The sequence below is a fragment of the Arthrobacter sp. P1_H7 genome (genome assembly GCF_056405215.1).
Genome location: NZ_JBFUCO010000018.1, coordinates 1 through 56,929, shown reverse-complemented (window position 1 = coordinate 56,929; position 56,929 = coordinate 1). Strand labels below are relative to the sequence as shown.

The window sequence follows — 56,929 nt, the reverse complement described above, 5'->3', positions numbered from 1 at the left end:
ACAGGTGCAGATACCAGTCCTTGTCCGTCTCCGAGCCGGGATTGGCGCGGCTCCACGCCCGGCCGCCAAAGACGCTCTGCCAGTTGTTCGGTGGGACGTCGTCGCCGGAGCCTTCAACGAAGTGGAACATGTCCCGCTCCGGGGAACCCGGGCCGGCCGCGAGGGCGGCCTGGAACAGCGGGTGCTCGGAGGAGCAGTGGTTGGGGACGACGTCGAGCAGGATCCGAAGGCCCAGCCCGTGGGCCTGCGCCAGGAGCGATTCGAACTGTTCCATGGTGCCGAACAACGGGTCCACGCCGCAGTAGTCGGTCACGTCGTAGCCCTGGTCCACCTGGGGGGAGGGCTGGAACGGGGTCATCCAGATGCCGTCGACGCCGAGGGATGCGATGTACGGCAGGCGGGCGATCAGCCCGGCGAGGTCGCCCACGCCGTCGCCGTCGCCGTCGGCGAAGGAGCGCGGGTAGACCTCGTAGATGACCGCGGACTGCCACCACTCGGGGACAGGCGCGAGGGCGGTTTCCTCGACACGGGCCGAGACAGGGCTCACTTGCTCGCACCCGCCGTCAGGCCTTCGACGATCCGCCGCTGGAAGATCAGCACCATAATGACCAACGGTACGGTGACGATCACGCCGGCGGCCATCTGCTCACCGAAGGGCGCCTGGAATTCGGTGGCGCCGGTGAACTTGGAGATCGCCACCGTCGCGGTCTGGATCTTGGGGTCGTTGATCATGGACAGCGCGATGATGAACTCGTTCCAGCTGTGGATGAAGGTCAGGATCGCGGTGGTGAAGACGCCCGGCGCGGCGAGCGGGAGCAGGACCCGGCGGAACGCCTGCCACTTGGTGCAGCCGTCGATCATGGCGGCTTCCTCGAGGTCGAACGGCAGGGCCTTCATGAACGTGGTGAGGTTCCAGACCGCCAGCGGGATCGCGAAGGACAGGCTGGGGACGATCATCGCCTGGTAGGTGTTGATCCAGCCGAGGTCGGTGAAGAGGCGCAGCAGCGGCACCACCACGGAGATGCCGGGGAACATCGACGTCGCGATGATGACGCCCAGGATCACCGACTTGAAGCGGAAGTTCAGCCGGGAGATCGCGTACGCGGCGAACACACCGAGCAGCAGCGCGAACACCGTGGTGGTGCCGGCCACGATCAGGGAGTTCAGCACGGCCTGGCCGAACATGGTGGAGCCGTCGAACACCTTGGCGTAATTCTCCAGCGAGAACGGCGCCGGTAGCAGGGTGTTGTCGAAAATGTCGGCGGTGCGGCGCAGGCTGGAGACCAGCATCCAGTAGAAGGGCGCCAGACAGTAGGCGACGATCAGCGCGAGGCCCAGGTACACCGAGTAGGACCGCCACGTGCGCGGCGCTTTCGGCTTTCCGGGGCCGCCGACGGCGGTGGTTGCGTCGGGCGCACCGGTGCCGTGTGCGCCCGTGGCGCCGGAGTCGGTGGCGGCGTTGCGGAGGTCGGAGATGGTCATCGGGTGGCCTCGGCCTTCTTCTGGTCAGCGATTGCCTGGTCAGTGTTCGCCTGGGGGCGGGGTGCCTTGGTGCGGGACTTCTTCGAGATCAGTTTCAGTTCCTTGGCTCCGGTGACGTCGGCGCCAAGCACCTTGACGAACACGATCGCGACGACGGCGACGTACAGGAAGAGCATGATCGCGAACGCGGAAGCCGAGCCGTAGCGGAGCTGGTTGGATTCGTCCCACGCCAGCATGGAGAGGGTCTCCACGGATTCCTTGCCCGGGCCGATCAGCACGAAGGGGAGATCGAACATGCGCAGGGCGTCGAGCATCCGGAACAGCACGGCCACCAGGAGTGTGGGTTTGACCAGCGGGAGGGTGATGGAGCCGAGCTGGCGCCACCAGCCGGCGCCGTCGATCTTGGCGGCCTCGTAGACTTCGCCGGGGATGACCTGCATGCCGGCGAGGACCAGCAGGCCGATGAACGGGGCGGTCTTCCAGACTTCGGCGATGATGATGGCCGCGCGGGAGGCGGTGCCCTCGGCGGTCCAGAGGATTTCGCTGCCGAGCAGGGTGTTGGCGATGCCGTCGGACTGGAATATCCAGCGCCACAGCAGGCCGGACACCGCGGTGGGCACGGCCCACGGGACCAGGATGCTGGCGCGGAGGAAGGACCGGCCACGGAAGGCGCGGTTCATGGCCAGGGCCAGGCAGAGGCCCAGGATGGTCTCGAGGAACACCGTGGTGATGGTGAAGAAGGTGGTGTTGCCGAGCGCGTTGAGGAAGCGCCGGCCGGTTTCGCCGACGAAGAGGTCGGCGTAGTTGGCCAGGCCCACGAAGGATTCGACGTCGGCGACGAAGCCGTCCGCGTCCAGTCCGGATTCGGCGCGGTAGAGGGACTGGTGCACCGCGGCGAGCAGCGGGTACACGATCACCAGGGCCAGCACCAGGATGGTGGGGGAGAGCAGCAGTGCGGCCATGCGGCCTTCGCCGGGAGAGCGGTTGCCGCGGTGGCCGCGTTTGCGCGGGCTGGCTGGGGTGAACCGGCCGGCCCGGCTGTTGCTACGGGGCGGAATTACTTGGCGGAGAGCTCGGTGAGCTTGGCCTGCATGTCGTTCAGGGCCGTGTCCGTGTCCTTCTTGCCGGTGATGGCCGCGTACGCCTCTTCCTGGATTGCCTTGGTGGTGGCGCCGTACTGGACCACCTTGGGGCGGGGCTGGGCGTTGTTCAGCGAGGTCAGCAGGGTGGGGAAGAACGGGCGCTTGGCGACGACGGCGGGGTCCGCGTAAAGGGAGGCGTAGGCCGGGGCGCGGGAGGACAGGGCGAGGCGCTTCTTGGCCTGCTCCTCGCTGGTGAAGAACTTGATGAACTCCAAGGCGGTGGCCTTGTTCGCGGTGAAGGGCGAGATGGCCAGGCTGCGGCCGCCGAGGGTGGAGACGCCGGGGCCGTCGGTGCCCGGGATGGAGGTGATGCCGAACTTGCCGGCCACCTTGCTGGAGCCGTCCGTGGCGCTCAGGGAGGCGTGCAGGAAGGGCCAGTTGCGCAGGAAGACGAGCTTGCCGTCCTGGAACGCGCGGCGGCCCTGCTCTTCGAGGTAGGTGATGGCGTCGGAGGGGAAGAGTCCTTCCTTGAAGCCGTCCACCAGCAGGTTCAGGCCCTTCTTGGCCTCGGGGGTGTTGACGGTGGGCTTGCCGTCGGCGTCCACCACGGTGCCGCCGGCGGAGGCCACGGCCTCGGAGAAGTTGACCGTGAGGGCCTCGTTCTTGTCGAACTGGCCGGCGTAGCAGGACATGCCCGCGGCCTGGGGGAGGGCCAGGATGGCCTTGCAGGCGGTCTTCATCTCGTTCCAGGTCTTGGGCGGGGCGGCGATGCCCGCGGCCTTGAGCAGGTCCGAGCGGAAGTAGAACAGCGCGCCGTCGGTGTAATACGGGGCGCCCACCAGGGTGTCCCGGTAGGTCGCGGCGTTGACGGTGGCGGGGATCATCGTGTCCGTGGGGATGGCGTCCGCAGGCAGCGGCATAATCCACTTGTTCGCGGCGAACTCGGAGGTCCAGACGACGTCCATGTTCAGCACGCTGAAGGTGTCCGACTTGATCTGGGCGTTCTGGATGAGCTGCTGGCGCTGCTGGTCAGCGGAGTCCGGCAGTTCGATGAACGTGACCTTTTCCTCCGGGTGGGCGGCGTTCCATTCCTCGATGCTCTTGTTGGCGGCACCGGAGGCATCGCGGTTGGAGACGTAGTTGATGGGGCCCTTACCCTCGAAGGACGCGGCGGCCTTCGGGGCGCTCTTCGCGTCCGTCGCGGTCCCGCCGCAGCCGGTGAGGGCGACGGCGGCGACGGTCAGGGATGCGGTGGTGGCGAGAAGAGTCTGCCAGGTGTGGCGGCGCTGCCTCATGTGTTGCTCCTTGTTTGGGTTGGTGCGAGTCGGGTGGTGCGGGTGGTTTGGTGCATGCGGAACTGCGGCGATGGTTGCCTGGTGGCACGGGGGAGTGCCGGCTGTCGCCGTGGGTGGTGGTGTTTGGGGTCTTGGCTAGCTGACTAGAACTTGGGTGCCGACTTGTTCGCCGGGCGGTGCCGGATTCGCCGCTGTTGAAATGGGCGGTGCGGTGGAGCCGCGCTCGATCAGCCGGTGGGGCATGATCTTCGGCCCCAGGTCGCGGGAGCGGAGCAGCTTCTTCACGGCCATCCGCCCCATCTCCTCGAGCGGCTGGGCCATTGTGCTCAGCGGCGGGTTCACGTGCAGGGAGGTGGAGGTGTTGTCGAAGCCCAGGACGGAGACGTCCTCCGGCACCCGCAGCCCGCGCCGCTGCAGTTCGTTGACGACGGCGGCACCCATCTCGTCGCTCATCGCGAAGATGGCGGTGAGCCCGGGATCCTGCTGCAGCAGGTCGTCGACGCCGGCGGCGCCGCTCCCGTAGAAGAAGGTGCCGGTGGCGGTGACCGGTGTGCACTTGGCCTCGGTCATAGCGCGGAGGTAGCCGCGCTTGCGGGGCTGGGCCACGTAGATCGACGCCGGATCACCGGTCAAGAGGCCGATGCGCCGGTGGCCGAGCCGCAGCAGGTGACGGGTCGCGTCGTAGGCTGCCTGCTCGTCGTCGATGGCCACGCTGGGGGAGCCCGACTTGTCGCTGATGGCGACGGAGATGATGGGGACGTTGGGCCCCAACAGCTGCCTGGTCTCCGGCGTGATCACCGCGGAGATGAGGATGACGCCGGCGGCCCGGTAGGTGCGCAGGGTCCGCAGGTAGCCGGCGATGTAGGCGGATTTGGCGCCGGTGCGGCCGAGCATCACGGCGTAACCGCGTTCTTGGGCTTCCACCTCCACACCCTGCATGACCTGGGAGGCCAGGGCGTCGGAGACCATGGGGGCGAGGAGCCCGATCACAGACGTCTGCCGCGTCTTCAGGCCTCGGGCGAGGTAGTCCGTTTCGTAGCTGAGGATCTTGACCGCGGTTTCGACGCGTTCCCGGGTTTCGTCGGAGTAGCCCACCAGCCCGTTGACGACCCGGGAAACGGTGGCCGGAGAGACGCCGGCGTGCTTGGCGACATCGCGGATGGTGACCACTGTTCCTCCTCCCTGAGGTGCCTGCGGGTGTTATGTGAACGGCTCGCGCTGAAGTTGCGCAAACGGTTTACGTAAACGGTTTCGTTAGGTGCAGAATCAACAATAGGGGGTGAGCGGAGGATCGCGTTCTGTTTCGTAAACGGGTACGGCCCACGGCGCTGGTGGCTAATGCTCACGGTGTGTGGACTTCAACACTTCGTGGCGGCGTTCGTGATCACTTGATGTCGCTCAGACGGGCCTTGCGTTGTCTTGTATCGCATGAAATTCGGAGTAGGTAGATTAGGGGACGCCGAAGTGCCGTATTTGTCTCTCTTGTGAACCGCAGCGTCGAAAATGACGCTGTTCCTCACCGCCAGATGGTGCGCGCCACGAAACGAGACCATTTACCGAGCTTCGCCCGTATGCCGTCGTTCGCTCCCTCGTTGGCCTCAGACTCGGCCGCACCGATCTCGTAGCTCGGCGATGGTTGCCTTCTCGAGCGCGTTGACGGCGCCATCTACATGGGCGACCCGGTTGGCCGCGTCGACGATGTCGCTCAGATCCCCTGGCTCGTCGTCTATGCGCCGCCACACCTCGGCGGGATCGATATCGACGAGGCGAGCGAGCTGCTCATCGACCACCTGATGCCGATCCTGGACCAGCCGCACCAGGTGACGGATCAACAGAGCCTCTTCGTCGGCGATCTTGCGGTCCGCCATGATGATGAGCCACGTGACCCAGAGCATCAGCTGCGGGTGCTGACTCCGCTCGCAAAGACTCTCGGCGAGTTCGATCACCCGCGCCTCGTTGCGGAAGACCGCCTGCGCGTGCTGTCCCGCTAGCAGCGTCGTATAGCGGTTTAGCACTACCGCGACCGGGACACCGACGAGTGGGATGCCGATCTTGATGACAGTGCGCTGCAGGAGGAATTTTCCTACGAAGGGGAGCCCCTTCGCGGCGGTCAGGACCGCTCCGGAATAAAAGCGCTTGATCACCGGCCGCATGATGGCCGGGACAGCCTTGGACACGCCCCCACGCAACAATTCCCCGCTCTTGATCGTGAAGGCCACGCGGATGAGCTTCCACATATCATCGGGGTCGGACACGTCGAGCGGGACCCGATAGAGGACCGCGACATCGTAAGCCAGGCGCAGCTGGAGCTGGGTGATGAACGCTAAGTCGACCATGACGGTCGCAATAGCGGCCGGGACAGTCGCCGGCGAGGCACCACCAAGGCTCCCCATCGTGGAGATGATGGCCGCCGAGTAAGCGCCGGCGGAGAGCCCACCTTCTAACGCGGCGTACCGAGTCGCCATCTTGATCCGCTGATCGACGATGGCGTCCGCGGGTACGCCCTTGTACCGCTCCTGGAAGTACTGCCAGGTGACCTTGTCGGTGTAGGAGCCCAGGGCCTGAGCGATGAGCTTGGTGAACCAGCCACCCGACTTGATGTCGTCCGGGCTCAACCCCGTGATGAACTCCCGCAGCTCGGCTCGCTCATCCTCGACAACCCTCCGGTCGGCATCACTAGCCTCGTCAGTGTCGAGCGTATCGAAAGCGTCGACGACGTCAGTCGGAGCTTCAGGCATGGCAAAATCCCCCGGTGGGTCCAATATCTCGCGCGGTTGTCAGATTTTAGACAGACCCGCTGAACGTTTACAGGCTAACGCAGCGACGAGCCAATCTCTTGTCGGACGCCCCGAAGAGAAGGTCCTCTTAGGTTCACCAGCGGTAGTGCGGTCGAGTATTGATCGGCGGCGCGATGGTCCTGCGTGAGCCAGCCGATGAACTGCTACTCGCCCATTGACTCTCACCCCAATTTCTTGGGCCGGTTGGGCGTGCCCTGACAGACTGACATTCGCTTACGTATAAAATTCGAGGGACCTTGACGCGGCGATCAGCCGACGTCTTTCCACACCACGGAACTTTGAGGGCACCTAGGCGTCGAACGAGACTGGAGATTGAATCGTCATGACCTTTTTCAAAAAAAGGGTTCTGCTCTGGCCGGTCTTGCTGCTCACCGTGCTGGTGGTTACGGCAGCGGTTGCCACTTTCGCATTTGGAAGCATCAACGCTCTCGCTCTCAAGTCCCTGTTCAGCAGCAGCTCTAACGAACGTGATTCCCAGGTTGTTCAGTCCGTAACGCGTGTGCAAGAGGTTGCCTTGCTAAGCCTTCACATCGAGGGTGTCGCGAGGCATGAGAGTAACGGCGAGATTCTCGGCGTGGCCATACCCGCGAGCGAGAAAACGACGCTGGTCCAATACAAGTTCAATGCGAAATTGGGCGTCGACGGGTCACGGGCGAAGATAGAACAAACCGGGCCGGATTCGTTTCGGGTGAGCATCCCGCAATTTGTTGGCATCGGCTTTGACGAACCGAAGTTTGAGGACCCCGTCGAGAGCAATAATGCGCTCAGTTGGCTGACGCCGGCAACTGTTCAAACTCGCATGGTCAACAACATTCTCAGCGACGAGAACAAGCAGATGTACATCGCCGAAAACGAAGACGCGTTGAGAGAGCAGGCCAAGGTGTTCTACACCGGAATTATCGCCGGTGTTGCTCCCGATGTCGCCGTAGAATTCGAGTTTCCCGAGTAGACGCAGGAATTCCGAGCGGCCAATGGGCTGTGGCTTCGCTCTCGAGCTCATGGACGAGTTCAGGCAGGTAGTCGGCGAACGCCCGGTCGATGGGGAGTCTGCTCTGTTCCAGGGCAGGGAGGGCTATTAGCTTGGCGGTGGACCCGTCAGGGGCGAGTCCCGTCTATTCGCTGGCGACAAGTTGATCGCCCATGTTCAACAAGTCGATGGCCGTGGACCATGGATCGACAGAGAAGGGACCGTGGAACCACGCCTCCGGGCTGTCCTGCTCCGCGAGCGGGGCCATGAACTGCCTGATCCGTGTGGAGTGCCGGGCATCTGGGCCGGTGAGTCAGGGACGGGTCTGCAGGAGCTGGGCGGACCTAGTGCCCTGACCGCGCCGTGTGCGGAATCACGGTATGTCCACGGTGCGCGGTCTAGGTAGGCCAAACGTTCACATAATCCCCCGGGACGTGTTGGAGCGACAGTTCCTCGATCATATGTTCAGGGTCGGATAATGAAGGTGGAGACGCGTGGGGTGACGGAACGGCGACGTCAATCGGCGTCGAGCGTGGCCTAAAACCGGCCGACAGCAGCGTGCTGCCAAACCTCGGCGCGGGCGAGTGCCAACTGCAGGTCCCGCCCGCCTGCGCTCTCCAGTAGTCCAGAATCGCCGACCACCACCAGCAGGCTGCGGGCCCGGGACAGACCCACATAGAGCTGCTCCGCTGCCCGGCCCAGGTCCTTGAACCCGTTGACGCACAGCACCACGGCCGAGCGCTCCAGGCCCTTGAACCCCAAGACGTGGCCGTAAAAGACGTCGTTGTTCGCGTGGAAATCGAGCCAGTATTCGGCGATGGACCCGGCGTCGAACCGTTCCTGGTGGACCGGATGCCGCGACTTGGTGGTCAGGAGGGCTATCTGGTTTGGGCTCCAGCCTTCGTCCATGAGCGCCTCGACGCACTCGTCAGCGGCATCAAGGGCGTCCTCGGTGTTGCACACAACGCGCCGTACGGGCAGCCCGGTGCCGCCCCGGGGCGTGAAGTGCTCGCCCGCGAAGGAACGGAATGTCTCGGCGATCTTCCGGGTGTTGCGGAGGTTTTCATCGATATGGATCGGCGCCAGATCCGCCGTCGGATGCTTGCCGTCGGCGCCGGTCCCGCTCCACCTTTGGTAGACATCCTGCCGGTCATCCATGAACGCATACACCTCGCCGGCGTCCGGATTTTTGGTGCAGGCCAGCAGCGACTCCCACCACAGCGGCGCAAAGTCTTGCGCTTCATCGACGACGACGGCGTCCAGCCGCTCGTGCTGTTCCATGCCGCCCGCCAGCTCCTTGAGGAGGCGCGGCATCTCCTCCTCGAAGTAGTCCGTCCCAACCCCGTCCGGGACACCAAGGGCGCGGACGTACTCGTGGAACTCCCCGGTAAAGACCGGCCTGGCCTGCCGCCAGCCGGAGACCTGCTGCTGCAGATACTGGCTCAGCCCTTTGTTGTAGCAGAAGAGGCCCACCCGCTTGCCTTCTTTGCAGAGGAGCCGCGCCTTCTCCAGGGCGAGCCAGGTCTTGCCGCTGCCGGCACCGCCGGTGAAGCGGACGCGGGGAAGGGACCGGGTCGCGCGCAACAGCACGGATTGCCGAATAGTGAGGTGGTCCTGGGCGTCTTCGGCTTCGTGCGGGTCGGGGACCTGCGCGGATCCGGCGTCGAGATCGCCGCCGAGCTTCCGGATGATGCGCTCCAGGAAGGCCGGGGTCAGGGTGGTGGCCCCGCTGCCCTCACGCTCGATGGCGTGGAGCACCTTGTCCTTCAGCGACTCAGTGTCCGCCCGGTCCAGTATCAGCGAGCGGGGACACCCTGCCATGGCCCAGCCCTGCGGCACGTCCGTGTAGGGGAGACTGACCAGATACGCAAAGCGGCTGCTGAGCCGGGATCCGAGCTGGTCCTCCAGCCAGTTCTTGAACGCATGCATCGACGCCTGCGACTGCACCACCGGGCTCTGGATGTTGTGCCTGCCCGCCTTGTCGGACTGATACCACTGCCCGCTCCCGACGCCGACCTTACCGCCCTTGACCTCGATGGCAGCCATCCCGACGCCGGGCCAGAGCACCAGGATGTCGATCTCGTGCTCTGCGCGTCCGTCCCTGACTTGGACGGAGTGCGCGAGGACGACGTCGTCGGGGAGGCTTCTCTTCAAGGCCTCCCAAACCGCTTCCTCTGCCACTTGGCCCTCGCCAAATTCGGGTTCTTCCGGAATGCATCTCATCGCTGGCTCCGAGCTGCGTTCCGAATGCGCTCAATGTCTTTGGGATACTGAGTCTCCAGCACCGCGGATCCGCCGCGCGCTCCGGGGTGTTTGATGAAGCATACGAGCCTCGTGCTTCCACCGATTTGCAACGGAACCACGTTGTGATTTGCATCAGGCAAACCGTCTAGGCTGTACTTGCCGAAGTTGGGCTTATCAGCAAGGGCTTCCTGATGCGCGGCGCGAAACGCGTTCGCGGCCTTGCCTCCAACGACCACGACGAGGCTGGCGGTGGAGGCCGCTAGGATTCGGTCCATATGCCGTGTCGAGCAATGCAGGGCAGCCTCTGGGACGCCCTGCTCGTTGTTGGACTTGCAGTGGACAACTTCGGTCATCACGGCTGCGTCGTACCAGACGGTGTCCGGCCCCAGTAATGACTTCGTCTGTTTCTCAACCCAGCCCCAGTAGGGCTCAGGGGAACCGTAGACCGGGCGGCCGTGTTGGGCTGCGGCGTCGACCTTGCGATGCCGCCGTTCCACCACCCAGCCGTGCTCAGGGTTGAACCGATTTATCATGAAGTCAGCAATCTCGGAATCTGCCCAGTCCACGGTCGGGTACTTCTCCGCGTGCCGTTTGGACGCCCATGTTGCGAGTGGGTTGCCGACGCTTATGGCGGGGTTGGAAGACAGATAGACAATTCGCGCGGATTCGAGGTTCCCGGCCCACGCCTCAGGTACTCGAAAAGGTCCCGGGTGCATGGCCTGAGAATGGACAATTTTGTGACAAGGATGAGTGCTGCCATCCGGAAGTACAGAGTCCACCTCCGACAAATCCGGACACCGGGCGACACTGAGAGCGAGTTCTTCAAGATAAACGGGCACTGTCTTCCCCCTGCATTTGCCGCGTACAGCCGTTGGACTTCTAGACCTGCAATTTGCACATCTTATGGTGTTGTTTGGACATTCCTCAGCAACCCCACGAACAACCCATTCGGGTTCGCCCCAGGCAGCGCCCGCTGCAAATCCTCCAGCGCCTCCAGCGGAGTGATCCCCGCAACCTGCGCCCCATAAAGCGCGGCCACTGTCGGTGTCCGGGACTCGGCCCGGACGCAGTGCAGCAGCACCGTCTTGCCCTCCGCACGGAAGCGTTCGACGGCGGCCGCCGCGTCTCCCAGCACAAACGCGGCATAAGCATTGTCTTCCTCAACGGGGGAGTCGATGATCCAGAACGTGGCGTGGTCTTCCGGCGCGACGGACGGCACATCTGCAGTCCCCAGCCGGCACAGCGACACCACGGCGTCGATCCCCAGCTCAGCCACCAGTCCGAGCGAACCGACGCCGCCCAGCCAGACGCCGTCGTCGTGCGGGTGCTGGACCAGCGCATCGGTGCGGCTCCACATGCTGTAGTCCTGATGCTCGGCGCGGGGCCAGGATGCGGGCCGGCGGCCCTCGCCGCGGCCGAGTTCCATGCCAAGCATCATCAGGTCACGGGCCCGCAGCCCGGGCCAGCCGTGCAGAGGGCGGGGTCTGCGTGCTGCTGGTGCGGCGCGAAGGGGATCATCAGCACGGAAAGTGGGCGCTGCCGGGTACGCTCCTGCGTGAACGTGAGACCCTCGCGGACGCGGTGCTCCGCTGTCTGCGGGAGAAGGCGGGCATCTCCGGACGGGTGCCGCGCCAGTTGCAGGTCTTTGATGAGCCCGGGCGCGATGACCGCGGCTGGGTGCTGTCGGTGGCGCACGTGGACATAGTGCCCTTGGCGGCGTTAGGAGAGGCGTTAGAGTCCGACGGCGTCCGGCTGGCCTCCGTCACCGGGGAACCGGAGCTGATCGCGGGACTGCCTTACGGCCATGCGGAAATTGTGGCGAAGGCGGTGGAGTGGCTGCGGGCCGCCTACACGGAGGCGCCGGACCCCGGTGCGCTGCTGGAGGAGCCGTTCACGCTCAAGGATCTGCGCGAGCTGCATGAAGCCGTTGCGGGCGAAACGCTCATGCGCGACACCTTCCGGCGCTTCATGGAGCCGAAACTGATGGGGACCGGACAGATGTCCGACGGAACGCGGGGGAGGCCTTCGAGATTGTGGGTGCGGAGCTAGTCAGAATGTCCAGTGTCTTTGCCGCCATCTGAAATCATGGCGGGGCACACATTCCGGTGAGGTGGATGTGCAGCAGCGAAACGTCGGACTCCGGAAGCCCCGTGCTATGCTCGTTGCCGCTACTTCGGAGAAACTAAAACGCCCAATGGCGAAGGATATCCATAAGTACCACCCGCGCGGGTGGCGGAATGGCAGACGCGCTAGCTTGAGGTGCTAGTCCTTGAAAGAGGGTGGGGGTTCAAGTCCCCCTCCGCGCACAAAGTGGCGTCGCGAGACAACTAGTTCATCCCTGTCTCGTGGCATCGGTAACACCCCGGCCTTCGGGCCGGGGTGTTTCTTTTGCCCTGATACCTTGCAGGGGTTATCCGTGAACTCCGCGACGAGTGCCGGTGTGCTAGTCCAAGACTCTTGCGTCGGCCCCGCGGTGAGGAACAGCAACGGGGTGCCCGCGTAAACACCACCGATGCAACGCCGGCGTCGTGCGTCGAGGCGAAGGCTGACTTTTTCCGCTGGAGTGGATGTGGTCTAGACGGACCGGAAGGGCGCCCCTCCCTCGACGTGGCTCCAATGCTCACAGTGGCCAGGGGCAATATGCCGAGGCATATGGGATATGGCAGGTGTCAGACAGGGCGCGCGCGTCCCGAAACTGGCGGCAACCATGTAATGAACGCATTTACCTCTCCGACCAAGCTAGCTCAGGAAGAATCATCAAGCCGGCCTTATCGGCATCCTGTGGGTCCGATGCTAAGCAGTTCAGTTTGTTTTCCCGCGCTGCCCGTAATCGATGTGGGAGGCTGTTGCCCAGGAACTGCTAGCGAATACTATATCCTGGCGGCATGCTTACGGGGGAGACGGGAAAACCGTGGACGGTGGACGAAGGCGACGCCACGGTCGCGAAATACTTCGACATGTTTGTGCTCGACCTTCAGGGGCAGGCCTTGGTCAAGGTAGCAATTTATCGAGAGCTTTCAGAACGTTTTTCTGCCCGAAGTGTCAGCTCGATAGAGCGCAAGATGAGAAACATCAGCGCTGTAATGGTTGCCCTAGGCTATCCTCACCTGCGGGGGTTGTCGCCGCTGGCTAACTACCAGAGAAGCCTTGTCGATTCCGTGCTGAATGAATTGGGCCGACGAAGTTCTCTTGACCTTTTTCTTGTCACGCAACTCTCTAACTCCATGCCGGTGGGCCCAGTGGACATCGTCAGAGAAACTCCAGCTCCGATGGACGTCATCACGGATCTCCTCCACGGCAAATCTGCGGCAAAGCCTTTCAAGCGAAACTACCTGGAGCTGGAACAGGCTAACCGCGCATTAGGGCTAGCAGGGGAGTTGGCCGTCGCACGCAAGGAGCAAACTTTTCTTCACAGCATAGGCAAAACAAAGCTCGCGGACCGGGTAGAGCACGTTGCGCAGACGCGAGGTGACGGGCTCGGCTACGATGTGCTTTCTTTTGACCCTTCGGGACGCGAGAAGTGGATAGAAGTCAAGACCACAAAGTATGCAATTGACGTACCGTTCTTCGTGACCCGCGGTGAAGTCCGGGTGTCGAGTGTCGCACCGCAATTTTTCCACCTGTATCGCCTCTATGGGTTCGGATCCAAAACCGGGACAGGCCTGTACCGGCTCCAGGGAAACCTGGAGGAAGCATGCAGACTGGACGCCGTCAGCTTCGAAGCCGCGCCACGTCGCCGGCCGCCGATAACGGTTATGTGAACGTTACTGTTTTGTCGCCCGGCCCAACACGAGACCGTCGTAGCTCAGTGCGATGATCGCTCGAGCAACGTCTAATGACGTCAACCAGAGCGCTACATGCCAAACAAATCAACAATCAAATGGGGATTACTTAAATGACCGAGCTAGGAGCGCCAGAGGCGTACTCGTGGTATTTTCCCACCACGGGCGGTGGGGATGAGGACGGTATCAATGACCCTCTACGAGAAACTTTCGAGGGTCAACATGAGCACTACATTGCTCGTGAAAGCATCCAAAACTCTCTAGACGCCCGTCTGGATGATTCCACCCCAGTACGTGTTTCATTCGACCTCATGGATGTTGAGAAAGCCGACATTCCAAACCTTGATCAACTTCAAGAGATCATGACACGGGCCTATGAATACGCTGAAGGCCAAGAGCGCGCCGCTGCGTTCTACGAGACGGCAATTGGTCTCTTGTCAAGGGATACCCTTGCGGTGCTCAAAGTCTCTGACTTCAACACCTCGGGGCTCGACGGTCGGGATGACGACAAACAGGGCGGCTGGTACAGGCTAATCCGGGCATCCGGTTCAAATTCCATGCATGGTGTCGGCGGCGGTTCTTTTGGCATCGGCAAAGGAGCCCCGTTTGCCGCGTCCCAACTGCGAACCGTCCTATACGGAACCGTCAACGCTGACGGCGAGTCGGTCTTCCAAGGGAAAGCTCGACTATCGAGCTACGAAGCTGCAGACCAAGACGTCAAACGTGGGGTCGGTCAGCTTGGATTCCTGGCCAGCCCGGGGGTCAAGTCCGTCCGCGACCCCGACGCTATTCCCTCACCCTTCAGAAGGACACAACGCGGAACGGACCTGTTTGTCCTCGGGTATCGATCAGCGTCCGACGTTTGGCACCAGGCGCTGCTCAAGTCTGTACTCGCAAATTTCTGGGCTGCGGTGCACTTCGGCGACCTGGTTGTCGACTTCAAGAAGAACGGTCAGGAGATCCTCGAGCTCAATGCCGCCACTTTGGGTGAGATCATTTCATCCTCCCCCGACTTCGCGGGTGTTCGGCCCTACTTCGATGCGGTCAATGACCGGACCCGCCACTTCACGGATGATTTGCCGCTCCTTGGACAAGTTCATCTATACGTCAAAACGGGAGCCAATCTTCCTCGAAAAATCCAGATGATGCGCCGGGCGAAGATGACGGTGTTCGAAAAGAACGCATACGCGCTTAGTGAACCTTTTGCTGGGGTTTTCATTTGCGACGATCCTGAGGGCAACCGGCTCCTTCGCGGGCTGGAGCCACCCGCGCACGACAAGTGGGACCAGAGTCGAGACAGGGAAAACGGGGCTAAGATCTTGCGCTACATCACAGGCTGGATCAAGCGCGAGCTGAAGACGTTGTCGCCCGTAGCAAATTCCGATCCGGAGGATATTCCGGATTTGGCTGGGTATCTCCCAGAGCGGGCGCAGCGTGATGATCAAATCGGCAGGACCACGTCATCCGAGCGGACCCAGGAAACGTCGCCCGTTGAGAGCGGGGCCGAATCCACACAGGCAGGCGACGTGGAAGTATCTGGACCGAACAGGCCAACGAGGCGAACAGTGGAGGTCACGAAGCCGAGGCAGACGGGCGGAGACACCGGCGGGCGAGCCGGCGAACCAAAGAACAAGAAGAAGGCAAGCACGCAGCCGCCCAAGGGGGGCGAGGGGAACACGTCTCCGGCGCTGGACACATCCAAACTGCTCTTCCGCTCGCGGGAGGTTGTCTCAGGGGGCCGGCGTCGATATTCGGCTATTCTCCACCCGGAGACCACACAGTCCGGGGCGCTCGAGATCGTTGCAATTGGTGAAGTGTCCTCTTCGACCATCCCCGTGGAGTCAGTGCAGATGGAATCGGGTCACTTGCTGGAAATCGACGGCTCTCGAATCTTGAATCTGGAATTGGAGCAGGACACACCGATGAAGCTTTTGATCACCCTTAAATCCACCCGCCGCTACACCTTGGGGGTGGCCTGAAATGAGTGATCTCCGGATCAGCTATCCGTACCCGGTTCTCGGCAACAGCGACGACCTCCAAGGGACATTCGAGCCAACGCTGGAATGCACGCCTGACGATGACCTGTACACGCTGGACATCATCATGGGTTTGAACCACTCCACCATCGCTGAAAAAATCCTGGACCGCAATGCGACGTATTCTGTCGAAATAGTTTGTCGCAAAACCTTCTACCGGCGAACAATCCTCACGCACGAACCGGGTCTCTCTGTCTCCATCCCATCTGAGCAGCTCAGGGACCTAGTCGAAGTTTCTTTTGACGTAGTGGCGCTAAGAGAGGCTTCAGACTATCTCCCCGCTGGCACACATCCAGATCTGGCGGGTGACCCCTTTACGCTTGAGCCGGGGGACGTGATTGCGACGGGCGGAACAGCTTCTTTTGTGGCAGACCCGGCCTTTGACCCAATGCACAATTCGGCAGCATCCTTTGTCAAGATTCACAAGGTCCCATCGCAAGAGGAGGCCATGTCTGTTGATTATGAAGGCGACTTCCTAGTTATCGGTCTTTCGTCCAGCGCCTTCGACGATTACTTGAAAGCGCGTGAATTCGCCCCCGAAGTAGTCCACGCGGCAGTCGTTTTACCCGTACTCGTAGCGGCGCTCGAACAGATTGACAACGGGGAGACCGACTTTGCCGGATACGGGTGGTTCGACCGTCTGCAGGAGATGCGTTCCACGCGTGGACTGACCGAGGAGACTCCCCTCCGAGCAGCACAGGATCTCTTAGGAGACCCCGTTGATAGATGCCTGGCGGGCTTGGCGGCCAAGCAAAGCGATGCCGAGTTCCACGACCTGATGGGGGAAATGCTTTGACGACCAGCAAGCAGCACGTGTTTACGCGCGCACACACAGAGGATCTATTGGACCGTGTAAAGCGGGAGCTCCAAGTCGAGCCATACATATCGCCGAATTTCGATCTTTCTGACGAGTCCAAGCTCGAATCCCCGATTGTGCTCCAGGGGGTGCAACCGCAACTGGACGGGGGCCGGGAAGACGACTTTAGAGATGCGGTCCGGTTGCACCAATATCTTCGTCTCACGAGGTTGCAGGCGTCCGACCCGAGGCTGTGGGCTTACCTGACGCACGTGACGTTTCGGCAGTACGTACAGTCTCGATGGCCGTCCGGGCTCGCTTCTACTGCCTTTGGTATCTCCAGCGAAGAGAGGGCCAAGTTCGCCCGCCAGGTTGAGCGGCGATGGTTTACAGATGGGACCCCACGAAGCCTCGGTCGAAACGCACTATCCCGGCTCTGGTGGGCTACGGAGCTCACCATTTCTCCGTGGGACGATCCATCGGGGCGCTTCGAAGGACTCCGCCGTGATGACCCATACCACTTCACGAAGCTCATGTTTTCCAACCAGCGGCTACTCCAAGAGCTTCTTGACAGAAAGATCGGTTGGTCAAGGGAAGTTCTGATGACCATGTTGCAGGCGCTCGACGACGAAGGGGTTTTCGCCAACAGTGCGAAGAACATCACTCGGACGTTCTTCAAGGAAACGAACTTTATGATGGGATATCGGCGGCTTAGCGCATTGCCCGTGGAAGACACTGTCGGGATCTTCCGAGCCCTAGCAGGGTCTCTGCAACCGGAAGACGACGTCGATCTGGCGCCGTCCAACCAGGATGACGACCCGAGCCTGCTGGCGGATGAGTCGCAGGTCGGTGCCATGGATGCTGACGCGACCCAGGGCAGCGTGTAGCAAAGCCCGCTCATGGGGCGGGGACTGAGGCGTGTTTCCCGACACGTGAGTTCCCGCGCGCGATCCCTCTGCCTGTCGTAGGCAGCTGCTAGACTGGCGCAGTCGAACATACATTCGCAGTTGCGATGAGACTCGAATTTGCAGCGTGGACCCCCGGTCTGCGCTGAGCCGTTAGTTCCCAAGGGAGATGCAGTGAAGTACAGACTCGGTGAGTTGTTTTCGGGCCCAGGCGGTCTCGCGTTGGGCGCCAAGCTGGCGGGAGTCAACGTACCTGGACACGAAATAGTCCACCAGTGGGCGAGCGACTACGATCGCTCCACCTGCGACACTTACATCGCGAACATCCCCGGTGCGTCCGTAGAAACCGTGCACTGTGAGGACGTCCGGACGTTTGAGACACACTCACTGCCTGAGATCGAGGGATTTGCGTTCGGGTTCCCCTGCAATGACTTCAGTATTGTCGGCGAGCAGAAGGGAATCGATGGCACCTTCGGCCCCTTGTATCAACATGGAATTAGCGTCCTAAAGTCTCACCAGCCGCTATGGTTCGTGGCGGAAAACGTCGGAGGACTCCGAAGCTCCAACTCCGGCGACACCTTCGGGCTCATTCTGGGTGAAATGATCCAGGCCGGGTATAACGTTGTTCCTCATCTGTACAAATTCGAGCAGTACGGAGTGCCGCAGGCACGCCACCGGATTCTGATCGTGGGTATCCGCAACGATCAGAATGTTGAGTTTAGGGTCCCTTCGCCGGCGCTCTACAGCGACCTTGACGTCAGTTCCCAAGCGGCCATTGAATGCCCCCCTATCGCATCTGACGCTCACAATAATGAACCCACAAAGCAGTCGCCGGTAGTGCAGGAACGGCTGTCTCATATCCTGCCGGGCCAGAATGCGTTCACAGCAGATCTGCCCGAGCACCTAAAGCTAAATGTAGCCGGCGCGACTATGAGCCAGATATACAAGAGACTTCGCCCTGACATGCCCTCCTATACCGTCACCGGATCCGGGGGTGGTGGCACTCATGTGTATCATTGGTCGGAAAACCGTGCGTTGACAAATAGGGAGCGAGCTAGGCTGCAAACGTTCCCCGACTGGTACCACTTCCAGGGGTCCAAGGAAAGCGTACGCAAACAAATCGGGATGGCTGTTCCGGTGGAAGGCGCCCGAGTTGTTTTCGAGGCCGTATTGCGCACTTTCGCCGGACTGGCTTATGATTCCGTGGAACCCAATCTGATTAAGCGGGTTCCGGTCTTTTCGAGCTAAAAACTCGACCTTATTGGGGGTTTAATGTTTTCCACGGAGCTTTCCGAAAGAGTCCTGATCCAGCCGTTTATGGCGGGCGCCGACACTCTAACAATTATTTCGGGCTACGCATCCCCAGCGACGATTATTGAGCACGTTAACCGGCTCAAGATTGCTCGTGGCATCACGGGTTCGGCTATACCCACGGTGTCCATTGACTTGCGCGTAGGCATGTTCGCGGCGGGCGGCACAACACGGCCGGAGCATGATGCCTTCGTGCGCCTGACTAGCCAGAAGATCGTGGACGGAGATCTGCGGGTCTCCTACTTTCCAGGACCACACGTAGTGCATTCCAAGGTTTACGTTTGGTCCGTTGCAGGCCGGCCCGCCGCTGCGTTTTCTGGCTCGGCCAATTACACGAACCCTGGGTTCAGCCTCCAGCGCACGGGGCAACAGAATGTGATGACTGAGGTAGACCCTGAAGAGGCACTCCAGTACTGCCAGGGCGAAGCGAACAAGCTCGTGCAATGTGCCGACGTCGACGACGAGACCAGAGATCGGTTGCCGCTCCGCCGGGAGAGGCCGTCAGAACTGGCATTAAACAGAATCTCGCATCCGTTGCCTGATGATCTTGACGGGGATGCCCAGTGGGTCGGAAAAACTTACAGCTTGTCCCTGCTAAAGAAGAACGGGGATGACTACGCTCCAGGCGGTGGAATCAACTGGGGATTGAGCCGCGGCCGTGCAAGTGAAGACGAGGCCTACATCTCCGTTCCGTCCTCGATTGGGCAGAGCGGCTTCTTTCCACCACGGAATGTAACTTTCGACATGGTGGGGGACGATTTGGAGCTCCTATCGGTGAGAATAGCTAGCGGCGACAATCCTTACGGGAAGGACTTGACGACCTCAGCGCCCAACTCGCACTTGGGGTCTTACATTCGCCGGCGTATGGGCCTTCCTTCCGGGGCGTTCATCGGCACGCAACAACTCGACCAGTACGGGCGCTCCGACATTGACGTCACCTACCTGGGGAACGGTCAATACACTCTCGACTTCTCCGTGCCGTAGCAGAACCCTGTCCTTGGTATGCCGCTAGGGGTGGAAACGGGCAGCTCCGGATTTAGCTGAGGACCCGGCCGGTGAAGACTCCGCCGGGCTTCTCGGCTGGTCCGGTACTTGAAGAATGCAAGTGCTCTTTCCCTGTAAATGACCGGTGCTGGGCGCCGATGACACTAAGTGGAGTGGTGGCGCTGGTGCTCGTCGACATCGGAAATGTGTGCTTTGAGGAATAGGCCCTGCATTCCCAGTTGGCGCAATCGAGTCTCTGTATCCGGCTACAGGGGCCGCATGTCTGCGGTTCGGTCAGGACTACTTTGCTTTGACTAGTCCGAACACCTCAGAAGTGGCGATCCCGCTCCCATATGTCGGGTATTGTTCCCCCAAGGCCTGCTGCTTGAGTGGGCTCGTAAGGTGAGGTCTGATGCGTTAATTGCACGAAAGACTTCAAAAGTCCGAGGGAGACACAGTCAAGTGCAGGACGAGGTTCTGGTACCTGGGGTAGAACTGCTGGAGTCGATGCGTTCAGTTGGGTATTCATTTGAATCTGCTATCGCCGACCTAGTCGATAACAGCATCACGGCTAAGGCGAAACGCATAGACATTGTCGGCGATCCGGTAGAGGCAAAGTTCGTCACCATCACGGATGACGGCGATGGAATGGACCCGGCGACCGCCCGGGCAGCTCTGAGGCTCGCAGGATCTGTGGGAAACGGCGTGCGGGACAATCAGGACCTTGGGCGATTCGGTCTGGGCTTGAAGACAGCTTCACTCTCTCAAGCTAGGCAACTCACCGTAGTTACGCGTAGGTCGGGAGTAACGACTGCCCTTCAGTGGGACATCGACCACGTGAAAGCGACCGGTCAATGGTCACTGCAGGTCTTGGATGATGTCGAGCTCGCGGATATTCCCGGAATTGAGGCATTTAGCGGGCGGAAAGCCGGCACAGTGGTCGTATGGCGGAACCTGGACTACCTCTTGGGTCGAGCGGATGACGCGGGGGGCGTGATGGCCGAGCGGTTGTCCGCCCTGCGGGACCGCCTGAGCCTCACGTTTCATCGGTTCCTTGAGGGGCGCAAGACAGAGCGTCTGCAGATAAGCGTCAATGGGGTGCTCGTTGTACCTGTGGACCCGTTCTTATCAGCCAACCCCAAGACGCAACGGACTCCCATGGAACGCATTGTTGTCGATGGACACAAAATAGAGGCTACCGCTTTTACGCTTCCCCATGCATCTGGAGTGACCGCAAAGGACCGCAAGCGTGCTGACTTGGGCGCCGATATGCGTGAATCCCAGGGCTTCTACGTCTACAGAAATCGGCGCTTAATTTCGCACGGACACTGGTACGGGCTGGCGAAGCGAGACGAACTGACAAAGCAGGCGAGGATCCGAGTCGACCTGCCCAACACTCTGGACCACCTGTGGCAACTGGACATCAAGAAATCACGTGCCGAGCCGCCGCAGGTCTTTAGAACTCATCTACGCCGCATCCTCAGCGGTGTGATCGCAAAAAGCAAGCGTGTACATACCTTCAGGGGCCGCAGGGAAGTCGATACAGAGATCGTGCGGATGTGGCAGAGGATTGTTGATCGGGACGGCTACCGATACGAGGTAAACAAGGAGCACCCCCTGGTCCTCGCACTGAGCGAGAACATTGATGCAGAGTCCAAGGTCACCCTAGCCCGCTTGCTTGCTGACCTTTCCGCAACTTTTCCCGCTGCAGACTTGTATGTTCACGCAGCTCAGAACGACCATCCCGTGCAAATCGCTGTCGATGTCGACGATGTGCGCGCCCGACTGCGAGGACTGAGGGATACTTATGCCTTCACCGGCGCACCGGCACAGATTGTGAAGGTCCTGGCAGCAATCGAACCATTTGACCGCGTAAATGACTTAGAAATCCTTGTTGATGCCGTTTGGAAGGAAGATTCGTGATCGAGCTGGACGCTGAGAAGCGGAAACTGTTGCGTGCGCTGAATGGCACCATGGTCGATGACGAGACAGTTGACCTAGACGAGGTACGGGCGCGGGCTATCGGAATGGCTCCATTTGTGGCCAAAGGGCTCGGCCCGGTGGATATCCAGTGGGTGGTCGACAGGGTGCTCGAACTGCATTCCGTTGAACTCAAAATAGGTATTGGCGTCATCAACAAGTCCACCTATCAGCCTTGGGTCGAAGCGCGGAAGGAAACTGTTGCCCGTGCCCGCTGGGATGCCTATGAGGAACTTCTCCTGCGACGGGAGTGGAGCCCGCGAGTTGTGGACAAACTGGATGCACAAACTGACAAAATTGTGGACCTGATGGGAGATCCCACAAAGGCCGGCGAGTGGGCTAGAAGGGGACTGGCCATCGGGGAAGTCCAATCAGGAAAAACAGCCACATATATTGGAGTTCTGAACAAGGCGATCGACTACGGCTACAAACTAATAGTTATAATTGGCGGGCACACCGAGGATTTGAGGCGGCAAACTCAACGCCGAGTGGACTCCGATTTGACTGGACTTGACTCTCTGTTCATGAGTGAGAATATCGCACAAGAGGCCACTATCCGAGTCGGCGTAGGACAAATAAATGAAACTCTCCAAGCAAATGTGCTGACCACGGCTCGGTCGGACTTCAATGCTGCAAGTAAACGAGCCGGGGTGGTTGCTTTTGGAGACACCCCAACAGTATTTGTCATAAAAAAGAACGCTAAAGTGCTCGCCAACCTCGCGGCCTACCTGAAACGTCAGGCGCCCCAAGGGCAACACACACTTCCGCTGGTGGTCATCGACGACGAGGCGGATTGGGCTTCAATCAACACGAAATCGGAAGATGAGGTTGCGGCTGTAAATAAAGGTATACGGCACCTTTTGTCCGCCTCGGCACGCAATTCTTACATGGGTATTACGGCTACTCCGTTCGCCAATGTACTCATTGACGACGAAGTTGAAGACGACCTGTTCCCACGCGACTATATCCAGTCCCTGGAGAGTCCTTCCAACTATCAAGGGATCGAGACTTATCTTGGCGGGGAAGCTGGCGCAACCAACCACCGTTCGATAATCACGGATGTATCAGACTGCCTTGAAATACTGCCTTTTTCGCACAAGCGTACGCGACTAGTCGATGCCCTGCCGGAAAGCATGTTGGAGGCATTGTCGGCGTTCTACGTTGGCACGGCAATCCGCCAAACACGCGAGGATGGGCCACGGCCGGCCGCAATGATGATTAACGTTTCGCGATTTAACGACGTGCAGGCCAAGATAGCGAGCTTGACTGAACTCGCCGTAGGTGACATAAATGCCGCCGTTCTTGCAGAGTTTGCGATGCCGGAGAACCGTGCCGAATCAATATCCACTGGGCGCTTGCGCCGCATGTTTGAACGCGAGTACTCGCAGTCTGGAGTTACTTGGTCTGAGGTTCGCCCCCATGTCCTCGCTGTTGCAGAAGGCATCCGTATCGAACTTGTAAACGGTTTGACGATGGCCGGACGAAACAAGCGGCTGAGCGGAATGTCGCGCGATGCCCGCTTCCAGGAATCCCTGAGACCCACAGTCTTTATCGGTGGCGACGTCTTGGCGCGCGGATTGACGTTGGACGGACTGCAAATCAGTTATTATGTGCGCCGAGCAGGGGCGGCGGATACTCTCCTCCAGATGGGACGCTGGTTTGGCTATCGGCCCCGGTATGAAGACCTCGTCCGAATCTGGATCGATGACGACGTTGTAAAATTGTTCAAGTACGTCGCCGAGCTCTCCTCGGACCTTCGGGCGTCGCTGAGGGAAATGAATGCCCTAGAGCTGACCCCCAAGGACTTCGGCCTGAAGATGCGTCGACATCCTGAATCATTCATGATCACTGCGGCGAACAAACAGAAGCACGGGGTCGCTTTCGAAGGCTTGATTTCTATACATGGCGCTACCTTCGAATCTCACATCCTGTCGTCTGATGCCGGGGATCGGGCTCGAAACCTGGAGGCTGTGAAGAAGTTTGCTGGCGAGGTTCATGCATTCGGGCCTGGGGAAGACCCCAAGGTGCGTTCCGGGCACCACCAGGTGTGGAGATCAGTACCGGCGGACCTCATAGAGCGTCTCTTCACCAAGTTCCGTGGGTACGACCACGAACCATTCTTTGGGCGAGCTAAGGGAGGGCAGGGGTCGGCCCAACTTGCGGCGTACCTAGCCGACGCTAAGAATGGCGATCTCTGGGACGTCGCATTCGTTAGCGGCAGCGGGGAGGATGCTTCGTTCGGCCCCATCACCGTTAAAACTAGCGTGCGTGACAGCATCTCTTGGGAGCTCGGAGCCAAGGTGTTGCGAATGGGTAATAGGCGCGTGGCTGCCGGTAGCGACCTCAAGAACGTACTCACAATTAAGAGTGCCCGGCGTTTGGAGCAGGAGTTGTCTGAGGATGAAAAACTCACGGAAGGAACGATCGCCCGTAACGCCCTTGAACGTCCAGTCATCCTGATCTATGCGATTACTTCCCGATCCACCGATCTGGAAGAGCGGATATCCGAAGACAATCCGCTGGTCGCTCTCAAAGTTGCGTTCCCAGGACTAACCGCGGAAGAAGAGTTGGCCGAGCTGGAACACGGACATGGCGCCAAGTTCATCGTCAACAAAGTCTTCGCTCGAATCAACTTCGGCATGCCGACTACTGAGGACGACGATGAGGTGGAGGAGTGAAAATCGAGGAGACACTGGCTCGCGTGTTGGCGAAGGGCGACAACCAGATCCTAGCCATGGAGCACCAATGGTTCACAGTCTTTGCCCAGAATGTGGGTGGCCGTCCGGCGATTGTTTTGGAACTGCGCGAGGCTCTTCCACAGTTCGTTGACGGTGCAAGGGGATTCACAGTCTTTATTGACGCCCGGGCCGATGGAACTAACTACTTACGAATCGCATCGACGGAAAAGGGGCTCCGGCCGGCTTTTTCAGCGTTGTGCCGGCATTTACTGAGCGAAAGTGGTAAGGCTGCATCATTTCACGGCGCCTTGGAAACATTCCTGAATGCCCTGGAGGGATTCCGTAAGCTCCTGGCGCGTCAGGTGGGGCGGTTGGGTGAAGACGGAATCCGTGGCCTATTCGCAGAGCTCATCATTTTGCGCCGCATGCTTGAGCTGGGACTTGAACCAATAACAGCCCTTCGGGCATGGCATGGCCCCTATGGAAATAGCAAAGACTTCATCTTCGTCTCCGGACACTGTGTGGAGGTGAAATCAGCGCACCGCCCGGCGACTCGGGTCAGGATTACCAGTGTGGAGCAACTCGAGACTCCGGATGTGACGCTACAGCTTGCTGTCGTACCGATAGAGCGGGCAGACCCCAATGACGACGGTGCTATTGCCCTCACATCACTCATAGGCTCGCTGACGGAGCAGGTAGGCAGTTCATTGGAAGCCCGGGAGTTGTGGGCGGACGCGTTGGACGCGACTAAGGTCGACCTCACTGACGACTACTACGGCGAATGGTGGTTCGTGCCAACTAATGAACTGGTGTTCGACGTCTGGGGAGATTTCCCGCGTGTCAGTGAGAAGTCGGTTCCGGTGGGCATATCGGACGTGTCCTACAGCCTGGATCTTGGCGCGCTTGAGCCTTACCTGAGCGTGCTGAGGCTGGAAAACTATTTGGAGCATTTGGGGCGAAATGAACGATTTTGAGAACGAACTTCGCAACAACATCGCCTTGAGGGCTGCAGGAGAATCTGAATTCCAGCTGTATGCGTTTGCCGATGAGCTCGCGGAACGACTAGAAGCTGCAGAAGTCGTGTTCGACGTTGCTATTGAGCCACTGCGCTGCACGGGCCGCCGTGGTCGAGTGTTGGAGATATTAGGTTACGCGGAGGACCATGCCGACGATTCCCTGGTTGTAATAGTGGGACTGCACTATGACGAGCCAGGGCGAGTCTTGACGATGACCGATGCAAAACGAATCTTCGCGTCTGGCGCTTCCTTCCTCGAGCATGCAGAGGACGGTTGGCTGACTGAAAATCTCGAGCCAAGTTCTCGCGAAGCCGAACATGCCTCTTACTTCGCCCAGCAGTTGAAGCGTGTGGACCGTCTCAAGTTCATCCTTGTGACGGATGGGACTATGAGCCAGCGCATCAAGACCATCCCAACGAATCAGGTGTGTGAGAAAGCTGCGTCGTACACAATTTGGGATGTTCGTCGATTTGAGGAACTTTCGCTCTCCGAAAGCGGCCGTGACGAGCTTGAAATTGATCTCACGCGATGGATACCAGACGGTTTGCCCTGTCTCGTGGGAGCGCAGAGTGGTGAGCACGCCAAGAGCTATTTGGCCGTTTTGCCGGGCAAGTTGCTAGCCGAAGTCTTCCAAGAATTCGGAAGCCAGCTACTCGAATCCAACGTACGTACGTTTCTGAGTGCGCGTGGCAAGGTCAACAAGGGGATCCAGTATACGCTTGCGCACGAACCCGAGATGTTCCTGGCCTACAACAATGGGCTTACGACCACGGCCACAGAAATCGACGTCGTCACGTCGGCCGGCAGCGGAAGAATTCGTTCCATACGGAACTGGCAAATTGTGAATGGAGGGCAGACCACCTCATCACTGTTGTACTTCCTGAAGCAGCAGGGACGTGAATTGGACGACGTATTCGTGCAGATGAAACTGGTCACTGTCGACGCGGATCAGGCCGGGAGCCTGGTCGCCAACATCTCTCGCTTTGCGAATAGCCAAAACAAGGTTAGCGAAGCTGACTTCTTCTCGAATAGTGAGTTCCATGTGCGACTTGAGCAGATCAGCCGACGGCTCAAGGCACCCGCGCAGGAGGGTGAGCAGTACCAAACCCGGTGGTTCTATGAACGCACACGTGGGCAATATGAAAACACTCGAAATGGTGGTTCCGCCAGCGATAAAAGAAAGTTCGACCTGGAGTACCCGAAACGACAGAAGGTGACAAAGACCGACTGGGCAAAGTATGCATTCTCTTGGTCTCAGAAGCCACACCTCGTGAGCAGAGGTGCGCAGAGCAATTTCACGGCTTATGCCGTTCTGGCAGACAAGGCTTGGGGTGATAGGCCTGACGAATTCGGTGACGCATACTTCCGGACGAACATCGCGAAAGCCATCATGTACAACGAACTGCGTTCATCCATCGTGAAGGAGCCGTGGCAGGGTACTGGCTACCTGGCTAACGTCGTGACGTACGCGATGTCCAAATTCTCATATGAGGTAGAGCGCCAGTTCCCTGGGTCCAAGTTCGATTTTGAGGCAGTATGGCAGCGACAAAAGCTGAGCAAGACAACACTGGATGCGCTTATATCCACTGCGCGCGCGATGCACGGCGTCCTGACGGACGAGGATCGGCCTCAGGACAACGTAACCCAATGGGCGAAGCAGGAAGCCTGCTGGAACCTTGCAAAACTAGCGCGAACTGAGTTGCCAGATGAACTGGCACGTGACTTGATTGCCGGCGTGAGCCTCAGCAGTCGTCAAGCAGAGGCACGAAAGCAACGCCAAATGGATACTGGCTTTGAGACGATAGAGCGGATGCTCAATGTTGCGCCGCACATTTGGGAGGAAGTCCTTTCCGAGGGCGGGCAGGCAGGAGTGATCAGCCCCACGGACAGGGATATTATCCTGACAGTCGCGCGACGAAAGCTGGTTCCGTCTGAAAGGCAGGCTGCACGACTTCTTAATGCTTTGGAAAAATGCGCGAGTGTTGCCCTAATCAGCCGTGCAGACTTCTGAATTGTTGGAAAATTGTGCCCCTGCCGTACCGCGTTCGCGCTACATTTGGCCTAAGGGAGAATCAGTCCAGACCTTTTGTTAGGGTTGAGGATACAGCTCTTGCAGTATCTTTAGCAGTTTTCGACCTTGACGCTCATCCAGCTGGATGACCTGGCTGACTTTAGGCGCGGATGCGCGATCGTCGGATCCGTAAGTGGCGAGATGCAGCACCCGTCCGCGGGTCTCGTCCTCGAATGCCTGATAAGTGCAGTCAACTTCGGTTGGATTCAATCGCACCGAAAGACGGCCGGGCTCTAAGCTACGAATAATTGCCATAGCTGAACACTAGCGTGGCTTTTGTGGTTGTTGGGGAATTGATTTGTGTCGTAACCGAAGAAGGGGTCCTTGGCCCTGCTGGGACAGGTGTCTAGCATTCGGCCAGGACCCTGGTGGTCGCGGTTCACGACTGGCTCGTAGATGGGCACCCGGCGCCGAGGGTCACCGCCGGCCGTGCCAGCGCTGGAACTGAGGGCCGCCTCCGTGTGCGTCCGTGGGCAGGGACGTCGTGGGGGCACCGACGGGTGCGCTTGATGGGGAGAGGGTCAGCAACTTCATCGTCAGCAAGCTCCGCAGGACCGGTTCGCGGAACGAGACGTCCGAACGACATGGCCAATGCAGTCCACTCGGAGACCAGGTGCTGACCCTGGCGGGCCCGACACCTCCGCCACCATCGCTGCGGTGAGTGACAGTGAGCCCCCGTCCATGGCCCAGACCGTCTCGAGCGTCGCCGTGTGCGGCCGGAACCGGCGGAAGAGGAAGTTCCTGAAGCCGCCCAGCAGCCATTTCTCCTGCTCCGCGCCGGTGATGGTGCGGTCCTCGGCCAGCCGCTCGGTGACGTTCTTCTTCCAGCCGTCGCCGGCCAGCTGATCGTCGCGGTACTGCCGGGTGGCCATCATGTGGAAGTTGGCCAGCTCGCCCCACTGGATGGTGCGGTAGATCTTCATGTCGAACCCGGCCGGCACGGAGGAGGCCCGAAGCGGCATGTTCTCGTAGTACGCCTGGAATGCGGCTGCCCGGCGCTGCCGGAACCCAAAACCGAGCCAAGGTGAAACGCTATTGGAATCTGCATTCAATGTCTGAGGCTATGGGTACAGTTGCGGACATGGGGACATCAGGTTTGCTCGAAGAGCGGTTCGTCGGCGATATTGAAGGCAGGTTCTTCATCCGGGCCTATCAGCGCGGGTACCGGTGGGGCGTTGAGGAGGTGACCCGTCTCCTCGACGATGTTGCCGAAAGCCGTGCGCAATCGTCGTACTATCTGCAGCCCATCGTCGTGAAACGCATGGCCGACGGTCGCTGGGAACTCGTGGACGGCCAGCAGCGACTCACCACGCTGTTCCTGATCCTGCAGGACATTCGCCGATCGTTACCGTCGGTGAGCGCGCAGTTTGAGCTCGAGTATGAGACCCGCGTCGGAAGCCAGGATTACCTGAAGGACCCAGATGAGGTCGGAAGCAGGCAGAACATCGACTTCTTCCACATCCACAAGGCTGCTTCTACGATCAGATCGTGGTTCGAGGCACTGGGGTCTGGCGAGACTCAGGCGGCAATCGACTTCTACACGGATCTGTCGCGTCGCGTGAAGGTGATCTGGTACGAGGCACCCGCGGCGACGGATTCCACTGATTTGTTCACGCGGCTGAACATAGGTCGCATCCCATTGACGGACGCCGAACTGGTCAAGGCGCTCCTACTGACCCGCGCCAAGGGGTCGATAGGTCAGCCCGACCGGTCGCAGGAGATCGCCGCGCAGTGGGACGCACTCGAGCGCGATCTCCGGACGCCCGAGGTTTGGGCATTCGTTACGGGTCACGCGAACAGCCACGCGAATCACATAAGCCTGCTGCTCGATACCCTTGCAGGCGGGCCGACCGGACGCGAGCGTACGCCCTTCAAAACGTTTGGTACGCTCCGAGCCGAGATCGATGCCAACTACAAGACTTTCTGGAACAGAGTCATTGACCTCCATTCCCTGATCCTCGGCTGGTTCGAGGACCGAAACGTGTTCCATAAGGTCGGTTATTTGGTCGCGACAAGGACCCCTTTTGGTGAACTCGTTGTTGCCGCGGAGGGCAAGACCAGGAGCAGCTTCGAAACGACACTCGACGACAGGATCAAGACGAAATTGGCCCTGACGGATACAGCACTATCCGGGCTCTCCTACGAGAGCGCGGCGGGACGGGAGAAGGCGTCGCAGGCACTGCTCTTGATGAACGTCGAAACAATTCGCAAAATGCAACATTCCTCGGAGCGCTATTCATTCCGTGCGCACGCGGCCGGCACGTGGTCGCTGGAGCACATCCACGCACAGAATGCCGAAGCACTCAATACAGGCGAGCAATGGTCGAGCTGGCTCCGATTGCACCGTGACGCGCTAGTTGGTTTGCCGCTCGACGAGAGCCGTCGTCGCGACATTATCCGTCGGATCGACGACGCGATCCCAACGATCAGTCGGGAAACGTTTCGGGAGCTGGAGCGCGAAGTCAACAGGATCTTTTCTTCCGGTGATGAGGGTGCGGAGGGTGACGTGCACGTCATTGACAATCTTGCTCTTCTCGACAGCCGAGACAATAGCGCGCTGAGTAACGCGGTCTTCGAAGTAAAGCGGCTTGAAATACTCCGAAGGGACCGCGTGGGTTCGTATATCCCCGTGTGTACACGAAATGTGTTCCTGAAGTACTACACAGACGAGAGTGCCCAGCAGGTCCACTTTTGGGGCGCATCGGATCGTCGCGCCTATCTCGACGCATTCCGCCATGAAATCGGCGCGTATCTGACGGAAGAAGTGAGCGAAGCGTGAGTACCCCAAGCCGGTCCACGACGTTCACCGGCCTCTTCTTGCCCAACGGCGCTGATGAGATTCAAGCGATCGAGATCCCGCTGATTCAGCGGGACTACGCGCAGGGCCGCGAAAGTGTCGCTGTCGACGAGATCCGCAAGAACTTCATTGACGTTCTGCACTTGGCCGTCGCCGGGGAGAAACCTGCTCCGGTCGACCTTGACTTCGTCTACGGCGAAGTGAAGTCCGGTGTGCTGGAGCCTCTCGACGGTCAGCAGCGGCTCACCACGTTGTTTCTGCTGCACTGGTATCTCGCGTCGCGAGCGGGAGAGCTTCGTTCTTCTCAGGCATGGATGAAGTTCTCCTACGCCACTCGGCCGAGTGCACGGCTATTCTGCGAACGGCTTGTGATGTCCCCGCTGCCAGACACTGTTGAGCAGCCGTCAGCATGGGTCACTGATCAGCCGTGGTACCTCTTCGTCTGGCGCCACGATCCAACAATCCAGTCCATGCTTGTCATGCTCGACGCAATTCACATGCAATTTCGGACGGCGGACGCCAAGATGGCCTGGGCGCGGCTCGTAGACCCGATCGAGCCGGCGGTGACCTTCCTCTTGCTCGCACCGCCTGACATGGGCTCGGCTGCGGACCTCTACATCAAGATGAACTCACGTGGGAAGCCTCTGACTGAGTTCGAAAACTTCAAAGCGCATTTTGAGAAATCTATCGAGTCCACCGACCGCGCCGAGAAGTTTTCGCTAAATGTTGACGGCGCGTGGTCAGACTTACTCTGGGGATTCCGCGGCGACGACGACCTGGTCGACGACGAATTCATGCGCTACATCGGCTTCATCACCGAGTTGTGCGAGTGGCTCGCTCCTGACGTCGACGTTCGTGAGGGTCGCGAACGTCTCAGCCGTCGCACTGAGCGGGTGTTTGGTGGGGCCAATCCCAAGCGGGCAGAATCATTGGACTTGCTGTTTAAGGCGTTCGACGTATGGGTTGGCCGCGACGTCGACGGGGTATTTAGCGGGCTCTTCAGAGGTATCACCGAGCGGCAGGACGGGGTTAAATCCGACCGAATTGCGCTGTTCTTCCGAGACCAGCGGATCAACTTGTTCGACGCGTGCTGCCGCGCCTTCGGAGATACAAGCGGCAGAACAAGGATCTTCACGTTCGGGCAGAGCCTCCTGCTCTATGCGGTACTCCTCCATCTCATGTACGAGACAGACGCGCTCCGGGCCCGGATCCGCTCCTTGCGTAATCTCATAGAAGCTTCCACGAATGAGCTACGCGTTGACCGGATGCCTAGGTTGCTCCGGGACGTCGAACGACTTGTTCGAAACGGCGCTCTCGGCGAAATTGACAGCTTCAACAAGCAGCAGGTTGAGGACGAACTGCTGAAAAGCGAGTTCCTGGCCGCAAACCCCGAGCTCAATGAGACGCTTCATCGCTTGGAAGACCATAACCTTCTGCGTGGGTCGATCGGCGCCTTCTGGCTAGATCCGGCGAAGTTCGATGCTCGGTCAGACGCGTTCCTTCGCCTGGCGTCAGAGCCCGAGTCCTGGCTCGAGGCCACTGGTGCGCTCCTAGCGGCCGGCGAGTATCAACGGACGACAAACAATAGAAAGTTTCAATTCGGAACAGGGTCCAAGCGTTTCGAAAATGCATGGCGAGAACTGCTCACCGGCGCAGACCGTGAGGCCCTCTCCGCAACGCGCTCCGCTCTTGCCAAGCTCCTAGACGCCATCGATGATGGCGACGACTTGAAGCCGACGCTAGTGGCAGTGCAATCCGAATGGCTCGCCCAGCGTGAATCGGAGCTCGACTTCGACTGGCGGTACTACCTGGTGAAATACTCGACCATGCGTGAAGGCGGCTCGGGAATCTACTACTCAGAAGGCGGAGCGCTGGGATACTCGCTGTGCATGCTCCGCGGTGGTACAAGCACGCTCAATAGTAGGTACCGGGATCCCTACCTCCTCGCAATTTGGCGTAATCTCGGTAACCCAAACGACGTCGAAGACCCTTGGTTCACCGGACATGAGACCGTTCCGCGATGGCTGCGGCTCACGCGCAGCGGTATCGGGGTTCGCTCAGTCGCCACAGGGTTTGAACTGTCAGGACCTGCGCGGGACGATTTCGCGGGGCTGTACGATTCGCTCCGGCGCCAGCTCGGTGCGTCGCAGGGCGGCATCATCGAGATCAAACAGATGGACGGAATCGACACGGTTGACCGCATCGCGATCGGAACAGACATTGTGCGGCGGCTTCTTGACGCGGGACTGTGATGACCAGATCCTCCACAAAGTTCTGAGTCGCGACTCGATGCAAGCAAATAACAACGGTGGGGCGGCCAGCAGATAATGCTGACCACCCCTGCGTTGTCAATCAGGTCACTTGCGGGACGTTAGGCCTGCTCCAGCCCCGGAACCGGTCCCGAATCTCGAACGAAGCCTTCGTGCGGACGGGGGATCCCGGCGTCGTGACGTAGTGCAGCACCCGGAAGTCAGCGGACATGGCGTCCTTCGTGATGGGGGTGTTCACTCACGTAGGTGCGGTTGTCGTTGTAGAATTTCAGGTGCGGGTCCCAGGCCATCACGGGATCCTTGATGGAGCGCTGTCGCTACCCGTGGACGTGATGGAAGTGCACACCAGTTCCGACCCCACCACGGGCGATGCCGGGTCCTTGTAATCCAACTTGACGCCGTTGGGCCAGTTGCGGTGCACGTCGCCCGTGAGGACCACGGCGTTGGGCACGTTCGCGTCCACCCAGCCCTGCGTGATGCGCCGGCGCGACGCGGCGTAGGCGTCCCACCCGTCCATGGAGACGTCGTCGATATCAGGCGCCGGGATCCGGGGCTCCCCAATCGCCGAAGGTCCAGTTCCCCCAAAAGTGCGGGACACTGGAAGTCCCGACCATGAAAGCGGGCCACCTTGATTAGTCCAGCAGGATGCCGAAGGCTTCATCCGGCTAAGTCCATGGGACTGGGCGGGGACGGCGGCGCCGGCCATCCAGATCCGCTGCTGTATCCGTGGGACCCGCCCGTGGCCTCGGGTGTCATGGACGGCGATGAATTCCGGCCCCTTGAGCTTTCGGCCGGACTGCATGAAGCCCTTGCGCAAGCCGGCGCGGCACCGCTGGAAGCCCGTTCCCTGGTGGTTTCCATCGGCTCGAATTCAAGCGCTGACGTGATGCGGCGGAAATTCGCCAACTACCACCAGCCTGTCAGCGCGGTCCTCCCGCTGGTCCGGGGGCAGCTCCGCAACATCGCCGTGGGCCACTCCGCCCACGTGAGCAAGGCCGGCTACATCGCCGCAGCCCCGTATCCGCTGATGGGAGAGTGCACAGCGGTCTGGCTTTCGTGGCTGGACGATGTCCAACTGATGGCCCTCGACGAAACGGAGCCCAACTACCGGCGGATCCAGCTCGACGGCGAAGCCTGCCCGCTCGTGGCGGACCACGGGGAACGTCCGGAGGAGTTTTCGCTGTTCACCTCGCGCTGGGGCGTGCTGACCGACGGCGACGGCGGGAAGCTTCCCTTCCTCGACCAGCCTGCCCTCTTCGGGCTCCTCGCCGGCAGCGGCACCGGGGACCTCCTCGAGGAGGGGAAGTCCGTTTTCGACGGGCCGCCGGAGCGTGTTGCCGAGCAACTCGCGATACCCGCGGTCCAGGCATGGGCCAGGGAATGGTTCACTTCGGCCGGCCTCGCCGCACCGGTGGACTTCGACGGGCCCTGCGCGGGGTAGCCACCCCTCTGGAACGTCGCCTTCACCGGGCGGCGATGTTCCCGGCGATGTGCTGCGCAACGTATTCGCCATCGCGGCCCACACCCGCCACGATCGACGAGCCATACCCGGTCAGCCAGGGCAGCCCGACGGCGTACAAACCCGGGTGTTCGGTGACGCCGCGGTGGTGCCGGGGGTAGTTCCATTCGTCCAGCACCGGGATGTCCAAGATGCTGAAATCCAGCCGGTAGCCCGTGGCCCAGAGGACCGACATGACGTTGCCGGCTTCGAGATTCAGCCGCGCCGGCTCCGAAGGAAGCCAGTCGTCCTTGCGCGGCGGCTCCGGCTCCGGTGCCGACATGCCGGCGGCGGCAATATAGCTGTCGAACATCGGCTTCATCCGCTGGTAGAACGCCGCCTCCACCACGCCCAGGCGTTCCGGAAGGTCATCACTGAAGACGAGGTCGCCGTCGTCGACTGCTTCCAAATGGCCGTGCAGCCGGACGCCGCGCCGGCCGAGGTCCCGCAGGTGGATGTCGTGGCCGCCGTCGGCGCCGGACACCAGCGGGTTGCAGGCGAACCTCGCCGCGGGGGAGGGCAGCTGCCCCACGGTGAGGCCGTTCAGTCCGTAGTCGGGGCCGAATTGTGCAAGCTGCATCATCCAATAAAGGAGGTCCTGGCCGCGGTACCGGCGCGGTGCTTCCGGGCACGTAGACACCGCCAGGTGGATTTCGCGGCCGACGGCGAGCAGTTCCTCGGCGATCTGGCCGCCGGACTGGCCGGTGCCAACGATCAGCACGGCACCCTCGGGCAGTTGGCCCGGGTTGCGGTAGCTGTCGGTGTGAAGTTGCAGGATGTGGCTGGGCAGTTGCGCCCACAGCGCGGGGATTTTCGGCTTCTGGTAACCGCCGGTAGCGAGCACCACGTTCCGGGCCCGCCAGCTGCCCAGGGTTGTGGCCACGTCGAAGCCGCCGCCGTCCGCGGGCGCGATACGCGTGACATCCGCGCCCGTCCGGACAGGGGCGTCGATGCTCTCCGCATAGTGCCGGAAATGGCCGATGAAGTCATCTCGCAGCATGAATGCTTCCGGGGCGGGGCCGTCATAAGGCATGCCGGGCAGCGCGAGCGAGAAGTTCGGCGTGTTCAGGCAAAGGTGCAGGGCTGACTTTGGTGGCAGGATATGCCCGCAGCGTCGCCACGTACAGCAGATTCCCAGCGGTCCTTCCCTGCACCTCCAGCCGGAATCCCCAGAGAAGTACGGCCTGAACGCGGAAACGGTAAGAGGACACGAATTGCGTGTCCTCTTACCGTTTCCGGGTCGCAGGGGTTGAACTGCGTCAAGGTTGCCGAATTTCTAGTTGAAGAAGATCCGCGTTACAGCTGGGCGCCGAGGACCGAATGCGCGATCAGCATGTCTAGGCGGCGCACATCCACCTTCTTGCCCGTCTTAATTTTGATATGCCCCGCGCGGGTCCAAAGCTCCAGCTCTGCATCGAGATCAAATCTCCCGGCGTTCTCTGATGACCACATGTTGATGTGGGAATAGGGCAGCGAGTACACCTCCACCTTCTTGCCAGTCAGGCCCTGGGCGTCGCGGACGATCATGCGCTTGGTGGTAAAGATGGCGCTATCCCGGAACGTCTTGTACGCGGCCACCGGCTGCTCGCCCGGCACCATGAGTTCCGCGACGTCATTGGGAATCGGACATTCGTCGACGAACATCCACGTGGTCACTGCTGCTGCTTCCAAGGGGGTGGCTCCTTTTCGTGTGGTCAAGCCTCGGAGTTCAGTGTTACAAAGGCATGCCGGGCCGCCGTGACCTGCGATCGGCGTGTCGCGATGGCGCCCTTCATATCCAGGAAGGGTTCGCGAAATTTTCGGTGAGGTCCCCGTTTCCAGCGGATCCGGGACATCTGCGACAGGCAGGCGACGGCACATACCGATGCTCGACGTATCGCCTACAACTTAGGCAAACGGCTGCCGTTCGCCGACGGCAACCGCATCCTCAAGCGTTACGTACGTCCGCCGTCGTCGTTCCAGTCTTTCCTGCTGGCCTGGCGACGGGATGTGGGCGCCTTTCGCACGGTTGCACCTGCTGCACGCGGCGACGAAGTTCTGCAGGCTGGTGGATCCGCCCTTGGACCACGGGTAGAAGTGGTCACCGTGTTCCGCAGGGCGGGAACACCGGCGGCGGAAGCCCGCCTCCATCTCGCACTGACCTTCTGCCCGCGACATGCCTTCGCGGCGCTGCTGGCGGCTGAAACGCCGGACCGGGTCCCTGCGTTTCAGGTCTCTGGAGCGAATGACGGCCGCAACAACCGTTAGAACCACCAGGAAAAGCCCGGGGACGGTGACCGCGGCCAAAACGCCGTCGACCATGCCGCGAAGAATTTCAGCGACGGTGGCTGCGCTGCGGCTGCCCGCCGCATTGGCCTTCGGCATGAGCGCCAGGACAACGGAGGCGCCCAACCACATAACCACCGCCGAATAGGCCACGCGCAGAGCCTGGCGGCTCCAGTAAATGCGTTTCAGGTCCAGCATTCAGTCGTCCCCCATCGATCTTCAGCCCGGTCGAATCCGTGCGGCGCTGCAGCTAGACAGATCGTACCGTCGGGCCCACAATTCTGCGTTTGTCACAGCATTTTTCTCGTAAGTACGGTTGGTGCGCCGATCCATCGGACCACAGCCGTTTATGCCAACCGAAGAGCCCGATGCATTTGCCGGGTTTGCGAATGCTGGCGGGTAAGTTGTGACGATGGAAGATCCGGTCCTCGCAGAGGCGCTGCAAACGTTCGTGCGGGTCTGTCGCCGTCGCCAACTACCGCGGGAGGACATCGTCAGTGCTGACCAGTCCATGCATCCGTGGGTCTTCGCAGGGGGTGTCGGTGAAGGATGGTCATTCACGCTGGAGGCCGACGCTGCCCGGCGGTTTGCCGTGGACACCGAGGGGTTGCTCTATAACGCAACTCGAACCTGGGTCCTGCGGAAGGTACCAAGCTGGTACCAGATCAGGGAGGGCGGCCATCATCTGGTCGCGACGAGCCCTATTGAGGACTGTGACGAGCAGTTCCGGGACGAACTGCTCGAAGGCATCGTCAAGTACCTTGCGGACGTTTAGACGCCGGACACCGCGGGCTTCACTGAGGTTTTCCACGGGCCCGACGGCAGGTGGAGCCGACGACGGCGGGCGCGTCGCCGCCGTCGTCCAGCTTTTGCAGCACCAGGTCCGGGTGGTCCTGCGCCAGCCACGCGGCTATCGCGCGGCCGCCGGCGTCTCGTGGAATGAACGTTTGTGCAGGCGCGGTTGGCGGTTGTCCCAGGCCGCTCTCCGGCGAAAAGAGTGTACTGGCCAGTAACTTTACGTCGCGGGGGAGCGATGTTTCCGGGCGGACAAGGTTCGCCCGCGGAACCGGTTTTCGTGCACATCCGTGCAAATCCATAGCCGCACCTGGCCCCGGGCTGCCTACCGTTGAGTATCCGGGCAACCCTGGCTGACCCGCAGCACAGGCATTACTGCTGGCCCGCAGCCCGCTGACACACGAACAAAGAGGTTTCCATGTCGCTGCTCACCAAAGTCCTGTCCACCGCTGCCGTTGCCGTCCTGGCCGGTTCCCTGGCCGTGGCTCCCGCCCATGCGGGAACTGTTGAGCTGTCCCCGCCGGGTGCCAATGACTGGTCTTGCAAACCAAGCGCCGAGCATCCGTATCCGGTCATCCTGGTGCCGGGAACCTTTGAGAGCATGGACAAGAACTGGTCCACCCTCTCGCCATACCTCAAGAGCGCCGGGTACTGCGTCTTCGCCCTCAACTACGGTGAGACCAACGGCGTGTATGCCACCGCGCCGGTCGCCGATTCGGCGCAGCAGCTCGCCCCGTTCGTGGATAAGGTGCGTTCCGCCACCGGCGCCAAGAAGGTGGATCTCGTGGGCCACAGCCAGGGCGGCATGATGCCCCGCTACTACATGGGCTTTCTCGGCGGCGCCAAGAATGTCCATCAGCTCATCGGGATCGCGCCCTCCAACCACGGCACCGAAGGGGTGATCGCCCCGCAGCCGGGCGCTGTCGCAGATCCTGACTACACCGGCGTGGGTTGTGTCGCCTGCGCAGACCAGCAGGCCGGATCGGCCTTCATGCAGAAGCTCAACTCAATCGGCGATACCGTTGCGGGCCCCTCCTACACCGTGATCTCCACGGTGCACGACGAAGTGGTCATTCCCTACAACAGCCAGTCCCTCAACGGTCCGGCGCGGCAGGTCACCAACATCACCATCCAGGACAAGTGCCCGGCCGATCCGATCGAACATGACCAGACGCCGAACGACCCCGTGGTGCACCAGATTGTGGCCCACGCACTGGGCAAGGCGTCCGGGCCCGCCGATCCGGCCTACGAGCCCAAATGCGTCTAGCAGTGCGTGGCGGCGGGCCGGGGGAGTGGCGCTACTGCAGCCCCGGCACCCCGTCCCGGATCGCGAACGACGCCTTCGTGCTCACGGGGGCGCCCGGCGTCGTGACGTAGTCCAGCGTCCGGAAGTCAGCGGTCATCGCGTCCTTCGTGATGCGGGTGTTCACGTAGCCGCGGTTGTCGTTGGTGAACTTCAGGTGCGGGTTCCAGGCCATCACCGGCTCCGTGGTGGAGCCTGAGCCGTTTCCGGCGGAGGTGATGGACGTGCACACCAGTTCCGCGCCGACCACGGGCGACGCCGGGTCCTTGTAGTCCACCTTGACGTCGTTGGCCCAGTTGCGGTGCACGTCGCCGGTCAGGACGACGGCGTTGCGCACGTTCGCGTCCACCCAGCCCGGCGTGATGCGGCGGCGCGACGCGGCATAACCGTCCCGCGCTTCTCCGGACGCACGGTGCCGGAAACGGCCTGTGCTTTAGTGCAGTCGACAGCGGGCGCGGGGGCGTCACCTATTGGTCAGGCCGGGGGCACGCAGCCTACCGGTACCAGCCCACCGCACGGTCGTAGGTGCACTCCAGTGCACCCGTTCCGGGGGCAGTGCCGCCGCCGGAGGGAAAGTAGATGGCACCGAAGTCCGCACATTCGGCGTCGATCCGTCCCTGTGCCCAGATCTGGGCGGATTCCAGGTCCTTTTCGGGGATGGATTCCCGGGTGCTGTGGCCGCCGCCAAGGTGAATGTCCAGCTGATACGTCCCCGGTTGGGAGGTCCCGGCGTGATGGGCCGGATCCTTCTCATCGCGCCTGCTGATGAGGACTTGGGCCGAGGCATGGAGGATGGAGGGCTCGCTGGCCAGATTGCCGTGCTCCTGCTGTTTCATCCGCAGGCCCGAGACGACGCTTTCCACGGTGTCTTTCTCCGTGACGACGTAGGCGGAACCGTCGGCGTCGGCCTCTGAGCCGCCGACGCTTTTCAGGTGCTGTCCGAATTGTTCGGAGCTGGACTGGCTGGAAGTCATGCACCCTCCTTGAGGGTTTTCGCGGCGGGTGCCGACCGTCTCACCCTAGACCCGCGGGGAGCATCCAGCCCGGTGATGCGGGACTATTTCTCGGGGAGGTCCACATCGAGGGGGCCATAGAACCTCCCGCCGACGGCGGAGACGATGACCACGTCGCCCGGGAAGCCTGCACGTAATGTGCCGACCGACCCTATCTACCTGGCGCAGATTGAAGCAAGATACTCCGCATGAAAACAACCGTTATAGCTGGCTTCGCGGCGGTAGTCATAGGCTGCGGCACCATCACGTTGGCAGCCCCAAGCAACGCAACGAGCACGAGCAGCGCGGCGGCCCAGTCGTCACCCAGTGCGGGGCACATCATGGTCAAGTTCCGCGACAATGGCTCGGCAGCGGGCGTACTGCGCCAGCACGGCCTCGGGGAGGGCCCCGGGGTCGGCAGCACTGGCGCTCAACTCGTCAAGGTACCGGCCGGTCGGGAGCTCCAGCTCGTCGAAGCGCTCAGTCGGAATCCGGCAGTTGAGTACGCCGAGCCGGACGAAACCGTTACCGCCGCTACGGCTGACGAATATTTCCCCCGCCAGTACGCTCTGCAAAACAACGGTCAGGCATTTACCAACACCGCCAACACGCTGTCTGTAGCCGGGGGCACAGCGGACGCTGATGTCGACGCCGTCGAAGCCTGGGGCGTCACGACAGGGAGCGGCATCAAAGTCGCTGTTCTCGATTCCGGGGTCGCCAGCGACAACGTCGACATCACACCGAAGGTTGCTGCACGCGCCAACTTCAGCATCGGGAAAGCCGGTGAGGACAACTACGGGCACGGCACGCACGTGGCCGGCATTGTCGCCGCCACCGCCAACAACACGGTTGGCGTCGCCGGTGTGTGTCCGGGATGCACCATCCTGGACGGCAAAGTTCTCAACGACAGCGGGGTCGGCTCGAGCTCGAGCCTTGCGAACGGTATCAATTGGGCTGTGAATAACGGTGCGAAGGTTATCAATATGAGCCTCGGAGTGCGGGCGTCACGCACCCTCGAAACTGCCGTCAACAACGCCTGGAGTAAGGGTGTGGTGCTCGTTGCCGCAGCAGGCAACGGCAGTAACCAGACCAAGATCTACCCGGGCGCATACCCCAACGTCATTGCCGTCGCCGCTACCGACAACACCGACGCCAAGGCATCGTTCTCAACTTACGGAGCCAGCTGGGTGGACGTCGCAGCACCCGGAGTGAATGTCTACTCAACGTTCCCGAACCACACGTTTGTCCTCGGGACGCAGAACAATCGCTCTTTCGGGTACGACGTCGGCAACGGGACCTCGATGTCCTCACCCATCGTCGCTGCAACTGCCGCGCTCGCCTGGAGCTCCCACGCTGGCGCCACAAATACGTCAGTCCGCGCAAACGTCGAGTCAACCGCCGACAAGATTTCTGGCACGGGCACCTACTGGTCACATGGGCGGGTAAACGCTGACAAAGCCGTCCGGTAGGTTACAGCCTTCCACAACCGGTGCCAGGTGGATCTCCACGTTTCCCAGGTCACAGAAGGACTTGAGCTGCGCTTCAGTTGGCGTTTGAGTGCAGCCTGCTCGGGGGTTGCTTCCGACAATCCACGCCCTACAGGAATTTCTACTCAGGAGGAGTGGGAAAGGTCATGAATTCACGAACCAAAATCTTCTTTGGTGGCCTCGTCCTGTTGCTGGTTGTTGGCGGGGTGACATTATTTGTCCTTGACAACACGAACAGGAGCAGGGCCGCGGAGTACAACCCGCAGATCAGCCCTGCCGATTTCACCACCAAGATCACCAACAAGTACTTCGCCCTCCCTGTCGGCAAGAAATTAACGTACGAGACCACCGAGCAGGGAAAAGTCACCGAGAGGGTTGAGATCGAAATCCTGCCGGAAACAATGACCATAGAGGGCGTCGAGACGGTGGTGTATCTGGATAAGGAATACAAGAACGGTCAGCTCGTCGAGGAAACCCGGGATTACCTGGCGCAACACAACAACGGCGACGTGTGGTACTTCGGGGAGGACGTGGACAACTACCTGAATGGAGTGTTGGTGAACCACTCCGGCAGCTTTTTACATGGACGGGACGGGGCAAAAGCCGGCATCTGGATGAAGGCCGAGCAGCGCGTCGGCGATTCCTACCGGCAGGAATTCTACGTTGGTCATGCGGAAGACATACGGGACACCGCCGCCACCGGCGAGACCGTCTCCACCAAATCTGGCACCTACACCGACTGCGTCAAGGTCTACGACTGGACGCCGCTTGAGAAGAATGCACGGGAGTATAAATATCACTGCCCCCAGGTCGGTGCGCTGGTCCTGACCGAGGATCTGGAAACAGGGAGCCGGTCAGAACTCGTGAATGTTTCCCAGCCCTAGCCTTCTAAGGCCATTGGCGGGTCCTCAAGGGCCGGCGTCGAGCGGCTACTTTTTGGGCCGGGGCTTAGAGACCTTCGGCTCCTTGGGCGGCAGCCCGGCCACGTGCTCAAACGCTTTGTCCACCCAGGCCTTGGCCCGCGCCTCATCGCCGTCGCCCTCGGCGTTCCAGACTTCCGGCAATCCGGTATAGCCGCCCATGGGACGCTCCGGCGGCCCGAACGGAACGGTCCGCTCGGTGCTTTCAAGCATCTCCTTGTCCGCCTCGGCCAGCTTCACGCCGATGGTGGGGCCGAACAGGCCGGCGAACATGTTGCCGTGCACGAACGCCCCCAGGTTTCCGAACATCGGCTTGATGACCACCTCCGGACGGTCAGGCAGCACCGAGCGGAAGTGCTCCTTGTCGGCGTCGGACGCTTTCGGCATTTCCATGGGGCTTCCTTCGGTAACTGACGGTCACGGACTGGTCTTCCTGCAGGATATGCCCGCGGCCGGGCATGGAACAGGCGGTCCGCACACATGTTGCGAGCCAGCTTACGGCGGGCACCATTGAGAGGTAACCCAGGAGCAGCGACGTCCTGGTCCGTTATACGGGTTCCATTAGACGGCCTTTTTTGTCACGGCAATTTCGTACGCAGTAAATCCCGACAATTTGCATTTGCGCCCAGTCCGGAGTGCCGGCCGAGCAACAGATAGTCAATTCCCAGATCGCGGGTTACTATTTGCAAAGTCTGACTCAGCAGACTTTGGTTGCGCAGCATTCGCTGACGCATGAACTTGGGGGAAATACATGCTCGCAATGACGAGTAGATTCCGCCTGCCTGCCCTTATCAGTGCAGTGCTGGCGATACTAATGATGCTGGGTACCGTCCCGGCCACCGCAGCCGATACGGCAACGGCTTCCATTCAGGGGAAGTTGACGGCTCCCACCGGAGTCAACCTCGCCGACATATCTGTTTACGCCTTGACGACGACGTACCAAATGCAGGTGGGCCAGTCCAGCGTCGGAGCCGACGGCAGCTACAAAATCACTGGCCTGCCGGCGGGGTCCTACAAGCTCCACTTCGCCGGCTGGAATACCGGTGCCCAGGATCAGTGGTACAAAAACGCTGCATCCTATGAAACTGCCACCGCCGTGACCGTCACCGCCGGGCAAGCCCTCACCGGCATTAATGCCACGCTAGTCAAGGGCGCCACGATCAGCGGAAAACTCACAATTCCGGCCGGTGTCAGTTCATTTAACCTATCTGTGTCTGCCTCGTCGGCGGCCTCGCGGCGCCAGGAGGGCCAGTCCGAGGTGAGCGCCGACGGCAGCTACAAGATCAACGGGCTGCCGGCAGGATCCTACAAGCTCAATTTCTCCGGCTGGAACACCGGCCTCCAGGATCAGTGGTATAAAAACGCCACCTCCTTTGACACCGCCACAGCTGTGACAGTCACCGCCGGTCAAGACCTCGTCGGTGTCAACGCGACGCTGGTCAAGGGCGCCACGATCAGCGGAAAAGTAGCGGTCCCGGTGGGCGTCAGTCTTTCCAACTTCTATGTTTATGCCTCTCCGACAGCGTCACAAAGCCAGGTAGTCCAATCCAGCGTGGCGGGGGACGGCAGTTACAAGATCGTCGGCCTGACCGCGGGATCCTATAAGCTCCGCTTCTCGGGCTGGAATACTGGCGCACTGGACCAGTGGTACAAGAATGCATCCTCCTTTGACACTGCCACTGCGGTGACCGTCACAACCAGCCAGGACCTCACCGGGATTAACGTCACCCTCGTGAAGGGTGCCTCGATCAGCGGAACGGTCACGGCCCCCGGCGCCAGCCCATCCGGAATCTACGTCAACGCCACTTCGACGGCACTGAACGGTCAGGACGGTCCGCGTCAGTATTTGCCCGTGGCATCGGATGGCAGTTACAAGATCGCCGGCCTTGCGGCGGGATCGTACAAGGTGTCCTTTAGCGACGGATCAGGCCGATTCATCGAGCAGTGGTACAAGAACGCGTCCTCCTTCGACACTGCTACTGCGGTGACCGTAGCTGCGGGGCAGGACCTGGCCGGCATCAGTGCCACCTTGGTCAAGGCCGCGACCATAAGCGGGAAAATCACCGCCCCCGCCGGCGTGGAGCTCACGAAGGTCATTTATCCCGGCGTCACCGTCGCGATGACCACCGTGAAGGTCTTCGCCACCGGCTCATCAACAGCGCAGGTTGCACGGGGCTATGTTCAGCCGGACGGCACCTATCAGGTAACGGGATTGGCTGCCGGATCCTACAAGATCTTCGTTTCCGGGTGGAACACGGGCGCAGTCGACCAGTGGTTCGACAAGGGGGTCTCGTTCGCAACGGCCCGCACCTTGACGGTGACGGCCGGGCAGGACCTGACCGGCATCAACCCTGTCTTGGCCAAGGGCTCCACCATCAGCGGAAAGATCACCGGCGGCGGCACCACGGGCACCCCCGTCAGCGTCCTGGATACGGCGGGGGCAGTCGTCAGGGACGGCTCGTCCAACCCCGACGGGACCTACAGCATCGGCGGTCTCGCGGCGGGATCCTACAAAGTGGCATTCAACCGGGCCAGCGGCTCCTCGCTCGCGGAGGCGCAGTTCTTCAACAACAAGCCCGAATCGGCAGGGGTAAGCGCAGCCCAGACGGTGACCGTCGGCGCCGTCACGTCAGTACCGAACATCAACGCCACCCTGGTCACCGGCGGCTCGATCGCCGGCACAGTGACGGACAAGGCGGGCAAACTTCTGCCCTACGCCCGAATGCAGGCCTACACCCGCGATGGAAGTCTCACCACCCGTATTGGGATGACCGACGCCGGCGGAAAGTTCAGTATCACGGGACTCAGTACCGGGAAGTACTTCGTCGTGGCACAGTCCGGCACGGACGGATCGAAGATCTATTCCGGGAACGTCGCCGCCGAGGCCAGCGCCAAGCCGGTTGCGGTCACGGTCGGCAAAACGACCAGCATGGGCACCCTGTCATTCGGCACCCCGCCGTTGGCGTTGACGGCCGCGCCGGTTCCGACAGTCACGGGCACTACGGTGAGCGGGAAGAAGCTGACGGCGGTTCCCGGCACGTGGGGCCCGGCGCCGGTCACCCTTGCCTACCAATGGAAGCGGTCCGGTGTGACCATCTCCGGGGCGACGGCCGCGACGTATGTCCTGACGTCCGGGGATGTCGGCAAGACGATCACGGTCACGGTGACCGGGTCCAAGACCGGCTACACGACCACGGCGAGGACCAGTGCCGCCACCAAGGCCATCACGGCACCCTTGGCGTTGACGGCCGCGCCGGTTCCGACGGTCACGGGCACTACCGTGAGCGGGAAGAAGCTGACGGCGGTTCCCGGCACGTGGGGCCCGGCGCCGGTTACGTTGGCGTACCAGTGGAAGCGTGCCGGAGTGAACATCTCCGGCGCGACGGCCGCGACATATGTCCTGACCTCCGGTGATGTCGGCAAGACGATCACGGTCACGGTGACCGGGTCCAAGGCCGGCTACACCACCACGGCGAAGACCAGTGCGGCCACGAAGGCCGTCACGGCACCCTTGGCGTTGACGGCTGCGCCGGTCCCGACGATCACAGGCCGTACCGTGAGCGGGCAGAAGTTGACGGCGGTTCCCGGCACGTGGGGTCCGGCGCCGGTCACCCTGGCGTACCAGTGGAAGCGGTCCGGGGTGACCATCGCCGGGGCGACCGCGGCGACGTATGTCCTGACGTCCGGTGACGTCGGCAAGACGATCACAGTTAAGGTGACCGGATCCAAGGCCGGCTACACGACAACGGCCAAGACCAGCGCGGCCACGAAAACCGTGACCGCCGTCTAGGACCCCCGGGCGCGGCGGCCGCCGCACCAGAGCGCATCACCAGCCCTACAAAGCAAGATCCCCAAGGAGACCCGTGCCCTTCCCAAGCCAAACGTTGGAAAGGGCACGGGTCTTCGCTCCCCGGGCCTGTGTGTGGCTGGTGGCGTGCTCGGTCCTGGTCTTCCAGCCGGGCGGGCTGTTCCGGTTCACTTGGATGAAGGTGGCCTGGCTCCTGGCCGCCGTCGGAATCGGAGCCCTTGTCCACGCCGGAGGCCGCCTGCCCCAGGGCATCCGGCGGGCCCTCTGGGCCGCCGCCGTTGTGCTGGCCATTTCTGCAGCATTCGCAGCCAACCCGCTGGCCAGCTTCCTGGGACGCTGGCCACGGTATGAAGGCGCACTGGTCATCGCGCTGTACATCGCTGTCTTTGCCTTGGGCGCCAAGGTCCTCGGCGGGGCGGGCAGGTCCCGGAATTGGGCCATTTTCCGCACCGCGCTCACCCCGGCGGTGGTGATTGTGAGCTTCATCAGTGCATTCGAGGCAGCAGGCTTGCGGCCCCTGGGCGGGGCCGCGGATCTGCGCCCCGGGGCCACCCTGGGCAACGCGACGGACCAGGGAATCATCGGAGTCCTGGCGGCCGCGGTGCTGGCACTGCCGGCCCTGCGCGGCCGGGACTGGCCAGCCCGCATCGGCCTGGCGGCGGCGGCCCTGACCACGGTCCTGTCCGGTTCCCGTGCAGCGATCCTCGGCCTGGCCGCCGTCGTCCTTGTGTTGGTAGCGGCCGCAATCCGGACGGCCGGCCGTACCCGGGCCGCGGCGGCCGGCGGCGCCGCGCTCCTGGTGCTCGGCGCTGCGGCCTTCGTGATTCCAACCGCGCGTGAGCGGCTCTTCAGCGCCGATACGGTCAACGGCCGCTGGCTCCTGTGGGACGAGAGCCTGAAGCTCGTCGCCGAGCACCCCTGGACCGGCGTCGGCCCGAATGGATTTGTCGATGCCATCACGGGCTTCCACACCTTGGAGTGGGCCGTCAGGGTGGGCGGCACGTTCCCGCCGGACTCGCCGCACTCATGGCTTCTGCAGGCCGCCGCAGTGGGCGGACTTCCGCTGCTGCTGGCGGCGGCGGTGCTGGCCTTCCTCATTCTGCGCAGCGCTGGTGACAGCATCCGCACCTCGGCACCGGGAGTTGACCGCGACAACCTGACCGGCGCCCTCGCTGCCGTGGCCGCGTACGGTCTGATGCTCCTCACCGCGTTCACCTCGCCGGCCACCACACCCGTGGCGGCCTTCATCTGCGGGGGACTGGTGGCGACGTCGCGGGCGGCCGTGCCGCAGGTCCGGCGATCCGCCAAGGCAGCTCCCGCGAAAGCAAGTCCCGCGGTCAGGACCTGGAAGACCTTCCCGGCCGGTGCGGTGGCTACGGCGCTGCTCGTGGCCTTGGGGCTGGGCATCGCAGTGCCGGCGGCGATCGCCGAATGGCCGATGGCCGAGGGTGTAGCCGCCGTCGCGGCCGGAGACCTGGCGACGGCGGAGAGCCAGTTCCAGCGTGCCTATAGCCTGCGGCCCTGGGACTCGGACACCGCGCTGCTGGCCGCCCAGGCTTTCACTGGCCCGGCCACAGACGGGGACGCCATCGCCGCGAACCACGCCATCGAATGGGCCCGCATCGCGCTGGACCGGACGCCGGGCTCATCCGAGGCCGGCCTGGCCCTCGCCATCGGCTACATCAACAGCGGGAGCCTCCAAGAAGGCAAGGACACACTCGACCACATCATTGAGCGTTCCCCCTTCGACTCCGCTGCCTATCTCCAACGTGGCGTCGCCAACTTCGGCCTCGGCAACGTCCAGGACAGCCTGGCCGATCTCACCGCCTCGGCGGAACGTGCGCCGGCCTCGGCGGACCCCTGGACCATTTTGGCGAGGATCTACGACCGGCTGGGTGATCCGGAAGCGGCGGGGCAGGCGCAGGCGCGTGCGGATGCGCTCAGCCTTCGCTAAACGGGTCAAATGGGGGTGTGGTAATTCAGCCACCAAACGTCCTGTACAGTTGATCCTGTTGTTGTGTTTATGCAGTTCGTAGTTCAGGCAGTACGCAAGGTTGCAAGACCTTGTTCTTCTGAAGCAGCGGTTTTGAGCACCCCAAACAGGAGGACCCGAAAGTCGGGACAGTTCCTCCACCTTCACGAAGGACAAAAATAATGGCTACTGGTACCGTCAAATGGTTTAACGCTGAAAAGGGCTTCGGCTTCATTTCCCCCGATGACTCCTCACAGGACGTTTTCGCACACTACTCTGCGATCAACTCCTCCGGCTTCCGCTCCCTCGAAGAGAACCAGAAGGTTTCCTTCGAAACCGAGCAGGGCCCCAAGGGTCCCCAGGCCACCAACATCCAGGCTATCTAATTTCCTTTTAGATACCCGGGACCGTTAGGTTTCGAGCAGGGCCCGTCTTCGGACGGGCCCTGCTTTTGTTTAACCCACCTGTGCTTCCAAGAGCAGTACGACGACGGCGACGCGCCCGCCGTCGTCCGCCCACGGCGCCGTCGCAGTCCTCATGCCGGCCAGGGCTCCCGCGCCCGGTCCCGCACCACAAGTCTGCGGCTAGTCGTCCCGGGGGATGAGGATCCACAACGCGACATAGACGAACTCACCCACGCCGAACAGGCCGAAGAACATGAACCCGAGCCGGACAAAAGCCCGGGGGACTTCGAAACGGTCGGCCAAGGCAGCGCACACGCCTGCGAAGATTTTGCCGCGTCTGGGGCGAACCAAGGTTGCTGACATTTCGCTACCGTAGCACTAGGCGCCCGCCGAGTCAGCAGGAATCTTCGCCCCTGCCGCCCGCTCCACAGCCCGCCGCAGCCGGGCGTCAGAGCTGCCCGCGGCGCGCCAGGTACGTGTTGAGCGCCGGGTTGTCGATGTCCTTGGCCAGCCACGGGATGGTCTCCGCGGCGGCGGTGTCGCCCAGGACCGCCCGGTGCGAGTGCGCCCGGACCACGAGTTCGCGCAGGGCGCCGCGGCTGGCCATGGTGCCCAGCCGGTCGGCGTAGTCCCCGGCGGCGGGGGAGCCGGCGTCGATCGCGACCTCGGCGGCCGTGTCCAGCAGCCGCGCCCGGTACCAGAGATACCAGGGAGTGGTGTCGAGGCCCCGCTTCAGCCAGGATTCGGCCGCGGCCTGATCGTTCAGCGCCATGCTGAGCCGGGCCTTGGCCCCGGCGGCCAGGGTCAGGTAGCAATGGTCGCCGGCGACGTCGGCCATCACCCACGAGCGGTCGATCAGGGGAGCGGCGTCGTCCAGCTGGCCGGCGGCAAGGAACGTCTCGCCGCGGAGCCCGGCGACAAAGGGCTCGAACGCCGTCCAGTGCTCGGCCGCGATCAGGTCCTGGGCCCGGTCCAGGCACTCGGCCGCCGGCTCCAAATCCCCGCGCAGCAGATGCACCCGGCCGGCCAGGGCTGTGCTGAACGCCAGAAGACGGCGGCCGCCCGAGACCTTGGCCAGCCGGATCGAGTCGGCCAGGGCCGCCAGCGCCTCGCTGTAGTGCGCGGTGTCCGAGGCCGCCATACCCTGGATGGCCAGGATCCTGGAGCGTTCGTCGTCGAACCCGTCAGCCGCCCGGGCGGCCTGCTCCAGCCAGCCGGCCGCACGGTCCGGAATGCCCCGCTGCACAGACAGGTACCCCAGCTCCCGGTACGCGGCCGCCGCCACCCGCGACGCCGGCCGCCCGGGGTTCCGTCCCCCCGCCGCCAGCGACTCCGGGTCCAACCCTTCTGACTTCAGGGCCTCTGTTTGCAAAGCTCGGTGCAGGAGATCGGCCACCTCGGCACCGCGGCCGCCGGCCTGATGGATCAGCGCCCCGGACAAGGTGACCAGGGATTCGGCGAGCAGATGATGGTCGCCGGTCCGTTGCGCGATCTCAGCTGCGAGGCGTAACTGCTCAAGCCCGCGGTCCACGGAGCCGGCCGAGAGCGAGGCCTCGGCGGCATCAAGATAGGACCGCACCGCGGCCGAACTGGCCGGCAGCCCCGGCTCGGCTGTGGGCGCCGCGTCGGACAGTGCCCGGCGCACCTCCGCAGGCACGCCGAGCCCGAGTTCCCGGCGGTAGAGCTCGCGGCATTTGTCGGCCTGCTCCCGCGCCCGCCGGTAATCACCCAGCGCGAGCAGGGCCTTGATCAGCACGGCGTGGCAGTCGGCGTTGAAGGGGTCCAGGTGCAGCGCGCGGGTGGCGAGGTCGACGGCGTCGTCCGCCCTTCCGGCCGCCAGCGCGGCGAGCGATGCCTCGTAGAGCAGCGTCAAGACAGAGTTCTCGAGCCGGTGCCGCTGGTCCTCCAGCCAGGACTCGAACGCCGGGCATTCTTCGAAGGTGAGACCCTCCAGGAGTTCACCGTCGAAGGTGCGGGGGTCGGCGCCGGCGGCTGGTTGCAGGGCCGCCAGCACATCGCAGTTCCAGCCGGCCGGCAGCACCAGCCGCAGCGGGTCGCCGCCGACCGATTCCGCGCCGAGGGTCCGGCGCAGCTCGGAAAGGTTCCAGCGCAGGGCACCGAGGGGATCCTCGGCGTCGGGGAACAGGAGGGCCGCCGTCCGGGCCCGGCCGGTGCCGCCCGGTTGCAGCGCGAGGTAGGCCAGCACAGCCCAGGCCTTGCGGCCCCGGGGCTGCCGGGGTGCGGTGTTAGCGGACTCGATCCGGGGCGGACCGAGGAGCCGAATCCAAGTCTCGGCCATATGAGTCATGCTACGCCGCCAGCGGGCGTGCGGGAGGGGTGGACGGCGAGCGTGCGGCGGGGGAGAGCCGGTGCCTGACCGGCGCGTGATCGGAGCCGAAGGGAGCGGGAAGCGGGCGGAAAACCAAAGCGGAGAATGCTCACACGGTGGCTCACACGGTGAGTGCGGAAACTGGACATGTCCCCACAAAAGGACCGGAAACCCGAACCCCCGCCGCAAACCTAAACCCGCACCGATCGCCCGGGATTCCGGCCCAACAACCTGATCCACCATCAGCCCCAACAACCAGCTCCATCACTCGCCCGAGGTGCTCTTCAAATGGAATTTGCCGCTCTCCTGCTCGCCGGACTCCTGGTCTTCGCAGCCGTCGCCACCATCGTCGCGGTCGTCCGCGACGGCCGGGGCCACACCCCTCCCATCCGGTCCACCCGCTCCTGGATGGCAGGCAACCTGCCCAGCGAACCGTACGCGTCCCTGCGGTCCCTCCAGGGCTGACTGAATCCCGGCAGCCGCACGCCAATAACCGCACGGGCCTGACCCCCACCTCCAGCATGGGAGGCGGGGGTCAGGCCCGACGTCGTGCGGTGCCTTTGGGGAGTTCAGCGCTGCGTGGCGGCGCTGCTCGGGTGACCGCCGCGTACGTTCACGGGGCCTGCGTAGCCCCGGTCTGAGGAGGCCGGTCTTTTAAGAGGACCGTCGCGGCGATTGCGGTCCCAAATGCGAAGAGGACCAACGGACTTTGGAAAATCGCGCCCATGATGGCGAACCCTGCATCGGCTATTGGCTTCGACGCCGAAAATAGGCATGCCACGTCGATGGCCAATGCGGCCGCATAGCCGACGAAGAAACAAACGAGCAGCGCAGGAGTCCGGTAGGTCTTGGTAAACGCCCTAACCGCGACGTCGTAGAGCAGGTATTTGAGTCCGATGATGGAGGGAGCGAAGGTCAGAACGTAGAAAACGTCCACATCCTCCGGAAATTCGGCGAGCGGAACGTTCGCGGTGCCATGGTAATTGCCGGCTGAGTAGAACCAAAAGCCCGCCAGCTGGGCAGCGACAAGCAGGACAGCCGCGGCACCGTACCGCAGCAGGACTGCTCCATCCCGTTTCATTCGGATTGCCATGGCGTCAGTATGACAGCGCCCGTCAAGGGCTCCCGCTCGAGGATCGGGCCACGGGCCGCGGTCGTGACCGCAGCCTGTTTCCCCTGCTGAGACTGGCGTCATGAAGGTTCCAGGGAGGTAGCTGGCGCTCTTGAAATCTGAAGAGTGCCGGATGTCAGATGGTCTCAGACAACCACCCAGGAGGAGGTCGCCATGACGGTCGCTTTCAACCACACCATCGTCTACGCAACGGATAAGCGCCGGTCGGCGAAGTTCCTGGCCAACGTGCTCGGGCTGCCGGAACCCCAGGCCATGTGGTCGTTCATGACCGTGCCCCTTGAGCACGGGGTGGCCCTCGATTTCGCCACGTCGGCCCCACCCATCGCCCCGCAGCACTACGCCTTCCTGGTCGGCGAGGAGGACTTCGACGGAATCTTCGCAAGGATCCAGGCCGAGGGCATCCCGTACTGGGCGGACCCGGGGCGGTCCCGCCCACAGCAGATCAACCACAACGACGGCGGACGCGGCGTCTACTTCGCGGATCCTGACGGGCATTTCCTTGAGGCGATCACGCGCCCGTACGGATCGGGGGCTGCATGACGTCCCAGGTTTGCCGTCACGGCCACCGTGACGCAGAAGGAGCCGGCCGATCGCAGGCGGATTCGTGAACGGGCACCGGCCTCCGCGGGACCGCCTGGATCGTTGCGCGGCACGAGGGCATCGGCGAGGATGATTGCGATCCAGCGTGCCGCGAAGAAGGAGTCGACATAATGACCAAGTATCTGATCTCGTTTCCGAGTGCCGCCATGGTCTTCCCGGACGAGGAGCTGCAGGCCGTTTCGGATGCGTCGCACGCGGTCGTCCAGGAGGCGAAGGACGCCGGGGTCTGGGTGTTCGGCGGCGGCATCGATGAGGGCATCCCGCCCGTCATGGTCGACGGCGATGGGACCGTGCGCGAGGGGACCTACCCGCAAACGACGCAGCTCGAGGGCGGCTACTCGGTGCTGGAGCTGCCCTCGTACGATGCGGCCTTGGAGTGGGCCGCGAAGATCGCGGCCGCCTGCCGTTGCGCGCAGGAGGTGCGGGCTTTCCAATACGACCCCGCAAGCTAGGTCTACTGCGCGGCGGTGGGTGAGGCTTACACTGACCTCGGCTGGTAGACGCCGGGGGGAGAAATACATGTCAAGACGACATCTTTTTGGGGCAGTAGTAGTGGCTTTGGGCATGGCGCTGGCAGGATGCTCCGGATCCATGCAACTGATTCCGGCCTTCACTTCGCCCACCACGCGTGCGGCCCCCTCAACCCCGACCCCTCAGACGAGCCAGCCGACGGCCCAGGACGGCAACCTGAAGGGAAATAGCGCGATGCGTATAACCGTGGCACCTGACATTTTCGACCAGCAGGGAGAGAAATACGAGGAAGGACTAGGCCAGGGCTGGGAAACGTCCCCCGCGTTCCTTGTCGTGTCCGACGACGAGGACAAGGCAGCCAGGGCACTGTACGCCGCGGCACAGCGCTTTTATGCGGTGGATCAGTTCGGTAATGAACTGACCCCCGAGGAAATGACCGGCGAATACCCCCAGTACACGCCAAACTACATCTCCGACGTCTATCTGACCGAGCTGGGCCCGATGATCTGGACCGACACCAAAGGCGAACTCGCGGCAGGCATGGCGGACGAGATGCTGCGCATCCTTGTGGACGAACTCCAAGCCCAGGAGATCACGGCCCATGTGACTGCCCCACCGGCCGACCTCTCCGTCGACGGCACGCCAATCTGGCAACCTCCCACCCAGACCGCCGTGCACGCGGAAGCCGACGTGAAGGCGCCGACGAGCGAATAGCGGCGGCGGGGGACCCCGGGGCACCAGGGCTGCCCGGGCAGGCGGCGGAATACCGACGTCGACGGTTTTGACCTGCCGTCTGGGTCAAGTGTCTAGACACTGCAGTGGCGCGGGAGCATCCTAAACGTGTGCGCGTTTCGGGAGGAGAGCGGCGACGGGGCAGGGAGATCCCGCCCTGGCTGGGGCAACCCGGGGGAACCGGTGGACGGTTGGCAGCCGGATCCCACTTTCCAGGCGTGCAGACACGATCGGCGAGGGAACCGGGGACCAGGTCATGGACGAAACATCCGATACGCGGCAAAGGCTGTCCAACCGCATCGACGAGAAGCAACGGGACCTTCAGTCCTACCTCGGCCGGGAACGACCACGGCGCTCCCGGCTGGCCAGCATCAGCATAGTTGGCAGTGCGCTGGCCGCCGCGTTCACGGTTGGCCCCGCCGCCGGTGGCACGGGGTTCACTGAAGCGGTGGCGAACATCTTCAACCTGAGCGACGACTCGGTGGTGTGGCGCGGGCTGTGTCTGCTGGCGGTGATCTGTTCAATTGCCGCGGCGCTGGCAACGAACTTTGCCACGTCCCGTTCGGTGGCGGACCGTGTGAGCGCGGCCGAGACCGCCAGTGCCCAGCTGGAGGGGCTGCAGGTCTCGCTGAACTTCGGCCACATCGAGATCGATGAGGCCGTCAAGCTCTACCAGCAATACGCCACCCAAGTGGCTTTCGTGGAGGCATCGCCGGCGCGGTGAGCCCGCACGAGCTGCGGAGGCCCCGGGTGCCTCGTGGCCTATGTCGCGTTCAGTCCCGGCTGGCCGGGGAAAAAACGTTCAAGCCGGCGTCCACAGCTGCAGCCAGCAGTTCGGCGTCGTAGGCGATCACGATGTCAGCCTGGAGCCGGATCGCCGCCGCCAAATGAATCGCATCGGCGCTGCGCAGCCGGCCGGGCAAGGCGGCCGCGTACATCAAGTCCGAGCGCGCCACGTCCACGAGATTGATTCCGCCCAAGACTGAATTGACCAGTTCGCCGGGAAATCCGCGACGGTGCGCTGCGCAGTGGAGCTCCGTGTGCAGGAGCATGGAAGCCACCAGCTGGTCGCCGCCGGACACGGCGGCCGCGAGGTGCTTCGCCAGAGCAGACGATTCCGTTTCCTCCACAACCAGTTTGAGGGCCGCCGAGGTGTCCACGTAGAGGATCAACGGTCCCCGCGAACGTCGGTCAGGATATCCGCAGTAAAGCTCGCTGAACTGACCCGCGGCAGGGACCGAAAATCAACGGCCCCCCCGGAGGCCGGCCTGATTTGACCCGACAAGAGCAGGCGCTCGAAAGGGGAAACCGACGGCGGAATGAGAATGGCGGCGATTTCTCCATTGTTCGTCACATCAATGGTTTCGCCGTTTTTCACGCGCTCAAGAATTTTGCTGCTCTGGTTGCGTAACTCGCGGTGCGGAATTGTTGTCATGACGGCCTCCGTAGCAATCGTAGCAACGGCCAGGGCGGCGCGAAAGGGGTTCGCGGATCCGGGGCGGCTATCGAGGATGGCTGCGCTTTCTGCGTACTATCGCCGCGCGGCCGCAGTGCTCAACCCTCTAAAATCAGGGCGACTTCCACGTCCACCACGTCCCCGGCGCCGATGCCGGCCGCGGTCCTGATGGCCTTCTTTACGGGGAGGAGGTAGGAGTCGCTCCTGTTGTCCGGGAAGAGCGACGTCTGCCACCGCTGCCCGGCGATGCAGGCGCTCACTTTCACCGAACCGAAGCCCTTGCGAAACGGTGCTGCCTGGTCCTTGAACTCCTCCGCCAGTTCTGGCGGCAACGTGATGAAGTGCCAGCCGGCCTGGTCGGGGTACTGCCACAGCTCGGCACGGAACGCGTACGACGTCGTCACGCTCTGAGTATGGCACGCGGGGCGAGGGCGCCTGCTGCTGTATGGCCGGAGATGTCCACAACGCCAAAATCTGGTGCACGGACGGTACTGGAGCTCTGGCAAGATGGCCAGCATGCAGACCGTCCCCGCCTACGACCTACGGATCAGCATCCAGGGAACCCAGCCCGAGATCTGGCGCCGACTCCTGGTCCCGGAGACCGTCACCGTCCCGCAGTTCCACGAGGCCATCCAGTGCGCGTTCGGATGGCGGAACCGCCATCTCTACGGCGTCCGGTGCCTGGACCGCACCGGTGAGCCCCGCGTGATCGTTGGTCCCGATGAAGCAGCGGAGGATGTTGCAGCGGAGCCGGCTTCCGGCGTCGTCCTCTTTGAACTGATCGACGCTCAGGGAGCCGGACACGCTGACTTCGAGTACGAATACGACTTTGGCGACACCTGGATTCACAGGGTGGAGCTCGTGGGGCCGGCGCTGGTTCAGGAGGGGACGATCGCGTGCGTGGACGGCGGCAACCGGGGGCCGGTGGAGGACTCCGGCGGTCCCGGCGGCTACCGGCGGCTGGCGGAGGTACTCGCGAACGAGAAACACCCGGAGTTCTACGACGCCGCCACGTGGTTTTCGGAGGTCACCGGTGAACGGGCCACTGCGTTCGACGCCGAAGCCTTCGATCTTGACGCCGTCAACCGGAAGCTCGAACGGCTAGGCCTGCAGCTCTGGCCGCGGCCACTCACCCAGGACGAGCGCGACGCAGTGCTCCGTCCCATCAGGTGGTTCCTCGAGAGATCTGCGGGGGAGGGGCTGGAGCTGACGAATTCCGGTTATCTGAAACCGGCGATGGTCCGGCGCGCGCTGGACGAGCTCGGCTGGCATGACGACCTCATGGGCAAGGGCAACCGTGAAGTCAACGCCAAGGACGTGCTCAACCTCCGCCTGCACCTGCTGGACTGGAAGCTCCTGCGCAAGCGCAACGGCAGGATGGTGCTCGGACCGATGGGCAAGATCGGTCTGGACGAACCCGACGAACTCTGGGATTACATGGTGCAGACGATCGGAGCCCCGGAGAACGACGCCTTGAAACTCATGACCAGGCTTGCGGCGTACTGGTTGATCCAGGGAGTCGCCCCGTCGTACACCCTTCGCGGCGAGGTCATCCTCACTGCACTAGAGGCCTCAGGCTTCGTCAACCGCTCCGGCGACCCTATCCCGGAGCAGTGGGCGTGGGACATCGACCGCACCGTGCGCCACTTCCTGGACTGCCTCCAGCTCACGGTCCCCGCCCCACGCTTCCTTCTCAGGGAGAAGGACCTGACCGACGGCGGCCTGAAGTTTCTCCTCCAGGTTCAAGCGCTGCTGGGAGACCGATAGTCGCGTGTGACCCACGCCATAAAAGCCCGACGCCGGCCGGCTGGCCTTTGGGGGCGGCTGCGGCGGGCCCGAATCCGCATGGTTCCGGGGAATATGACGCCATGGGACCCCTTCGAGGGGCCGATTTGTGCAGGGTCCTCCCGGCGTGTAAAGTAATTCGAGTCGCCGCCGCTGATGCGGAAAGAAAGCGACCGACCCCCTTCTAAACAGCCTGAAAATGGTTCGCAAATTTGCGCGCTAAATAACGGCGGGGACCTTCTTGGATGAATGCAAATCGCAGAAATGCGAATTTGCAAAGACTTCCAGGATCGGGTAAGTTTGGAAAGTTGCTCCGGAGCGATCCGCGACTGAATGTTGGTTGTGGTGGTGCCGGGTGTGTCTGTTGTTTGAGAACTCAATAGTGTGCCAAGTTTGTTGATACCAATTTATTGTATTGAATTGGTTGAATTTGCCGGGCCCGCCACCCCGTGGTGTGGTCTGGTGTTTTTGGCTGGTTTCAAATTT

The 56,929-nt window shown here is 62.1% G+C and carries 51 protein-coding genes, 1 tRNA gene and 3 pseudogenes (1 of these 55 cut by a window edge); 29 read left to right on the top strand and 26 right to left on the bottom strand.

What is annotated here, in order from left to right:
* From AC1DXI_RS17585 to AC1DXI_RS17560, 6 genes are all read right to left on the bottom strand, one after another.
* Positions 1-547 carry the start of an alpha-amylase family glycosyl hydrolase gene (locus AC1DXI_RS17585; RefSeq protein WP_476939674.1) on the bottom strand. The gene continues 1,076 nt to the left of window position 1, outside the view, so only the first 547 of its 1,623 coding nucleotides appear in the window; its start codon is at positions 545-547; its stop codon lies off the left edge, out of view.
* On the bottom strand, positions 544-1,482 hold the full coding sequence (locus AC1DXI_RS17580) for a carbohydrate ABC transporter permease (protein ID WP_476939673.1): 939 nt from the start codon (positions 1,480-1,482) through the stop codon (positions 544-546). The genes AC1DXI_RS17585 and AC1DXI_RS17580 overlap by 4 nt, the downstream gene beginning before the upstream one ends.
* On the bottom strand, positions 1,479-2,444 hold the full coding sequence (locus tag AC1DXI_RS17575) for a carbohydrate ABC transporter permease (RefSeq protein WP_476939672.1): 966 nt from the start codon (positions 2,442-2,444) through the stop codon (positions 1,479-1,481). Before AC1DXI_RS17575 ends, AC1DXI_RS17580 begins: the two co-directional genes overlap by 4 nt.
* 95 nt (positions 2,445-2,539) lie before the next feature.
* Positions 2,540-3,859: an ABC transporter substrate-binding protein gene (locus AC1DXI_RS17570; RefSeq protein ID WP_476939671.1), complete on the bottom strand. Its 1,320-nt coding sequence runs from the start codon at positions 3,857-3,859 to the stop codon at positions 2,540-2,542.
* Positions 3,860-3,994: 135 nt separating this feature from the next.
* The gene (locus tag AC1DXI_RS17565) at positions 3,995-5,029 is read right to left on the bottom strand and encodes a LacI family DNA-binding transcriptional regulator (protein ID WP_476939670.1); all 1,035 of its coding nucleotides are present in this window, start codon (positions 5,027-5,029) and stop codon (positions 3,995-3,997) included.
* Positions 5,030-5,457: 428 nt separating this feature from the next.
* Positions 5,458-6,597, bottom strand: a complete 1,140-nt coding sequence (locus AC1DXI_RS17560; RefSeq protein WP_476939669.1) for a hypothetical protein — start codon at positions 6,595-6,597, stop codon at positions 5,458-5,460.
* 382 nt (positions 6,598-6,979) lie between these two features.
* On the opposite strand from AC1DXI_RS17560, the gene AC1DXI_RS17555 reads away from it, so the two are divergent.
* Entirely contained in the window at positions 6,980-7,606 is a 627-nt protein-coding gene (locus AC1DXI_RS17555; RefSeq protein ID WP_476939668.1) for a DUF4230 domain-containing protein, read from the top strand.
* A gap of 555 nt (positions 7,607-8,161) precedes the next feature.
* On the opposite strand, the gene AC1DXI_RS17550 is transcribed toward AC1DXI_RS17555, so the two are convergent.
* The 3 genes from AC1DXI_RS17550 to AC1DXI_RS17540 all read right to left on the bottom strand — a co-directional run bounded on the left by AC1DXI_RS17550 (position 8,162) and on the right by AC1DXI_RS17540 (position 11,294).
* Positions 8,162-9,847 (bottom strand): nuclease-related domain-containing DEAD/DEAH box helicase, encoded by a 1,686-nt coding sequence (locus AC1DXI_RS17550; RefSeq protein WP_476939667.1) that lies wholly within the window; start codon positions 9,845-9,847, stop codon positions 8,162-8,164.
* Positions 9,844-10,434: a hypothetical protein gene (locus tag AC1DXI_RS17545; protein WP_476939666.1), complete on the bottom strand. Its 591-nt coding sequence runs from the start codon at positions 10,432-10,434 to the stop codon at positions 9,844-9,846. The genes AC1DXI_RS17550 and AC1DXI_RS17545 overlap by 4 nt, the downstream gene beginning before the upstream one ends.
* 335 nt (positions 10,435-10,769) lie before the next feature.
* Positions 10,770-11,294, bottom strand: coding sequence for a protein-tyrosine phosphatase family protein (locus AC1DXI_RS17540; RefSeq protein ID WP_476939665.1), 525 nt, complete (start codon positions 11,292-11,294; stop codon positions 10,770-10,772).
* Here AC1DXI_RS17540 and AC1DXI_RS17535 point away from each other — a divergent pair.
* From AC1DXI_RS17535 to AC1DXI_RS17480, 12 genes are all read left to right on the top strand, one after another.
* The gene (locus tag AC1DXI_RS17535; protein WP_476939664.1) at positions 11,258-11,917 is read left to right on the top strand and encodes an NUDIX hydrolase; all 660 of its coding nucleotides are present in this window, start codon (positions 11,258-11,260) and stop codon (positions 11,915-11,917) included. The genes AC1DXI_RS17540 and AC1DXI_RS17535 overlap by 37 nt on opposite strands.
* Positions 11,918-12,091: 174 nt before the next feature.
* Positions 12,092-12,174 (top strand) — tRNA-Leu (locus tag AC1DXI_RS17530).
* Between the two features lie 579 nt (positions 12,175-12,753).
* Entirely contained in the window at positions 12,754-13,629 is an 876-nt protein-coding gene (locus AC1DXI_RS17525; protein ID WP_476939663.1) for a protein NO VEIN domain-containing protein, read from the top strand.
* A gap of 134 nt (positions 13,630-13,763) precedes the next feature.
* Positions 13,764-15,629: a hypothetical protein gene (locus AC1DXI_RS17520; RefSeq protein WP_476939662.1), complete on the top strand. Its 1,866-nt coding sequence runs from the start codon at positions 13,764-13,766 to the stop codon at positions 15,627-15,629.
* A gap of 1 nt (position 15,630) precedes the next feature.
* Positions 15,631-16,482 (top strand): hypothetical protein, encoded by an 852-nt coding sequence (locus tag AC1DXI_RS17515; RefSeq protein ID WP_476939661.1) that lies wholly within the window; start codon positions 15,631-15,633, stop codon positions 16,480-16,482.
* Complete coding sequence (locus AC1DXI_RS17510; protein ID WP_476939660.1) at positions 16,413-17,369, top strand: DUF6339 family protein; 957 nt, start codon at positions 16,413-16,415, stop codon at positions 17,367-17,369. Before AC1DXI_RS17515 ends, AC1DXI_RS17510 begins: the two co-directional genes overlap by 70 nt.
* Positions 17,370-17,561: 192 nt before the next feature.
* On the top strand, positions 17,562-18,635 hold the full coding sequence (locus AC1DXI_RS17505) for a DNA cytosine methyltransferase (RefSeq protein WP_476939659.1): 1,074 nt from the start codon (positions 17,562-17,564) through the stop codon (positions 18,633-18,635).
* Positions 18,636-18,659: 24 nt separating this feature from the next.
* The gene (locus AC1DXI_RS17500; protein WP_476939658.1) at positions 18,660-19,682 is read left to right on the top strand and encodes a restriction endonuclease PLD domain-containing protein; all 1,023 of its coding nucleotides are present in this window, start codon (positions 18,660-18,662) and stop codon (positions 19,680-19,682) included.
* 462 nt (positions 19,683-20,144) lie between these two features.
* Positions 20,145-21,605, top strand: coding sequence for an ATP-binding protein (locus tag AC1DXI_RS17495; RefSeq protein WP_476939657.1), 1,461 nt, complete (start codon positions 20,145-20,147; stop codon positions 21,603-21,605).
* On the top strand, positions 21,602-24,340 hold the full coding sequence (locus tag AC1DXI_RS17490) for a Z1 domain-containing protein (protein WP_476939656.1): 2,739 nt from the start codon (positions 21,602-21,604) through the stop codon (positions 24,338-24,340). Before AC1DXI_RS17495 ends, AC1DXI_RS17490 begins: the two co-directional genes overlap by 4 nt.
* Positions 24,337-25,314 (top strand): PD-(D/E)XK motif protein, encoded by a 978-nt coding sequence (locus AC1DXI_RS17485; RefSeq protein WP_476939655.1) that lies wholly within the window; start codon positions 24,337-24,339, stop codon positions 25,312-25,314. The genes AC1DXI_RS17490 and AC1DXI_RS17485 overlap by 4 nt, the downstream gene beginning before the upstream one ends.
* On the top strand, positions 25,301-27,367 hold the full coding sequence (locus AC1DXI_RS17480; protein ID WP_476939654.1) for an AIPR family protein: 2,067 nt from the start codon (positions 25,301-25,303) through the stop codon (positions 27,365-27,367). The genes AC1DXI_RS17485 and AC1DXI_RS17480 overlap by 14 nt, the downstream gene beginning before the upstream one ends.
* 78 nt (positions 27,368-27,445) lie before the next feature.
* On the opposite strand, the gene AC1DXI_RS17475 is transcribed toward AC1DXI_RS17480, so the two are convergent.
* Positions 27,446-27,682: a hypothetical protein gene (locus AC1DXI_RS17475; RefSeq protein ID WP_476939653.1), complete on the bottom strand. Its 237-nt coding sequence runs from the start codon at positions 27,680-27,682 to the stop codon at positions 27,446-27,448.
* A 482-nt stretch (positions 27,683-28,164) separates the two neighbouring features.
* Positions 28,165-28,434 (bottom strand): annotated as a pseudogene (locus AC1DXI_RS17470) (alkaline phosphatase D family protein); the annotation flags it as partial.
* Between the two features lie 74 nt (positions 28,435-28,508).
* Here AC1DXI_RS17470 and AC1DXI_RS17465 point away from each other — a divergent pair.
* On the top strand, positions 28,509-30,206 hold the full coding sequence (locus tag AC1DXI_RS17465; protein WP_476939652.1) for a DUF262 domain-containing protein: 1,698 nt from the start codon (positions 28,509-28,511) through the stop codon (positions 30,204-30,206).
* Complete coding sequence (locus AC1DXI_RS17460; protein ID WP_476939651.1) at positions 30,203-32,476, top strand: DUF262 domain-containing protein; 2,274 nt, start codon at positions 30,203-30,205, stop codon at positions 32,474-32,476. The genes AC1DXI_RS17465 and AC1DXI_RS17460 overlap by 4 nt, the downstream gene beginning before the upstream one ends.
* Before the next feature lie 100 nt (positions 32,477-32,576).
* Here AC1DXI_RS17460 and AC1DXI_RS17455 read toward each other — a convergent pair whose 3' ends face one another.
* The gene (locus AC1DXI_RS17455; RefSeq protein WP_476939650.1) at positions 32,577-32,732 is read right to left on the bottom strand and encodes a hypothetical protein; all 156 of its coding nucleotides are present in this window, start codon (positions 32,730-32,732) and stop codon (positions 32,577-32,579) included.
* 51 nt (positions 32,733-32,783) lie between these two features.
* The gene (locus AC1DXI_RS17450; RefSeq protein ID WP_476939649.1) at positions 32,784-33,092 is read right to left on the bottom strand and encodes an alkaline phosphatase D family protein; all 309 of its coding nucleotides are present in this window, start codon (positions 33,090-33,092) and stop codon (positions 32,784-32,786) included.
* A 75-nt stretch (positions 33,093-33,167) separates the two neighbouring features.
* On the opposite strand from AC1DXI_RS17450, the gene AC1DXI_RS17445 reads away from it, so the two are divergent.
* On the top strand, positions 33,168-33,935 hold the full coding sequence (locus AC1DXI_RS17445; protein ID WP_476939648.1) for a hypothetical protein: 768 nt from the start codon (positions 33,168-33,170) through the stop codon (positions 33,933-33,935).
* A gap of 22 nt (positions 33,936-33,957) precedes the next feature.
* Here the strand turns inward: AC1DXI_RS17445 and AC1DXI_RS17440 are convergent.
* The 3 genes and pseudogenes from AC1DXI_RS17440 to AC1DXI_RS17430 form a co-directional block, all read right to left on the bottom strand.
* Positions 33,958-35,061: pseudogene (locus AC1DXI_RS17440) on the bottom strand (flavin-containing monooxygenase); the annotation flags it as partial.
* Between the two features lie 227 nt (positions 35,062-35,288).
* A complete protein-coding gene (locus AC1DXI_RS17435) occupies positions 35,289-35,663 on the bottom strand; it encodes a PH domain-containing protein (RefSeq protein ID WP_476939647.1) in 375 nt (124 codons plus the stop codon).
* Between the two features lie 216 nt (positions 35,664-35,879).
* The gene (locus AC1DXI_RS17430) at positions 35,880-36,455 is read right to left on the bottom strand and encodes an HNH endonuclease (RefSeq protein ID WP_476939646.1); all 576 of its coding nucleotides are present in this window, start codon (positions 36,453-36,455) and stop codon (positions 35,880-35,882) included.
* Positions 36,456-36,669: 214 nt separating this feature from the next.
* Here AC1DXI_RS17430 and AC1DXI_RS17425 point away from each other — a divergent pair, with 214 nt between their 5' ends.
* Positions 36,670-37,032, top strand: a complete 363-nt coding sequence (locus AC1DXI_RS17425; RefSeq protein WP_476939645.1) for a hypothetical protein — start codon at positions 36,670-36,672, stop codon at positions 37,030-37,032.
* A gap of 438 nt (positions 37,033-37,470) precedes the next feature.
* Positions 37,471-38,319: an esterase/lipase family protein gene (locus AC1DXI_RS17420; RefSeq protein ID WP_476939644.1), complete on the top strand. Its 849-nt coding sequence runs from the start codon at positions 37,471-37,473 to the stop codon at positions 38,317-38,319.
* Positions 38,320-38,350: 31 nt separating this feature from the next.
* On the opposite strand, the pseudogene AC1DXI_RS17415 reads toward AC1DXI_RS17420, so the two are convergent.
* Both AC1DXI_RS17415 and AC1DXI_RS17410 read right to left on the bottom strand, forming a co-directional pair.
* Positions 38,351-38,752: pseudogene (locus AC1DXI_RS17415) on the bottom strand (alkaline phosphatase D family protein); the annotation flags it as partial.
* Positions 38,753-38,849: 97 nt separating this feature from the next.
* Positions 38,850-39,329 carry a hypothetical protein gene (locus AC1DXI_RS17410; RefSeq protein WP_476939643.1) on the bottom strand — a complete coding sequence of 160 codons (480 nt, stop codon included), beginning with the start codon at positions 39,327-39,329 and terminating at the stop codon, positions 38,850-38,852.
* 227 nt (positions 39,330-39,556) lie between these two features.
* On the opposite strand from AC1DXI_RS17410, the gene AC1DXI_RS17405 reads away from it, so the two are divergent.
* Complete coding sequence (locus AC1DXI_RS17405) at positions 39,557-40,816, top strand: S8 family serine peptidase (protein WP_476939642.1); 1,260 nt, start codon at positions 39,557-39,559, stop codon at positions 40,814-40,816.
* A 164-nt stretch (positions 40,817-40,980) separates the two neighbouring features.
* Positions 40,981-41,718 carry a hypothetical protein gene (locus AC1DXI_RS17400; RefSeq protein ID WP_476939641.1) on the top strand — a complete coding sequence of 246 codons (738 nt, stop codon included), beginning with the start codon at positions 40,981-40,983 and terminating at the stop codon, positions 41,716-41,718.
* A gap of 45 nt (positions 41,719-41,763) precedes the next feature.
* On the opposite strand, the gene AC1DXI_RS17395 is transcribed toward AC1DXI_RS17400, so the two are convergent.
* Complete coding sequence (locus AC1DXI_RS17395; RefSeq protein ID WP_476939640.1) at positions 41,764-42,147, bottom strand: TfoX/Sxy family protein; 384 nt, start codon at positions 42,145-42,147, stop codon at positions 41,764-41,766.
* 484 nt (positions 42,148-42,631) lie between these two features.
* On the opposite strand from AC1DXI_RS17395, the gene AC1DXI_RS17390 reads away from it, so the two are divergent.
* From AC1DXI_RS17390 to AC1DXI_RS17380, 3 genes are all read left to right on the top strand, one after another.
* Positions 42,632-45,544 (top strand): hypothetical protein, encoded by a 2,913-nt coding sequence (locus AC1DXI_RS17390; RefSeq protein WP_476939639.1) that lies wholly within the window; start codon positions 42,632-42,634, stop codon positions 45,542-45,544.
* Positions 45,545-45,617: 73 nt separating this feature from the next.
* On the top strand, positions 45,618-47,516 hold the full coding sequence (locus AC1DXI_RS17385) for an O-antigen ligase family protein (RefSeq protein ID WP_476939638.1): 1,899 nt from the start codon (positions 45,618-45,620) through the stop codon (positions 47,514-47,516).
* A 200-nt stretch (positions 47,517-47,716) separates the two neighbouring features.
* Positions 47,717-47,920: a cold-shock protein gene (locus tag AC1DXI_RS17380; RefSeq protein ID WP_011690916.1), complete on the top strand. Its 204-nt coding sequence runs from the start codon at positions 47,717-47,719 to the stop codon at positions 47,918-47,920.
* Positions 47,921-48,118: 198 nt separating this feature from the next.
* Here the strand turns inward: AC1DXI_RS17380 and AC1DXI_RS17375 are convergent, their stop codons facing one another.
* Together AC1DXI_RS17375 and AC1DXI_RS17370 are read right to left on the bottom strand one after the other, a co-directional pair.
* Positions 48,119-48,301 (bottom strand): PspC domain-containing protein, encoded by a 183-nt coding sequence (locus AC1DXI_RS17375; RefSeq protein WP_028275253.1) that lies wholly within the window; start codon positions 48,299-48,301, stop codon positions 48,119-48,121.
* Positions 48,302-48,386: 85 nt separating this feature from the next.
* Positions 48,387-50,237, bottom strand: coding sequence for an AfsR/SARP family transcriptional regulator (locus AC1DXI_RS17370; RefSeq protein ID WP_476939637.1), 1,851 nt, complete (start codon positions 50,235-50,237; stop codon positions 48,387-48,389).
* Between the two features lie 318 nt (positions 50,238-50,555).
* Here AC1DXI_RS17370 and AC1DXI_RS17365 point away from each other — a divergent pair, with 318 nt between their 5' ends.
* Positions 50,556-50,732 carry a hypothetical protein gene (locus AC1DXI_RS17365; RefSeq protein ID WP_476939636.1) on the top strand — a complete coding sequence of 59 codons (177 nt, stop codon included), beginning with the start codon at positions 50,556-50,558 and terminating at the stop codon, positions 50,730-50,732.
* A gap of 148 nt (positions 50,733-50,880) precedes the next feature.
* Here AC1DXI_RS17365 and AC1DXI_RS17360 read toward each other — a convergent pair whose 3' ends face one another.
* On the bottom strand, positions 50,881-51,360 hold the full coding sequence (locus tag AC1DXI_RS17360; protein WP_476939635.1) for a hypothetical protein: 480 nt from the start codon (positions 51,358-51,360) through the stop codon (positions 50,881-50,883).
* Between the two features lie 192 nt (positions 51,361-51,552).
* On the opposite strand from AC1DXI_RS17360, the gene AC1DXI_RS17355 reads away from it, so the two are divergent.
* From AC1DXI_RS17355 to AC1DXI_RS17340, 4 genes are all read left to right on the top strand, one after another.
* Positions 51,553-51,939 (top strand): VOC family protein, encoded by a 387-nt coding sequence (locus AC1DXI_RS17355; RefSeq protein WP_476939634.1) that lies wholly within the window; start codon positions 51,553-51,555, stop codon positions 51,937-51,939.
* Positions 51,940-52,109: 170 nt separating this feature from the next.
* Positions 52,110-52,451 carry a YciI family protein gene (locus AC1DXI_RS17350; RefSeq protein ID WP_026538474.1) on the top strand — a complete coding sequence of 114 codons (342 nt, stop codon included), beginning with the start codon at positions 52,110-52,112 and terminating at the stop codon, positions 52,449-52,451.
* Between the two features lie 265 nt (positions 52,452-52,716).
* On the top strand, positions 52,717-53,184 hold the full coding sequence (locus AC1DXI_RS17345) for a hypothetical protein (protein WP_476939633.1): 468 nt from the start codon (positions 52,717-52,719) through the stop codon (positions 53,182-53,184).
* A 274-nt stretch (positions 53,185-53,458) separates the two neighbouring features.
* On the top strand, positions 53,459-53,926 hold the full coding sequence (locus AC1DXI_RS17340) for a hypothetical protein (protein ID WP_476939632.1): 468 nt from the start codon (positions 53,459-53,461) through the stop codon (positions 53,924-53,926).
* Positions 53,927-53,975: 49 nt separating this feature from the next.
* On the opposite strand, the gene AC1DXI_RS17335 is transcribed toward AC1DXI_RS17340, so the two are convergent.
* From AC1DXI_RS17335 to AC1DXI_RS17325, 3 genes are all read right to left on the bottom strand, one after another.
* Positions 53,976-54,374, bottom strand: coding sequence for a type II toxin-antitoxin system VapC family toxin (locus AC1DXI_RS17335; protein ID WP_476939631.1), 399 nt, complete (start codon positions 54,372-54,374; stop codon positions 53,976-53,978).
* Positions 54,371-54,637 (bottom strand): type II toxin-antitoxin system Phd/YefM family antitoxin, encoded by a 267-nt coding sequence (locus AC1DXI_RS17330; RefSeq protein WP_476939630.1) that lies wholly within the window; start codon positions 54,635-54,637, stop codon positions 54,371-54,373. Before AC1DXI_RS17330 ends, AC1DXI_RS17335 begins: the two co-directional genes overlap by 4 nt.
* 119 nt (positions 54,638-54,756) lie before the next feature.
* Positions 54,757-55,062 carry a DUF1905 domain-containing protein gene (locus AC1DXI_RS17325; protein WP_476939629.1) on the bottom strand — a complete coding sequence of 102 codons (306 nt, stop codon included), beginning with the start codon at positions 55,060-55,062 and terminating at the stop codon, positions 54,757-54,759.
* A 112-nt stretch (positions 55,063-55,174) separates the two neighbouring features.
* On the opposite strand from AC1DXI_RS17325, the gene AC1DXI_RS17320 reads away from it, so the two are divergent.
* On the top strand, positions 55,175-56,425 hold the full coding sequence (locus AC1DXI_RS17320) for a plasmid pRiA4b ORF-3 family protein (RefSeq protein ID WP_476939628.1): 1,251 nt from the start codon (positions 55,175-55,177) through the stop codon (positions 56,423-56,425).
* Between the two features lie 237 nt (positions 56,426-56,662).
* Here AC1DXI_RS17320 and AC1DXI_RS17315 read toward each other — a convergent pair.
* On the bottom strand, positions 56,663-56,929 hold a 267-nt coding region (locus AC1DXI_RS17315), incomplete at its 5' end, for a hypothetical protein (protein ID WP_476939627.1).

What these genes read in the sequence shown, in the direction of transcription:
- AC1DXI_RS17540 (WP_476939665.1), bottom strand. Translation starts at nt 11,294, where the DNA reads ATGGAACTCGGCCGCGGCGAGGGCCGCCGGCCCGCATCCTGGCCCCGC.
- AC1DXI_RS17475 (WP_476939653.1), bottom strand. Translation starts at nt 27,682, where the DNA reads ATGGCAATTATTCGTAGCTTAGAGCCCGGCCGTCTTTCGGTGCGATTG.
- AC1DXI_RS17400 (WP_476939641.1), top strand. Translation starts at nt 40,981, where the DNA reads ATGAATTCACGAACCAAAATCTTCTTTGGTGGCCTCGTCCTGTTGCTG.
- AC1DXI_RS17510 (WP_476939660.1), top strand. Translation starts at nt 16,413, where the DNA reads ATGCCTGGCGGGCTTGGCGGCCAAGCAAAGCGATGCCGAGTTCCACGA.
- AC1DXI_RS17535 (WP_476939664.1), top strand. Translation starts at nt 11,258, where the DNA reads ATGCGGGCCGGCGGCCCTCGCCGCGGCCGAGTTCCATGCCAAGCATCA.
- AC1DXI_RS17445 (WP_476939648.1), top strand. Translation starts at nt 33,168, where the DNA reads ATGGGACTGGGCGGGGACGGCGGCGCCGGCCATCCAGATCCGCTGCTG.
- AC1DXI_RS17525 (WP_476939663.1), top strand. Translation starts at nt 12,754, where the DNA reads ATGCTTACGGGGGAGACGGGAAAACCGTGGACGGTGGACGAAGGCGAC.
- AC1DXI_RS17500 (WP_476939658.1), top strand. Translation starts at nt 18,660, where the DNA reads ATGTTTTCCACGGAGCTTTCCGAAAGAGTCCTGATCCAGCCGTTTATG.
- AC1DXI_RS17380 (WP_011690916.1), top strand. Translation starts at nt 47,717, where the DNA reads ATGGCTACTGGTACCGTCAAATGGTTTAACGCTGAAAAGGGCTTCGGC.
- AC1DXI_RS17575 (WP_476939672.1), bottom strand. Translation starts at nt 2,444, where the DNA reads ATGGCCGCACTGCTGCTCTCCCCCACCATCCTGGTGCTGGCCCTGGTG.
- AC1DXI_RS17395 (WP_476939640.1), bottom strand. Translation starts at nt 42,147, where the DNA reads ATGGAAATGCCGAAAGCGTCCGACGCCGACAAGGAGCACTTCCGCTCG.
- AC1DXI_RS17340 (WP_476939632.1), top strand. Translation starts at nt 53,459, where the DNA reads ATGGACGAAACATCCGATACGCGGCAAAGGCTGTCCAACCGCATCGAC.
- AC1DXI_RS17375 (WP_028275253.1), bottom strand. Translation starts at nt 48,301, where the DNA reads ATGTCAGCAACCTTGGTTCGCCCCAGACGCGGCAAAATCTTCGCAGGC.
- AC1DXI_RS17465 (WP_476939652.1), top strand. Translation starts at nt 28,509, where the DNA reads ATGGGGACATCAGGTTTGCTCGAAGAGCGGTTCGTCGGCGATATTGAA.
- AC1DXI_RS17410 (WP_476939643.1), bottom strand. Translation starts at nt 39,329, where the DNA reads ATGACTTCCAGCCAGTCCAGCTCCGAACAATTCGGACAGCACCTGAAA.
- AC1DXI_RS17555 (WP_476939668.1), top strand. Translation starts at nt 6,980, where the DNA reads ATGACCTTTTTCAAAAAAAGGGTTCTGCTCTGGCCGGTCTTGCTGCTC.
- AC1DXI_RS17570 (WP_476939671.1), bottom strand. Translation starts at nt 3,859, where the DNA reads ATGAGGCAGCGCCGCCACACCTGGCAGACTCTTCTCGCCACCACCGCA.
- AC1DXI_RS17350 (WP_026538474.1), top strand. Translation starts at nt 52,110, where the DNA reads ATGACCAAGTATCTGATCTCGTTTCCGAGTGCCGCCATGGTCTTCCCG.
- AC1DXI_RS17520 (WP_476939662.1), top strand. Translation starts at nt 13,764, where the DNA reads ATGACCGAGCTAGGAGCGCCAGAGGCGTACTCGTGGTATTTTCCCACC.
- AC1DXI_RS17425 (WP_476939645.1), top strand. Translation starts at nt 36,670, where the DNA reads ATGGAAGATCCGGTCCTCGCAGAGGCGCTGCAAACGTTCGTGCGGGTC.
- AC1DXI_RS17360 (WP_476939635.1), bottom strand. Translation starts at nt 51,360, where the DNA reads ATGGCAATCCGAATGAAACGGGATGGAGCAGTCCTGCTGCGGTACGGT.
- AC1DXI_RS17550 (WP_476939667.1), bottom strand. Translation starts at nt 9,847, where the DNA reads ATGAGATGCATTCCGGAAGAACCCGAATTTGGCGAGGGCCAAGTGGCA.
- AC1DXI_RS17370 (WP_476939637.1), bottom strand. Translation starts at nt 50,237, where the DNA reads ATGGCCGAGACTTGGATTCGGCTCCTCGGTCCGCCCCGGATCGAGTCC.
- AC1DXI_RS17365 (WP_476939636.1), top strand. Translation starts at nt 50,556, where the DNA reads ATGGAATTTGCCGCTCTCCTGCTCGCCGGACTCCTGGTCTTCGCAGCC.
- AC1DXI_RS17420 (WP_476939644.1), top strand. Translation starts at nt 37,471, where the DNA reads ATGTCGCTGCTCACCAAAGTCCTGTCCACCGCTGCCGTTGCCGTCCTG.
- AC1DXI_RS17355 (WP_476939634.1), top strand. Translation starts at nt 51,553, where the DNA reads ATGACGGTCGCTTTCAACCACACCATCGTCTACGCAACGGATAAGCGC.
- AC1DXI_RS17430 (WP_476939646.1), bottom strand. Translation starts at nt 36,455, where the DNA reads ATGCTGGACCTGAAACGCATTTACTGGAGCCGCCAGGCTCTGCGCGTG.
- AC1DXI_RS17405 (WP_476939642.1), top strand. Translation starts at nt 39,557, where the DNA reads ATGAAAACAACCGTTATAGCTGGCTTCGCGGCGGTAGTCATAGGCTGC.
- AC1DXI_RS17320 (WP_476939628.1), top strand. Translation starts at nt 55,175, where the DNA reads ATGCAGACCGTCCCCGCCTACGACCTACGGATCAGCATCCAGGGAACC.
- AC1DXI_RS17515 (WP_476939661.1), top strand. Translation starts at nt 15,631, where the DNA reads ATGAGTGATCTCCGGATCAGCTATCCGTACCCGGTTCTCGGCAACAGC.
- AC1DXI_RS17330 (WP_476939630.1), bottom strand. Translation starts at nt 54,637, where the DNA reads ATGACAACAATTCCGCACCGCGAGTTACGCAACCAGAGCAGCAAAATT.
- AC1DXI_RS17580 (WP_476939673.1), bottom strand. Translation starts at nt 1,482, where the DNA reads ATGACCATCTCCGACCTCCGCAACGCCGCCACCGACTCCGGCGCCACG.
- AC1DXI_RS17560 (WP_476939669.1), bottom strand. Translation starts at nt 6,597, where the DNA reads ATGCCTGAAGCTCCGACTGACGTCGTCGACGCTTTCGATACGCTCGAC.
- AC1DXI_RS17480 (WP_476939654.1), top strand. Translation starts at nt 25,301, where the DNA reads ATGAACGATTTTGAGAACGAACTTCGCAACAACATCGCCTTGAGGGCT.